Here is a 56,991-nt window from a genome sequence, read left to right on the forward strand (position 1 = left end):
GCCGCATTTCCGGGATCGACATGCAGCGCATCGACGCGCGTAGCCTGACAGTCTGCGGCGAGCACGGCGCCGGGCTGGTGCCCTTGCTCAGCCAGGTAACAACCGACGAGGGACCGCTGAACCAGCTACTTTCGGCGCAGGCGCTGGCGCAAATCGTCACCGATACCCGCAATCAAGGGTTGGACATATTTCACAAAATGCGGCGCCCTCCTAAATATGGCCCGGCCGCCTCCATTCTTATCTTGCTTGAGCGCATCATCCAACGGGACGAAACCCCCTGCTGCGGTTCGGTCTGGCTGCCGGAACTGGGCGTGTTCATGTCCTGGCCGCTGGCTCTGCGCGACGGCGTCTTTACGCCGCTGTCGCTGATGCCCAATCAGGATGAGCAACAACAAATCCACCAGGCGGCGCTCAAGTTAAAAAACATCATCCAAGGTTTTAGCTGATGACGACCGATCAAACCAGACAGATTTTCCGCGATCTCTACATGCCGTTACGCCCTGAGTATCGTTTTCTTTCGCCACTGTACGGGGTGCTGTGGTGCAACAACGAACTCGCGGAAAAGTATTACCGTTTTCTTGGCGCCGAACACCCGATCGGCCAGGTGGCGCGCGCGTTGTTCTACCGTACTGACCTGGTCGAGTTTGACGTAAGCAAAGAGGTGAAGAATCCGTTCACCTGGTTTTCCCCCTCTACCCTTGCACGGCTGGTGGCTTTCATGAGCAGCCCGCGTTTCACCGACAATGATATCGCCTCGTTATATCAGCATGTACGAGATGAAACGGACTTTCACGCTGCCATTGAGCAGCAACATCGGCTTTCTGTGCAAATACGCCGGCTTTGCGACAGCGTACTGCAACAGTTCGAGGACACAAAAGCGCAGATCGCAGCCGCAGAACGCGAAGCGCTCTCCCTCGGCGCCCATTTGAAAGCGCAAGAAAAAGCGCTGAATCAGATCCTGCAACAGGCGGAAAACGCCGTTAAAGCGCAGCAGGCGCCGATCCAACAATGTCGAGCCGCGATCGCCGCGCTCAAAGCCGGCAAAAAAACGCTGGGCAAGAGCGCTGCTGAGAATAAAGAGGCGCAGCTGCTGGCGCTCAATGCCGAAATCACCGAGCTGGAAGCACGCCTGAATGCGGCGCAGCAAGAAGCCGTGCATCAAGCCGGCCTGTTCCCCGCCTGGCAAAACGCGCAGGCCGCCGTCGAACATGCCCGCCAGCAAAAAGATGAAGCCACCTTGCGCGCCAGCATGCTGGCGGAAAATTTTACCGAAAGCACCGTCGCACGGCTGCAAACCGAGGGATTCAGCGCTGACTTCATTGCATTGCATCTGCCTTTCAACAAGTATCACCGCTATCTGCCGCGACGTGTGCAGGATTACGTCGGTATCCACTGTGCCGATCGCGACAGCTTGCTGGCCGAGTTGCACAATTTATGTCGTTTACTGATCGCGGCCAGCCGCACCGCCGAGCACGACAGAGAGGTGTTTCATTTGCTCAACGCGGCGCTGTGGCTGAAATGCAAGGGTAACTTCGGCAAATTGACCGCCTACATGCAGCAACTGCGGGAACTGAGCGGGGAGCTGTTCGGCGAAACGGCGACGGGCGAGACGCACTTCCCCGATCGCTGCCATGACTATTACGATCGCGAAGTGTACGGCCGCTATTTTCCGCCGCTGTGCATCACCAAAACCTGCCGCCCCGCGCCGGATTCTGACGTCTCGTTCTCAGATTGCGGGGAGAGTTCGCTGCGCAACTTCATCAATGTCCTGGTGAAAAACCAAGCAAGCGCGCAGCTTGACGCCGGAATACTCAAACGCAGCGGTCTGGCTGTCGATCCGCGCGTCATCGCGTTCTATGAAAAAAACCCTCGTTTGGAAACGATCAGAAGCCAGGAAGTACATAACCAGTGGGCTGAAATTGCCTCATCACTCAATGCGCGCGACAACCGAATCAAATACCTGACGCCAGGTAAAGACGCCTATTGCGAGTTGGCCGCCGGCGGCAACAACATGCAGCATATGCTGCAAGCGCTATTGGGCGAAGCTGATATCACCACCATTTGCCGCCGAATCGCCTCCTCTTCCGGCATCGATATTCGTTGCGATCTCAGCGACTTCCACCCGGAACGGCACGATCTGGAAGACTTCACCAACGTTGTTCGCCTTGAATTCGACGGCAAATATGTCTTTCACTGGTATTTCCTCAAACAGCATTTCCGCTGTGCTTCGGCAGATCTGTTCAACGAAGAGGAAAATTATGTACGCCAGGCACTCGCCATGCTGAATGACGAGATGAAACAGGGCCGTCTGAATCGCGACCAGTTCCGCGCACTGCTCAGTTTCCATCTGAAAGAGAAGCCCGTGGCGCAAGTCAAAATGATATTCGACAGCCTTGGCGCTACCCTCGTCGGAGATGAAATGACGTTCTTGATGTTGGGTAAATTGAACTCCGTCGATTCCATGTTCGAATACTGCATGAACGTTCTGGCGATTCCAACGCTGGCGCATAGCGCGCCAGTCTCGGCGACTGTCGCCGCGATTATTCAAGGCATCAGCCCGCATCCGGTTATCTTCGATCAGCGGAAAAATCTCATCGCGAGGATTAGAGAAGCCGGAGTGACGCCGTTACTCACTCTGGCTAACCGATGGGAAAAGGAAAGTTTGGAAAAGGTGTAATACACTCGGTTCAACAGACGACGAGCAACATTTAAGGAGAAACCGCCTTGAGGTCAACATTCATCCCTTATTTCCCAAAAGAAATATGGGTTATCTTTATCGGGACGTTTTTGACGCGCGCCTGCTTTTTCATGATTTGGCCATTCATTACCATTCTCATGAGAAATAACTACGCGATGACTCCGGTGGAAATCGGCGTCATGATGAGCGTATCACTTATCGTGTCTATTTCTTTCGGCTATCTCTTCGGTGGCGCATCAGACAAATATGGCCGTCGCACGTTGATTATTCTTGGTGCAATTGCCGCTATCATTTCATTTAGCGTACTTGCGTTGGCCAACTCACCGGCGTGGTATTTTGTCGGTATTTTACTCAATGGCATTTCGCGCTCATTGATCGAACCCGCCAGCAAAGCGGTGATCGGCGATATTCTCCATGACAGGCAAGAGCGAGAACGCGCGTTGAACATCCGCTACTTCCTGATGAACGTGGGCGCAGCCGTAGGCCCATTAGTGGGTGTCGCTCTCGGGCTGACGGCGCAGAAGGCCACCTTCTTCGTTACCGCATTGTCGTTCCTTTGCTATTTGCTGCTGGTGCTCGCGGTATTCAAAGCGGGGCACGGTAAAGAAACGCGCAACGCCACCTTCTCATTCATTGGCTCTTTGCGGATTATCTGGAACGATCAGGCGTTCAAGGTGTTGGTAGTCGCCAACATTTTGGTGATGCTGGTCTACGGGCAGATCGACGTGACGCTGCCGCAATACCTCATGATCAGCCAGGTGTACAACCCCGAATACCTGCTCAGCGTGCTGATATTCATCAATGCAGCCACGGTGATAACGCTGCAGTATTTCACCGAGCGCTTTACCCGTCGCATGTCATTGGCACTGAAAACCAGCCTGGGCGTGTTCTTTCTCGCGCTTTCACAAATTGTCTTCCTGCTGGTTTCCAGTGAAAGCTGGCTGCTGTGGTTGGTCGCCATGTTCCTGCTCAGCCTCGGCGAAGTCATCCTGTTCCCTACGCTCAATATACAAATTGATCGTATGGCGCCGGCTAACCTAAAAGGGGCTTACTTCGGTGCCGCCACGTTTTACGAATTTGGCCTGGCGCTCGCTCCTTTTGTCGGCGGTTTGCTGTTAAAACAAGGTGGCGGTGGCGCCCTGTATGCCGTGATGTTCTTTTTATGCATCGGCGTCATCGTTCTTTATACTATTTCGGAAAGAATATCTGAGAAAAGAACGATAACCGCGTGACATTGTTAACCCGCTAATTAACGCCGCCCTTGTTTAAACGTATTAACGGGGCGACTTTATCGTGATATTAATCACAGTAAATAAATAGCGAAGGATATGCGGGTCATTATTTAATCGAACGATTTATTTAATGCCAAAAAATAAAAGAAATCTATTTACATAAATGATTAGGAGATGTTATAAATTTGTTTATTGCAGGCGTGTAGCTCAGTGGTAGAGCGCTGTGTCATACTTCACAGAGGTCACCTGGTTCGATTCCGGTTGCGCCAACCAATATAAAGCCCATTCCTTTTCCCATTCTCTTTAATTATTTTCTCATCGAAATAAACCGGTAAAAATTTATATATTTACCCCCTCTTTTCTTTCCATCGCTCCGTTGCGTTCACCGGAAAGGTGAATAATTTATTAGCCAAACGCCGCACATTCCGTACAATCCTGTTCCTTCATCTGTTCTTGTCACAAGCCATCATCGTAAACCTATGGGGGACACTGATGGACAAACGCTTTATTCAGGCGCACCGCGAAGCGCGCTGGGCGCTGGGGCTGACGCTGCTCTACCTGCTGGCCTGGGGGCTGGCGGCCTACCTGCCGGACAGCGCCATCGGCGTCACCGGCCTGCCGCACTGGTTCGAAATGGCCTGCCTGCTGGTGCCGCTGCTGTTCATCGGCCTGTGCTGGCTGATGGTGCGCACGGTGTTCCGCGACATTTCGCTGGAGGACCGCGATGCAAACTGAAGTGATCCTGCCGCTGGTCGCCTACCTGTTGCTGGTGTTCGGCCTGTCGGTGTACGCCTATCGGCGCCGCCAGAACGGAAACTTCCTCAGCGAATATTTCCTCGGCAACCGCTCGATGGGCGGCTTTGTGCTGGCGATGACCCTGACCGCCACCTACATCAGCGCCAGTTCGTTTATCGGCGGGCCGGGCGCCGCCTACAAATACGGCCTGGGCTGGGTGCTGCTGGCGATGATCCAACTGCCGGCGGTGTGGCTGTCGCTCGGCGTGCTGGGCAAGAAATTCGCCATCCTGGCGCGGCGCTACAACGCCATTACTCTCAATGACATGCTGTATGGCCGCTACCAAAGCCGCCTGCTGGTGTGGCTGGCCAGCCTCAGCCTGCTGGTGGCGTTCCTCGGCGCCATGACGGTGCAGTTCATCGGCGGCGCACGCCTGCTGGAGACCGCCGCCGGCATTCCTTACGACACCGGCCTGTTGATCTTCGGCATCAGCATCGCGCTGTACACCGCCTTCGGCGGCTTCCGCGCCAGCGTGCTGAACGACGCCATGCAGGGGCTGGTGATGCTGCTCGGCACCGTGCTGCTGCTGGTGGCAGTGATCCATGCCGCCGGCGGACTGGACAGCGCAGTGAGCAAACTGCAGCAGATCGATCCGGCGCTGGTGTCGCCGCAGGGCGGCGATCAGATCCTCAGCCTGCCGTTTATGGCGTCATTCTGGATCCTGGTGTGCTTCGGGGTGATCGGCCTGCCGCACACCGCCGTGCGCTGCATCTCCTACAAGGACAGCAAGGCGGTGCATCGCGGTATTCTGCTCGGCACCGTGGTGGTGGCGGTGCTGATGTTCGGCATGCACCTGGCCGGCGCGCTCGGCCGCGCGGTGTTGCCGGATCTCAAGATCCCCGACCAGGTGATCCCGACGCTGATGATCACCGTGCTGCCGCCGTACGCCGCCGGGATCTTTTTGGCGGCGCCGATGGCGGCGATCATGTCGACCATCAACGCCCAGTTGCTGCAATCCTCCGCCACCATCATCAAGGATCTCTACCTTGGCGTGCGTCCGCAGCAGATCCACAACGAGCGGCTGATCAAGCGCTTCTCCAGCCTGACCACGCTGATCCTCGGCCTGCTGGTGCTGCTGGCGGCCTGGCGCCCACCGGAGATGATTATCTGGCTCAACCTGCTGGCTTTCGGTGGGCTGGAGGCGGTCTTCCTGTGGCCGCTGGTGCTGGGCCTGTATTGGGAACGCGCCAATGCTCAGGGAGCGCTTAGCTCAATGGTGTCGGGTGCGGTATGCTATACGCTATTGGCCAGCTTCAACCTGCAACCGGCGGGGCTGCATCCTATCGTGCCTTCGCTGTTGCTCAGCCTGTTGGCGTTTTATCTCGGTAACGTCGTCGGCGAAAAGCGCCGGGCGGCGTCATCATTACCCTCTTGAAGAGAATTGCTATGCCTTGGATCCAACTCAAACTGAACACCACCGGCAGCCAGGCGGAAGACCTGAGCGACGCGCTGGTGGAAAGCGGCGCCGTGTCGGTGACCTTCCAGGACACCCACGATAACCCGGTGTTCGAGCCGCTGCCGGGTGAAACCCTGCTGTGGGGCGATACCGATGTGATCGGCCTGTACGACGCCGAAACCGATATGGCCGAGGTGGTGGCGATGCTGGAACAGCACCCGCTGCTGGGCGCCGGTTTCCGCCACAAGATAGAACAGCTGGAAGACAAGGACTGGGAGCGCGAGTGGATGGACAACTTCCACCCGATGCGCTTCGGCGAGCGCTTGTGGATCTGCCCGAGCTGGCGTGACGTGCCGGATCCCGACGCGGTCAACGTGATGCTCGATCCGGGCCTGGCGTTCGGCACCGGTACCCACCCGACCACCGCGCTGTGCCTGCAGTGGCTGGACGGCCTCGATCTGGCCGGCAAAACCGTCATCGACTTCGGTTGCGGCTCCGGCATCCTGGCGATCGCCGCGCTGAAGCTGGGTGCGGCGCGCGCTATCGGCATCGACATCGATCCCCAGGCTATTCAGGCCAGCCGCGACAACGCGCAGCGTAACGGCGTTTCAGAGCGTCTGGAGCTGTATCTGCCGAAAGACCAGCCTGCCGACCTGCTGGCGGACGTGGTGGTCGCCAACATCCTCGCCGGCCCGCTGCGCGAACTGGCGCCGCTGATCGGTTGCCTGCCGAAGGCCGGCGGTCATTTGGGGCTGTCCGGCGTGCTGGCCAGCCAGGCGAGCAGCGTTGCACAAGCCTACGAAGAAAAGTTCACGCTCGATCCGGTCGCCGAGCGTGAAGAGTGGTGCCGCATCACCGGCCGCCGTAAGTAAGCGTCACGGTATATTGCTCCCTCATCCACCGGCCCCGCGCCGGTGGATTTTTTTTGTCCGGCGATCGCCCCACGGGCAAGACAAAATTTTATGCAATTTTTTGCCTTTCAACGATGGATCGCCCTGACAATGCGCCTTCCAGGCAGGTTATCCCGGCAAAAATAGCGGGCGAATGCAGATAATATCCTGCGTAAAGGTGAATATTTTACCGCACACAAAATAAGCACTTTTCGTCAACTCTTTGTAAAATATATACAATATTTTCATGAATCACTGCGCAGCGCATTTTTTGCCCTAATAGCGAGCCGATTGGTTAAAGTTTGGCCTTTCATCTCGGCGCAAAAATGCGTAATATACGCGCCCTTGCGGACACAGTATGGTCACTCTTTGTCTATGCGCATTGGACACCACCAGCTTACTAATTGCCTGATTGCGGCCCCGATGGCCGGTATTACAGATCGCCCGTTCAGAACCCTCTGTCATGCAATGGGTGCTGGGATGGCTGTATCCGAAATGCTCTCCTCCAACCCGGAGGTGTGGCGGACGGATAAGTCGCGTCTGCGTATGGTGCATAGCGATGAACCAGGGATCCGCTCCGTGCAGATTGCCGGATGCGATCCTGATGATATGGCCGCCGCCGCGCGTATCAACGTGGCCAGCGGCGCGCAGATCATCGACATCAATATGGGATGCCCGGCCAAAAAAGTGAACCGGAAGCTTGCCGGGTCCGCCTTGTTGCAGTACCCGGATCTGGTAAAACGGATCCTCCACGCGGTGGTTGACGCGGTGGATGTGCCGGTAACGCTGAAGATTCGCACCGGCTGGGCGCCAGAGCACCGTAACTGTGTAGAGATTGCCCAACTGGCCGAAGACTGTGGTATTCAGGCCCTGACGATTCACGGCCGAACCCGCGCCTGTCTGTTTAACGGCGACGCGGAATACGACAGCATTCGGGCAGTTAAGCAGAGTGTTTCCATTCCGATTATCGCGAATGGGGATATTACTGACCCGCATAAAGCCAGAGCAGTGCTCGACTACACCGGGGCTGATGCCCTGATGATAGGCCGCGCTGCTCAGGGGAGACCCTGGATCTTCCGGGAAATCCAGCATTATCTGGACACTGGGGAGTTGCTGCCGCCGCTGCCGCTTGGCGAGGTGAAGCGCTTGTTGATTGGGCACATTCGGGAATTGCACGGCTTCTATGGCCAAGGCAAGGGATTCCGGATTGCTCGTAAGCACGTGTCCTGGTATCTCCAGGAACACGCTCCGAATGACCAGTTTCGGCGCACATTCAACGCCATAGAGGATGCCAGCGAACAGCTGGAGGCGTTGGAGGCATATTTCGAAAATCTTAGCGTAAAAAAAGAGCTGACAGAACTATGTTCGAACAACGCGTAAATTCTGACGTACTGACCGTTTCTACCGTTAACTCACAAGATCAGGTGACTCAAAAGCCTCTGCGTGACTCGGTTAAACAAGCACTGAAGAACTATTTTGCTCAACTGAACGGTCAAGACGTAAATGACCTGTATGAGCTGGTACTGGCTGAAGTTGAACAGCCACTGTTGGACATGGTGATGCAATACACCCGTGGCAACCAGACCCGCGCAGCCCTGATGATGGGCATCAACCGCGGCACGCTGCGCAAGAAGCTGAAAAAATACGGCATGAACTGATACTAGTCAGTTAACGTGTTGAAAAGGCGCTTTATCTCATTTGATAAGCGCCTTTTTCTTTTTCTGACTTGTGCCTACATTGGCAAGGATTTGCGCGGAATGCGCTTATCGATATATCCGGCAAAGAAATAGCAAATACCCGCCACGCCCGCGATCATCACGTAGCGCTTCCACCCGTCCAAATCCACGCCCAGGCTATCCAGCCCGCTCAACACCACAAACACCAGCAGGCCCAAGATAACCGATGCTCTGCCTGTCCAGGCTGGTGGGGGTGTCAATAACCGCCTTATCCAGTGGGATTTCATAGCGCTTCCTTCTTGCTTACGATTGAGTCGCCAATCGATGAAGAATACTCTCACGTTTTAATCGGGGCGACAAAGCGGGGCATCGGCTCTGGATTGCAGGCAATAAAAAAGGCCGCAGCGCGGCCCTTGGGGTAAAGCGGAGACCTTACTCGGTCACTTTGTTCTTGAGGCTTTCCGCCCCTTGCTTGGTCTTGTCCCAAGCCTTCTCCGATCCCTGTTTGGTGGAGTGCCAGGCCTTTTGCGAACCTTCGCTCACTTTGCTGCCGACGCTGTCGCTCTTGCCTTCGGCGGCATGCTTGGCTTTCAGCTTCAGCTCTTCACCCTTGTCCTGAGACTGGTGCAGCTTTTCTTTGGCGGTATCCGCCCCTTTGTGCGCCTCGGCGACAACTTCGTTGCTGGCGTGAGCGGCGGTGTCGGTCGCGGTTTCAGCAGCGAACACCGGGGAAGCGAGCAGCAGTGCAGACAAGGCAATGATTGATTTTTTCATAAGTCCCTCTTTTCTCAGATACGTGCCATTCGTCATGAAACAAGATGGCATGAAACACCCCTTGAACGATTTAAGAATAGGACTAAAACCAAAAAAATCGATATAAAATTTCATTACAAATCATTTTATTGATTTTTTATGCCAACAAGCAGCACACGCAGGGAAAGCGCACGAAAAAGTTAAATTTTTCCTGTCATAAAACTATAATTTGTACGAATTTTTAACAAGCTCCAACAGGGATGGATTCTATGGTTGCCGCGATCATTATCGGCATTTTTATCATCAGCTTCCTCTACGCACACTCCCGCGGCAAAGAGAAACAAAAGCTTACCCGTCAGCTGTTCGATCACTCCACGTTTATGGGGCCGATCAACATGTTTATGACCGGTTTCTCGCGTTTGCCCGCCAAACAGCCCTATTTCGACGAAAAAGGCTTCCCGGAGCTGCAAACGCTGACCGACAACTGGCAGGTGATCCGCGAGGAAGCCGTGCGTTTGCAGGATCACATCAAAAAGGCGCAGTCGCACAACGACGCCGGCTTCAACACCTTCTTCAAACGCGGCTGGAAACGTTTCTATCTGAAATGGTACAGCGACAGCCACCCTTCGGCGCAAACGCTGTGCCCGAAAACCGTCGAGCTGCTCAACCGCATCCCATCGGTCAAGGCGGCGATGTTCGCCGAGCTGCCGCCCGGCAGCCATTTGGGTAAACACCGCGATCCTTACGCCGGCTCGGTGCGCTACCACCTGGGGCTGATGACGCCTAACGACGATCGCTGCTTCATCGAAGTGGACGGCGAGCAGCACAGCTGGCGCGACGGCCAAGCGGTGATCTTCGACGAAACCTACGTGCACTGGGCGCAAAACGCCACCGACCAGACGCGCATCATTCTGTTTTGCGACGTCGAGCGGCCAATGAAATGGCGCTGGGCGCAGGCGGTCAACCACTGGGTCGGCGCTACGCTGATGTCGGCGGCCAGTTCGCCGAACGACGATCAGGACCGCACCGGCGGCATCAACCGCATCTTCAAATACGTCAACGCGGTGCGCGACGCCGGCCAGCGCCTGAAGGCGCGTAATCGCCGCGGTTACTACCTGCTGAAATGGCTGGTGATCGCCGCCATTTTCGCCGCCATCATCCTCCCCAGCCTGTAAACCGTCGCCAATCGTCAATCCAGAGGCAATGCGAATGAGAATATTCGCATGCCTCTCCTCCTCTGAACCCCGTACCCTGTGTTAACATACGCATTCCTAGAGCCGCCTCCGCTGGCCAACAGCTATCCCTCCGAAGCCTGATAGCAGCGCAAACCGCCCTTCGAATGTAAATGTTTAGTCAATTATGGAATTCTGACTAAACCCTGGCCGTCCCCGGGTGTCTGAGTCGTTGTATCGCTATCGAGTGGATCCTTTATGCGCTACAGGTTGCTACCCCCCTAACGCATAAACGAGCTGCTATGAAACGCCAAAAGAGATTTCAACTTTCCTTGCTGCACCCGCGCTACTGGCTGACCTGGTTCGGTCTGGCCCTGTTGTTCCTGCTGGTGCAACTCCCCTACCCGCTGCTTAACCGCCTTGGCGTATGGATGGGGCGCACCTCGATGCGCTTTCTTAAGCGTCGCGTCGCCATCACCCGTCGCAACCTCGAACTGTGCTTCCCCGAGATGGACGAAGCGCAGCGCGAACGTAAAGTAGTGGGCAACTTTGAGTCCCTCGGCATGGGCCTGCTGGAAACCGGCATGGCCTGGTTCTGGTCGGATAAACGCGTTAAGCGCTGGTTTAACGTCTCCGGCATCAACCACCTCAAAATGGCGCAGCGTGACGACCGCGGCGTGCTGGTGATCGGCGTGCACTTTATGTCGCTTGAGCTGGGCGGCCGGGCAATGGGCCTGTGCCAGCCGATGATGGCGATGTACCGCCCGCACAACAACAAGGCGATGGAGTGGGCGCAAACCAAGGGCCGCATGCGCTCCAACAAGGCGATGATCGATCGCAAGGATCTGCGCGGCATGGTGCACGCACTCAAGCGCGGTGAGGCGGTCTGGTTCGCGCCGGATCAAGATTACGGCCCGCGCGGCAGCGTATTCGCGCCGCTGTTCGCCGTCGATCAGGCCGCCACCACCAGCGGCACCTTCATGCTGGCGCGCATGGCCAACCCGGCGCTGGTGCCAGTGGTGCTGATCCGCCGTGAAGGCGGCCGCGGCTACGACCTGCTGATCCAGCCGGCCCTGGAAGACTACCCGCTCAGCGACGAACAGGCGGCGGCGGCTTATATGAACAAAGTGATCGAAAAAGAGATCATGCGGGCGCCGGAGCAATATCTGTGGCTGCATCGCCGCTTCAAAACCCGGCCGGTCGGCGCGCCGTCGCTGTACTGAGCCCCATTTTCCAGCCCGGCCGACGCCGGGCTTTTTTGTGCGCCGCGTTTAAAAAATCTGCGGCTCAACATTTCGCTTTCCTGTAATCTCCCTCTTTACCCGCACAGGAAAGGAAATGATGAAAGCTCAAGTCCGCATTGCTCTGGTCGGTGATTACAACCCGCAAGCCGTGGCCCATCAGGCCATCCCCGTGGCGCTCCAGCTCACCGCCGCCCATCTCGACATCGACGTGCAGCCCCAGTGGCTACCGACCGAAACCCTGACCTCCCCCGATGTCCTGCAAGATTTCGATGCCATCTGGGTGGTGCCAGGCAGCCCATATTGTCACGACGACGGCGCCTTTATGGCGATCAGGCATGCGCGGGAAAACGACGTGCCGTTCCTCGGTTCCTGCGGCGGCTTTCAGTACGCCATCATCGAGTACGCCCGCAACGTGATGGGCTGGCACGATGCCGGCCATGCGGAAACCGACAGCGGTGGCCGGTTGGTGATCGCCCCACTGAGCTGCTCGCTGGTGGAAAAAACCGGCGACATCGTTTTTCAGCCTGACACCCGTGTCGCGCAGGCCTACGGCAGCCTGAACACCCATGAAGGCTACCACTGCAACTTTGGCGTGGCTCCGGACTTCGTCGCCGACCTTGAGCGCTTCCCGCTGATTATCAGCGGCCACGATGCCGAAGGCGACGTGCGCGCCATCGAACTGCCGGAGCGGCGTTTTTACGTCGCCACGCTGTTCCAATCAGAACGCGCTGCACTGCGCGGCGAGCTTTCGCCGCTGGTGGTGGAACTCGTCAAAGCCGCCGTCTGCTAACCTGCTACCTCCCCGTAGGATCGAGCCACAGCGAGACAGGGTTCTCGTTGCGTCTTTCATTTCGGGTATCACTCGACATCAACGTTTCACATTTATTATCTCATTAAAGTTAATCCATTAATTGCCCAATAACGGATCATTCATCGCAGTTTAATTGAAACGTCATACTCCTATGAAAGTTAACAGCAGAATTACGAATAAAGAAATGCATGAAATCACAATAAGCTTCACTTCTTATTATTCATTATTATTTCTTTTATAATAATACAACATAAGAGATTCTTTATAATTTTTTATGATTCAGCCTGTTATCTCTTGCAGAGAAGCAACCGAACTTGCTCGCTGAGATACCACTCCGTTATCGCTTACGAACCGCCTCAGCTCCGCCCCCCTTTTGCCAAAAATAAAAAATAGCAAATAAAACAATAAATTACATGATTTCGCTTACTAATATCACGAATAAAAGCCAGTCAATCGTGATTAACACGCCACAAAAGCAATGGCAAAAAACCAGTTTAAAAATAAATAAAATACAAATCATTAACGCTAAAATCATTGCATTTATTATAATAAAATAAAACCATTAAAAATATTTAATGTGAAAACAGGCCAACTTAATAATCACCTTTTATAATGTTCGAGTGCTTGGCTGCGACTCACTTTATTTAATTCGATTCATTCCTTATTTGTGGAGGTGGTTCCGTGTCCGCTTATTCCCTGACGACCGTGCAACAAGCCGTGTGGCTAGACCAATCTTTAAACCCCGATATCCCCTTATATAACGTTGGGTGTTTATGGCGCGTAGAGCGCGAGATTTCGCTACCGCTGTTTCAAGAAGCCATACGGCAAATACAGCAACAACATGATGCGTTGCAAACCACGCTGAAAGAAACGCCGCAAGGCATTACCCAGGAAACCTGCGACCGGGCCTATATCGACCTGCATTACCACGATTTTTCGCACAGACAAGATGCCATCAGCCTGGCAGAAACACACCTTCGTTCTCAATTCCTGCAGCCTTATTCACTGTATGACAGCCTGCTTTGGCGCTGCCACCTGGCCAAAGTCAGCGGATCCAGCACGCTATGGCTGCTTGCTTCCCATCACCTGATCGCGGACGGCACCTCAATTTCCCTGCTGAGCAAAATGATCATGGAGCGCTATAAACAATTAAAAGCAGGGATAAAAAACGAAGCCCCCCACTCGCGTTACCAAGACTTCGTCATCAGCGATCGCACCTATCAGCAGTCTCCACGCTACGAGCGCGATCGTGATTTCTGGTTGAAGCGTTTCATCGACGCGCCCCCCTCCATGCTGGAACGCCGCCAAAATCACTGTGGGCAACAAACCTACCCCAGCCATCAGATAATCAAGCGGTTGCCACGCGAGCGTTTCCTACAGTTGGAACAATACGCCGCCGCGCAGGGCGGTTCTGCAATGCATTTTTTTAGCGCTTTGCTGGCCACCTGGTTCGCCCGGATTTGGCAAACCGATCAATTCACGCTGGGCGTGCCGGTACATAACCGCAGTACCGCCGAACATAAGCAAACATTGGGCATGTTTTCCTCGATGATCCCACTGCGCATCACGGTCGATTCACAGCAATCCTTCGGCCACTTACTGCGGCAAATCGGCAGCGAGCTGCGCCAGTGTTATCGTCACCAGCGTTTTCCCATTGCCGAACTCAACCGCCAGTTGAACCTGCATCAGCAGGAGCGGCGCCAGCTGTTCGACATCAGCTTTTCTCTGGAGGTTTTTCCGACCGACATCGAACTGGAAGGCAGCCAGTTCAAGGTGGAAAACCTGCACCACGGTCAGGAACAGCTGCCCCTCGGCGTCTACCTGCGCCATTACCATCCGGGCGACGACCCGCTGTTGGAGTTCAACCTCAATCAGGCCTGGTTCAGTCAGGAAGACGGTGAGCGCATCGCCGCCCGCATGCTGCACCTGCTGAACACGCTACTGGACGGCGATCCGGCGCTGCCGCTGGGGCAGTTACCGCTGCTGTTGCCGCAGGAAAGACAGCAAATCTTCCATCAATGGAATGAAACCCGACAAACCTGGGCAGACATGCCGCAAGGCGTACATCAATTCCTGGAACGGCAGGCCGCGCTGACGCCAGAAGCGCCGGCGCTGTGCTACGAGGACCACGAGATCAGTTATCAACAGCTGAATCTGCGGGCGAATCGATTGGCTGCCTTTCTCAGGCTGCAGGGATTACAGCCTGACGATCGCATCGCGGTATGCGTCAACCGCAGCCCGGATATGGTGATTGCCCTGTACGCCATCCTGAAGGCGGGCGCCGCCTATGTACCGCTTGATCCCGACTATCCACAAGACCGCCTGCGCCACATGCTGCAAGATTGCAGCGCCAGATTCGTTCTGATCGACGATGGCGGCGAACACGCGCTGCACCCGCTGCGCGATATCGCCGTGCCGCGATTGCATCTTCAACGTGAGAGCCATCTGTGGCGGCAAGCGCCGGATGGCAACCCGCCGCCGCTGGCCGCCGATCCACAGCGCAGCCTGGCTTATGTGATTTACACCTCCGGCTCGACGGGGAAACCCAAAGGGGTGATGAACGAACACCGCGGGGTGATCAACCGACTCCTGTGGATGCAAAAGGCTTATACACTGACGCCGGATGATGTCGTGCTGCAGAAAACCCCGTTCAGCTTCGACGTCTCTGTCTGGGAGTTTTTCTGGCCGATGATGGTCGGCGCCCGGCTGGCCATCGCCAAACCGGGTGGTCACCAGGAACCGGATTATCTCAGCGCCTGCATCGCGCAGCACGGCGTGACCACACTGCATTTCGTCCCCTCGATGCTGCAACTGTTTCTGCGCCACGGCGATATGGCGCAGTGTGCCTCTCTGAAACGCATTATGTGCAGCGGCGAGGCGTTGCCGCTCGCGACGGTACAACGCTGCCTGCAGCAGTTGCCGCAGGCGGAACTGCACAATCTCTACGGCCCGACGGAAGCCGCCGTAGACGTTTCCAGCTGGCAATGCCTGCCCGATGATCCTCGCCCACTGGTACCGATCGGTAAACCGATCGCCAATACCCAGCTCCATATTCTGGATGACCAACTGCAACCGTTACCGCCCGGCATCGCCGGCGAATTGCATATCGGTGGTATTCAGGTTGCCCGTGGTTATCTGAACCGCGCGGCGCTGAGCGCCGAGCGATTTATCGCCGATCCTTTCAGCGCCGAGCCGCAGGCTCGCCTGTATAAAACCGGCGATCTGGCCCGCTGGCTGCCGGATGGCAACATTGAGTATCTGGGCAGAAACGATTTCCAGGTCAAAATCCACGGCCTGCGCATTGAATTAGGCGAGATCGAGCAACAGCTCAGACAGTGTTCAGGGGTTGAAGACGCCGCCATTCTGGCACGGGAAGACGAAAGCGGCGGCAAGCGCCTGGTCGCCTATGTCATCGCCCCAGAGCAAACGGCCGACGCCGCCGAATGGCGTCGGCAATTGCAGCAACACCTGCCGGACTTTATGGTGCCGTCCTGTTTTATCCGGCTGGATGCTTTTCCGCTGTCGCCCAACGGCAAGCTGGATCGCAAAGCGTTACCGGCACCAGCCAACATGCAGGAAACCGCTGCTTATGAAGCCCCGCAAGGCGAGCAGGAACAGCAGTTGGCCGAACTGTGGAGCGAACTGCTGGGCACAACGCGTATTGGCCGCGACGATGATTTCTTCGCGCTGGGCGGCCATTCGCTGCACGCCATTCAACTGCTGGTTAAACTGAAGCGACACGGGCATTCGTTAGGCATTAAAACGCTGTTTGCTCACTCGACGCTGCGCGGCCAGGCCCGTATTCTCACCGACGGCGTGCCCGCAACGGCTCCAGCCACCTCCGAACCCCTGCAGCAGCTGTTGACCCGTCTGAATCAGGCCAGTTTTACCTTTAAACAGGTAGAGCGCCTGAACCACGCCATCACCCCCGACAGCGTTTGGATGATCCATCCTGCCGTCACCGGTTGCGATGTTTATCGCGATCTGGCGAACTATTTAGAGAAAGATTTCAATGTGTTAGGCATCAACAATTACAACCTGTTCCAACAGCCGCACATCACTTCGCTACGCGAGCTGGCGGCGTATTATCTCGGCCATATGCGGCTGTCGCCGGCGCGCCCCGTCCGTCTGTTGGGTTGGTCGCTAGGGGGCCTGATCGCGCTGGAGATGGCCGCTCAACTGGAAAGCCAGGGCTATCGCGATATCCAACTGTTCCTGCTTGATACCTTCTACCGAACCCCATTCCAGATCCGCAGCGAGCCGGGCATGCTGGCGGCGATGCTGGCCATGTTGGGTATTGACGGCGAGGCCGCCGACCGGGCCTTAAAGGCAGAGCCGACGGAGCTGGCATTGGCAAAACAAACGCTCAGCGCACCGTTGCAACATGCACGCATCACGCTGTTCAAGGCGACCGAAGATGCAAATCTGAATATCACCGGCCTGGGCGATGAGCGTGAACTGCTGGCGATTGCCGACAATGGCCTGTCGGCAATCGGTCAACATCTGCAGGTGCATCCGTTGCCCTGCAATCATCACTCCATTATCTTCAGCCACGAGGAGATAGGACACGCCTTGCGGCAGTCATCGCGCACGCCGGCGATGCTCGGCAACCTTCCTTGACGCTCTACGGTCTGCGGCGCAGTTCGCCGCAGACCGCCTCCTTACCACATCAGCCGGCCGATCAGTGGCGCGGCCACCACCGTGATAATGCCGGCCAACATCATCACCAGGCTCGACACTACGCCCTCCTGCGGCCCCAGTTCATAGGCGCGGGCGGTGCCGGCGCCGTGCGACGATGCGCCAAATCCGGCCCCTTTCGCCAGGCGGCTGCGTACAGCCAGCCGCAAAAACAGAATGTCGCCCACCGCCATGCCGAACACCCCGGTGATCACCACGAACAACGCCACCAGGTCCGGTTGGCCCCCCATCTGCTTGGCGGCCTCCAGCGCGAACGGCGTGGTGATCGACCGCACCGCCAGGCTGCGCTGCACCTCTTCCGGCAGCGTCAGCAGGCGCGCCAGCCACACCGAGCTGTACACCGCCACCAGCACTGCGGTCGTTACCCCGGCGCTCAGCGACAGCCAGTGGCGACGGATGATATGCAGGTTCTCGTACACCGGCACCGCGAAGGCGATGGTCGCCGGCCCCAGCAGCCACAGCAGCCAGTGGGTTTCACCGATGTAGTCCTGATAGGAGATGTGGGTGACCACCAGCAGCAACACCAGAATCATCGGCGTCAGCACCAGCGGCATCAGCAGCAACGTGCGGCGGCGGCGATAGAGTTTCTTGTTGGCGAAATAGAGCGCCAGCGTCGCCAGAAAACAGACCAGGCTAAGGATAAAATCATTCATGGCGCTGCTTCCGCCGCTGCAGCCAAATCTCCAGCCGATACACCCTGTCCACCACCAGCCCGGTGGCGCCCAGCGTCAGCATGGTGCTGACTGCGATCACCAGAAAGATCTTCCAGCCCTCGACCATCAGCAGCTGGGCATAGTTGACCACCGCCACCACCGCCGGCACGAAAAACAGCAGCATTTCCGCCAGCAGCCAGCGGGAGCCGGCCTTGACCCAGCTCAGCGGCAGAATGCGCAGCAGGATCAGCGCCAGTAGCATCAGCATGCCGACGATATTGGCGGGGAGCGGCAGGTGGAATTGTTGCACCAGGCGATCGGCGATCAGGAACAGCGCCGCATACAACGCCACCTGAATCGGCACCTGCAAACGGGTCAGCAGGGAGGGGGCAACGCGGCGTAACGCCAGAGACATGAAAGATGACCTCAAACAATAATTGACGGCCTACAGTATACGCAGCCGGGAAACCACGCCTGAAATGAATTAAAATTATCGACATCATGCCGTCCGGGAATAGTTTCTCGCCGGTAGCGTCCCCAAGGAGAACCCTAACGTGGATGTCCGCACCCTGCGCTACTTCGTTGAAGTGGTGCGCCAGCAAAGCTTCACCCGCGCGGCGGAAAAACTGTTCGTCACCCAGCCCACCATCAGCAAAATGCTGCGGCATCTGGAGGAAGAGCTGGAATGCACGCTGCTGATCCGCGAAGGCCGCAAGCTGCGCCTGACCGACAGCGGCCAGGCGGTGTACCAGCGCGGCCTGACGATCCTCGACGAGTTCCGCCAGTTGGAGGCGGAGCTGGAAGACATCAGCTCGGTGAAAAAGGGCGTGCTGCGGCTGGGCATTCCGCCGATGGTCGGCAGGCAGATCGCCGATCTGATCCGCCGCTTTCGCCAGACCTACCCCGGCATCGAATTAAAGATTTCCGAGCTGGGCGGGCTGTCGGTCGAACAGGCGGTGATGTCCGGCGAACTGGATCTGGCGATGACGGTGCTGCCCTTCGATTCGGCGCAGCCGCTGACCTTTCTGCCGCTGCTGGGCCATCCGATGTGCGTGGTGGCGCCGCGCACGCCGCAGTGGCTCAACCGCACCAGCATCAATATCGCCGAATTGGCCGACAGCCCGATCCTGATTTATAACGAAGACTTTGCGCTGTACAAGATGCTGATGAAGGCGTTTCGCCTGGCCGGCTTTGAACCGCAAATCGCGGTGCGCAGCGGCCAATGGGACTTTCTCGCCTCGATGGTGCAGGCCGGCGTGGGCATCGCCATGCTGCCGGAGCCGGTTTGTCGCTGGCTGGACAAGGAAAACCTGGTCTGGCTGCCGCTGGAGCCGCGCATGGAGTGGAAAATCGGCCTGATCTGGCGCCAGGGCAGCTACCTGTCGCACAGCGCGCAGGCCTGGATCGCCTGCTGCCGCGACTACTGGCCGCCGCTCAAGTAACCAAAAAAAGGGCCGCACAGGCGGCCCTTCAGGACAGAAATAAAGAGGAAAACGTTTATTCCTCTTCTGAGATTTACCCTTCGCGTTCGATCAGCAGCGCTTCGAGCAGGTCGAGATCGTGCAGCAGTTTTTGCAGCGTCTCGTTGCTGATTTTCTGCGTGGCGCGCAGGTGATACAGCTCGCCGCGCTCGGCGCGCAGCGCCGTCAGGCGGAAACGTCGCTCGAGGTTTTCCATCGCCAGCGCATTCTCGATATCGTCTTTCGACGCGATGCGCCGCCGCAGCATGCCCGTCACCCGCGAGCTGACCTCTTTCAACACCTGCGGATCGAGGTTTTCTTCGGTATCGGCAACCAGGCGCTCTTCCATTTTATTCACGCTCTCAATCGCCACTTCGGCCGCCATGGCGATCGCCATGCGCTCTTCCTGCTTGCTGGCGCTCTTGTCGGTGACCTGCACGCCGCGCAGCAGCAGCGGCAACGCCAGCACGCCGACGATCAACGACAGCAGGATCACCCCGGCGGCGATAAACACCAGCTGATAGCGCGCCGGGAAGGCGGTGCCGTCGCTCAGCAACAGCGGTATAGACAGCACACCGGCCAGGGTAATCGCCCCGCGCACCCCGGCGAACGACGCCACCCACAGCTCACGCGTGCTGTAATCGCCGAACTGCAGCGGACGCTTTTTCATAAAGCGGTTGCTGGCCTTCTTCATCACCCACAGCCAGGTGAAACGCAGCACCAACAGCGCGGCGTAGATGGTGGCCACGTCGGCGAACAGGTACCAGGTCTGGATGGTCGGATCCAGCTCCGCCTGCAGGATGGAGGTTTCAAGAATGCCCGGCAGCTGCAGGCCCAACATGATGAACACCATGCCGTTGAACACGAATTCCAGCATCGCCCAGACGCTGTTGGCGCGCAGGCGCATCGCCAGCGGCGCGTTGCGGATCACGCCGGACTGGCTGATGGTCATCCCCGCCGCCACCGCCGCCAGGATGCCGGAAACGCCGATATGTTCGGCGATCAGGTAGGACGCGAACGGCAGCAGCAGCAGGAACACGATCTGGGTCGCCGGATCGTCGCCGCTCCAGCGGCTCATCACCCGCAGCGATTTACTGTAGGTCCAGGTGACCGCCACGCCGGCCAGCAGGCCGCCGATCGCCACTTTGAGGAATTCAAGGGTCGCGCCGCCCACGGTGAACACCATGGTGCCCATCGCCACCGCGATGGCGAACTTGAGCGACACCAGGCCGGAGGCGTCGTTCATCAGCGCCTCGCCCTCGAGCACGCCCATGATCGGCTTGGGGATCCGCCCTTTGCCGACGATGCCGGACAGCGCCACGGCATCCGTCGGCGACAGCACCGCCGCCAGAGCGAAGGCCGCCACCAGCGGAATGCCCGGCACCATGGCGTAGATCAGATAACCGACGCCGACCACGGTGATCAGCACCAGCACCAGCGCCAGGCCGAGAATTTCACGCCCGTGATGCAGGAATTCGCGCGTCGGCGTTTTCCAGCCGTCGGCAAACAGCAGCGGCGGGATGAACAGCACCAGGAACAGTTCGGGATCAAAATCGACGTGCAGCCCGAAATGCGGCCAGGCCAGCAGGGCCCCGATGGCGATTTGCATCAGCGGCAGCGGCACCTGGAACGGCAACATGCGCGTCACCACCCCGGACAGGGAGACCACCAGGATCAAAATGAGGATTGTAAAAAAGATTTCCATGCTTTCCTTAGACTCTACGATTCAGACGACATCGGCTCAGGGCCTGCGTTGGTCACGATAGTAGATCACTTTTTTTACAGCCGTTAAAGCTTGTTGTGCCTTTCAAAACGCGATGCAGAGCAGAAGAAGACTTATCTTAAGAAGGGAATTGCCGTAACAGGCTCCCCCGCCCGGCGGGCGAGGGAAACCCAAGCGGCTTAAATCGCCCAGCCGCCGGCGTAGAACGCCACCAGCGCCACGGCGATCAGCACGGTGCCAATGTTCAGCTTGCGCCATTCGCCGGAGAAGATGCGGCCGATGACCAGCGAGCTGAAGCCCAGCATGATGCCGGTGACGATGTTGCAGGTCAGCACGATGAACACGGCGCACAGCAGGCCGGCCATCGCGTCGACGAAGTCGTTGAAGTCCAGCTTGGTGACATTGCTCAGCATCAGCAGGCCGACGTACATCAGCGCCGGCGCGGTGGCGTAAACCGGCACCAGATAGGCCAGCGGCGACAGGAACAGGATCAGCAGGAACAGAATGCCGACCACGGTGGCGGTCAGGCCGGTCTTGCCGCCCGCGGCGGTGCCGGCGGCGGACTCGATGTAAACCGCAGCGGGCGCGGCGCCCACCAGGCCGGAGAAGATGCTGCTCAGGGAATCCGAGGTCAGCGCCTTGCCGCCGTTGATGATCTGCCCGTCTTTATCCAGCAGGTTGGCCTGCCCGGCCACCGCGCGGATGGTGCCGGTGGCGTCGAACACCGCGGTCATCACCAGCGCCAGCACGCTCGGCAACACCACCGGCTGCAATGCGCCCATGATATCCAGGCTGAAGATCAACGATTTGCCGTCAGCGTCCGCCAGGCTCGGCATGGCGAACAGCCCCTGGTATTTCACCGCCGGGTCGAAGATCAGGCCGATGATGGAAATGGCGATGATCACCAGCAGAATGCCGCCGGGCACGCGCAGTTTCTCCAGGCCGAAGATCACCGCCAGGCCGACCAGCGTCATGACGACCGGGAAAGAGGTGAACGCGCCGAGCGCCACCGGCAAGCCATCCAGCGGGTTCTTCACCACCAGGCCGACGCCGTTGGCGGCGATCAGCAGCAGAAACAGCCCGATGCCGATGCCGGTGCCGTGCGCCACGCCCATCGGCAGGTTGCGCAGGATCCAGGCGCGGATGCCGGTGACCGAGATAATGGTAAACAGCACGCCCATCAGGAACACCGCGCCCAGCGCCACCGGAATGCTGATGTGCTGGCCCAGCACCAGGCTGAAGGCGGTAAAGGCGGTCAACGAGATCGCACAGCCGATGGCCATCGGCAGGTTAGCCCACAGCCCCATCAACAGCGACCCCAGACCGGCCACCAGGCAGGTGGAGACAAACACCGCCGCCGGCGGGAAACCCGCTTTGCCCAGCATGCTCGGCACCACGATCACCGAGTACACCATCGCCAGGAAGGTGGTCAGCCCCGCCACCACCTCCTGACGCACGCTGCTGCCGCGCGCGGAAATTTTAAAATAGCCATCAAGCCCGCCGGTTGGTTTTGCGGCGTGGTTCGCTTGAGAGTTCGACATAGGTTACTTCCCCTGTGTTTCATGAATCGGCCCGTCACAGCAGGCCTGTAATCTCGCCCGCGCCCGATCGCCACGTAATCGTTTACGTCACGTTCCGCATCCCTGCCCTTATGCCACACCGCCAACGGCGATGCGCACCCAGGCAAACGTTTAACTCGCAGCGCGCGGTACGGGTGATTTATGGTGGTTTATTCAAGGCAAACGATTATCCTGCCTTCCCTAGCGTCTAATCAACTAAAGATCGCGGCAATTTATGCAGAAAACGGCGGGAATGGCTTCTGCGCGAAAAGACGGGGCGATCCGGCGCCCCTGCCGACCTGCTTCACGGCGAGCTTATTGCGCCTGCACCGCCGCGGGATCCATATACATCAATTCCCAGATATGGCCGTCCAGGTCCTGAAATCCGTGGCCGTACATCACGCCATAGTCCCGCGGCGGATGATAGGTATTGCCGCCGCCGGCGATCGCCTTGCGCACCAGTTCGTCCACCGCCGCCCGGCTGGATTGCGACAGGCACACCAACACTTCGGTGGCCTGCTTGGCGTCGCCGATCGGGTTCGGGGTAAACATCCTGAATTTGTCGTGGGTCAGCAGCATCACGTAAATCGTGTCGCTGACCACCATGCAGGCGGCGGTATCGTCGGTAAATTGCGGGTTGAAGCTGAAGCCGAGCTGGGTGAAAAACGCCATTGAGGCGGGCAGATCGCGTACGGGCAGGTTAACGAAGATTTGCGTAGCCATGGGCTACCTCCGATGAAGAATGACCCCATCGAGTATAGCCCATCCGCTTAACTCAGCAGGTCGTAAGGGCCGCCCTGCTCCAATGCCCGCTGGTAGGCGGGCCGGGCGTGAATGCGCTGCAGGAAGCCGCGCAGTTTCGGGCAATCATCCAACGCGCCGCGCGCCGCCATCGCCTCCAGCGGGAAGCTCATCTGAATATCCGCCGCGCTGAAGTCGTTGCCAACGAACCAACTGCCCTTATTCAGGTGCTGTTCGAGGAATTCGCAGTGCGGCGCGATCTGCTTGTCGAGGTATTCCCGCTGCACGCCTTTGCCGATCGCGCCGGCCACCGGCCGCAGCAGCCAGGGGATCGGCGGCTGGCCGAGACGGCTGAACACCAGCTTCATCACCAACAGCGGCATCAGCGATCCTTCGGCGTAGTGCAGCCAGTAGCGGTATTGCTGACGCGCGTGGAAGTCGGTTGGCATAAACATGCCCTGTGCGTCGTAGGCTTCCTGCAAGTATTCGATAATGGCGCCGGATTCCGCCAGTGTCAGATCGCCATCGACGATCACCGGCGATTTGCCCAACGGGTGGATCTTTTTCAGCGCCGGCGGCGCCAGCATGGTGTTGGGATCGCGCTCGTAGCGTTGCACCTGATAGGGCACGCCCAGCTCTTCCAGAAACCACAGAATGCGCTGCGACCGCGAGTGATTGAGATGATGAACGATGATCATGACGACGCTCCTGTCCGCTGCCACACCAGTTCGCCAACCTGCACGCCGTTGCCGAGCTGCAGCGGCACCGTGCGCAACGTCAGCCGATCGGCGTTAAAGGCGTAAAAACGTACCTGACGGCTGCCTATCCAATTGGGGAACGAGCAGCCTTCAACCTGATGCACCACCCGTTGCTCACTTTCTTCCACCTGATAACGGCCGAAGTAGCAAATCATATTGATGAAGGCGGCATGGATCTCCCGCTCGGATCCCTGCGTCAAATCGTCGGCGACAAAACGCGGCCGCACGGCGCTGTATAGCTGCGCCGCCATCGTGCCGTTGGCCTCATAGTGGATGCGCCCCAACACCTGCTCGCCCAGCGGGTAATTGAGCTCGCCGTTCTGGTTTTTGAACGCCGACGACACCAACGCCCAACTGCCGATAAACGCATTCATCGTCATGACGCTTCTCCGGTTAAGGATCGTCTGTAAAGGGTAGTGGCGATTGTTGCCCCGCGCCAGCGGATGAAAAATAATCAATTTATTTGACAGAGATACTCAAAACTCTCCGATTTTTTATTCACATCCGGTGCACTAGTATTTAACACATCGAGAGACAACGGGCTCTCACCTAACAAACACTCTGAGGAACGCATCATGAAAAACATCAAAATTTTTGCTACCGCTGCACTGCTGGCTACCGCTTCTTTCGCTACCTTCGCCGCTGACCTGCCTTCCAGCCAACCTGCTGCAGACGCCCAGAAGATCGGCGTCGTCACCGTGAGCGGCGCCGCTAACCTGAGCGCGCTGGAAAGCGAACTGGCCAGCAAAGCCGCCGCGTCGGGCGCCAGCGCCTACCGCATCGTCGCCGCCGGTGGTCAGAACAAACTGTACGGCACCGCAGAAATCTTCAACTGATCGTCGGACAGCCAACCGACGGAAGAAAGAAGCCCCGCAAGGGGCTTTTCTCGTTTTAGCGGGCGTCAAAGCGCGCCGCCAACTTCTGCAGGCGGAACTGTTCGGTGATGAAATCGACAAACACCCGGGTTTTGGTCGGTAAGAATTTGGTGGTGGGGAAATAGAGATACACGCTGCCGCGATCGACATACCAGCCCGGCAGAACCCGCACCAGACGGCCGCTTTCCAGATAAGGCGCCGCATTCGGCATGCCGATCAGCGCGATGCCCAATCCCATTTCCGCCGCCCGCGCCGCCGCTTCCGGTTCATTGACCGTCATGCTGACCGTCATCCCCGGCGCACGCTGCTCATTCTGGGCATTTCGCAGCGGCTGGTGGCGAATGCGCCCGGTCTGCGGCGAACGGATGAAAATCCCGGCGTGTTGCGCCAGTTGCTCCGGCTCCGTCAACGGCGGCCGCTGCCGCAAGTATTCTGCCGAAGCGACCAATACGCCATGCGCGGGCGCCAGCTCGCGAGCAATCATCCCCTGCGCCAACTCGATGCCGCCGCCCAGCGCAGCGTCAAAGTTCTCACCGATCAGATCCACCTGGCGATTGTCGAAATGCCAGTCCGGTACAATCGCCGGGTACTGCGTCAAAAACATCGGCAGCATCGGCAACACGAAGTGCAGGCCGAAGGCGGTGCCCATGCTGACCTTCAAGCCGCCGGCCGCCGCGCCGCCGCCGCTGCTCAACCCCTTCAATGCACACTGGATCGATTGCAACCCGCCGCTCACCTCGCCGAGAAAACGCTCGCCTGCTTCGGTGAGGATCAACTTGCGGGTATTGCGTTGAAACAGCCGCACGCCGACCACCGCCTCCAGCCGGGTGACATTCTTGCTTACCGCCGCCGGGCTGAGGCCCAGCTTGCGGCCGGCGGCGGAGAAACTGCCGTTTTCCGCGCTGCTGACGAAGCACTCCAGATGTCCCAGCATGCTTTTTCCTTATGGATTTTAAACTAATGGTTTTAACTGATTATAGCTCTTTGTGGCTAGTGGCCGTGCAAGCGATCTCCGATACTGAATGCCGACACTTTACCCTCATCCACTCTGGAGAAATAACATGACCACAGCACTCCCACTGCAAGGCAAAGTCGCATTCGTTCAGGGCGGTTCCCGCGGCATCGGCGCCGCCATCGTGAAACGCTTGGCGAGCGAGGGCGCCGCCGTCGCCTTTACCTACGCCGCCTCAGCCGCTCGCGCCGAAGCGGTGGCGAGCGCCGTTACCGCCGCCGGCGGCAAAGCCCTCACCATCAAGGCCGACAGCGCCGATGCTGCGGCGCTGCAGCAGGCGGTTCGCCAGGCGGTGAGTCACTTCGGCAACCTGGATATTCTGGTGAACAACGCCGGGGTATTTACGCTGGGCGGCACCGAGGAACTGGCGTTGGACGACCTGGATCGCATGCTGGCGGTCAACGTACGCAGCGTATTCGTCGCCAGCCAGGAGGCGGCGCGCCACATGAACGACGGCGGCCGTATCATCCACATCGGCAGCACCAACGCCGAGCGCGTGCCGTTCGGCGGCGCGGCGGTGTACGCGATGAGCAAATCGGCGCTGGTCGGGTTGACCAAGGGCATGGCGCGCGATCTCGGCCCACGCGGCATCACCGTCAATAACGTGCAGCCCGGCCCGGTGGACACCGAAATGAACCCGGACGCCGGCGAGTTCGCCGATCAGCTCAAGCAGCTGATGGCGATCGGCCGTTACGGCAAAGATGAAGAAATCGCCGGTTTCGTCGCCTACCTGGCGGGCCCGCAGGCGGGTTATATCACCGGCGCCAGTCTGAGCATCGACGGCGGCTTCTCGGCGTAGCGCTCAAAGCCCCGCAAGGGGCTTTTTTTCATTCGCTCCCCGACGACCGCTTCTCACCTCGCACGGCATATTCGGCCTTGAAAGACAATAATAGAATTAGTTTATGCGCAAAAATGGAATAGTTTATTGACGATTCTGTTATTTATTCACCAGCCCGACGTCTTTATCCTTCGCTCCATCGTGTCGTACCGGACACCCTTATTTTTCGAACCTTCGAACACAGGATAAAGATATGAAAACCATGACCACCGTTATTTCACTCGCTCTGTTTTCCATGCTGTCGTTTAACGCCGCGGCAGAAAGCGTGACCGCAACCGGCAGAACACTGGATTCCACCGAAGCCCTCATCGCTAAAAAAGCGCAAGAAGCCGGCGCAAGCGGCTACAAAATTACCAGCGCCTACATGGGCAATTTCGTCACTATGAGTGCAGAACTGAAAAAATAATGCGTTTAGCGATAACGCCGTGCATACGGCGTTATTCATTGCCGCATGATTAAGGAAATCATCGCCGGGCGCCTTTTTAAAAATCACGCTGGCGTACCCAGTACACAGAAAAAATGAGCCGTTCCCTCACCGGTTATTATTCGGCGGCCTCACGCCGCCAATTTCCGGAGGCTCACTTTCATTCGCCCTGCAATACTCCGTTATAAGGATGAGTCACTGATGAAATCATTGTATCGCCTCTCCCTCTTGCTGCCCTTGCTGGCCGCAGTGCCCGCGCACGCTGCAGAATCCGCCGCGCAGTCGTCAGACTGGTATCCTTCCGTTTACGGCGCAAAAGACGAAATCGGCGCGGCCAACCTGCTCACGCCTGAGGTCGTATTACAGTCCGTGCAGTTGGTAAAACAAGGCAAGACATTGCCATTGGCGGTGCCCGTCGATAAAGATTTCCCGGCGTTCCGCCACCGCAGCTTCCGCTTATATAATATTCAGCCTGGTCAGCAGGACGGTAAAACGCTTGGCCCAAATAAATTCACCTTTAATGATGAATTGGTGAATGCCTGGACCGGCGTCGGCACTCAGTTGAATGGCATTGGCCATATCGGCATCGACAATGTTTATTATAACGGCAATAAGGCGGCGGATTTCGTCACCGTAGATGGCGTAAAAAAATTGGGCGTGGAAAAAGTGCCGCCCATGGTCACACGCGGCGTCGTACTCGATATGACGGCTTATTATAATAAAGCGATCGTTCCGGGCGGCACCGAATTTTCCGTTGCGGATATTCAAGCGGTGCTTAAAAAGCAGGGCATCAGTTTACGCAAAGGCGACGTTGTCTTGTTCAACACCGGCTGGCTGGAGCTGATTGGCAAAGACAATAAAAAGTTCCTGGAAGTTGAACCGGGCATCGGCATGGAAGCGGCGAAATGGTTGGCCGACCAAGGCATCGTGGCCTTCGGCGGTGATACCTGGGCCTCCGAAGTTTACCCTAACCCGAAAAATGACGAAGAGTTCCCGGTCAACCAGTACCTGCTGGCCAAACGCGGCGTCTATAACCTGGAGCTGATCGACAGCCGCCCGCTGGTGCGCACGAAAACCTGGGAATTCCTGTTCGTACTGGGGCAACCGCTGTATGTCGGTTCAACCCAGGTCAATATCAACCCGGTAGCAATTTACTGATTGGCGACACCGCCGCAGAAAATCAGCGGCTAACGAACACAAAAAACCCCGCCTGAGCGGGGTTTTTTTAGCGCTGTCGCCAGGCTTAGAACGGAATATCGTCGTCGAAATCCATTGGTGGTTCGTTGCTGGTCGCCGGTGCGCTGTTCTGCGCCGGGCGAGACTGCTGCTGGCCGCCGCTGAACTGGTTGCCGCCCTGTGGCTGCTGAGGTTGGCCCCAACCGCCCTGGCCACCGGCAGATTGACCGGCCGGTGCGCCGCCGCCCTGACGGCCGCCCAGCATCTGCATGGTGCCGCCGACGTTAACCACGATCTCGGTGGTGTAGCGATCCTGGCCGCTCTGATCCTGCCATTTACGGGTCTGCAGGGAGCCTTCGATGTAGACCTGAGAGCCTTTACGCAGGTATTCCCCCGCCACTTCGGCCAGTTTGCCGAACAGCACGACGCGGTGCCACTCGGTCTTCTCTTTCTGTTCGCCGGTCGCCTTGTCACGCCAGCTTTCGGAGGTCGCCAGGGTAATGTTGGCCACTGCGCCGCCGTTCGGCATGTAACGGACTTCTGGATCCTGACCCAGATTCCCGACCAGAATTACTTTGTTTACGCCTCTGCTGGCCATGAGCACTTCTCCCGATGATTGATTTCTACACAGTATAAACGCGTCAGTTTACCACGCTGAGTACGAAACCACACCCGTGTTGATAAGTGCGAATTGCATTCCAGAATTGTCTTTTCGATCGACCTTGTTGCATTCGCATACTGGATATTCATTCAGGTTTTTTTGTGTCATAATTATGCGTTTCGACCAGGCTGTGCCGGTTTTTTGCGAGATCCATCACAAAATCCCCCGCAAAAATCGCGACAGGCGCGGTGTATCATCAAGACGGGAAGTGTAAATGGACAATATCGAAGTTCGTGGTGCTCGAACCCATAATCTGAAAAACATCAACCTGATCATCCCGCGTGACAAACTGATCGTCGTCACCGGCCTGTCCGGTTCCGGCAAGTCTTCGCTGGCTTTCGATACGCTGTATGCCGAAGGGCAGCGGCGCTATGTCGAATCACTCTCTGCCTATGCGCGCCAGTTCCTGTCGCTGATGGAAAAACCGGACGTCGATCATATCGAAGGCCTGTCGCCGGCGATCTCCATCGAGCAGAAATCCACCTCGCACAACCCGCGCTCCACGGTCGGCACCATTACCGAGATCCACGACTACCTGCGCCTGCTGTTCGCCCGCGTCGGCGAGCCGCGCTGCCCGGATCACCATGTTCCGCTGGCGGCGCAGACCGTCAGCCAGATGGTCGACAACGTGCTGAGCCAGCCGGAAGGCAAGCGCCTGATGCTGCTGGCGCCGGTGGTGAAAGACCGCAAGGGCGAGCACACCAAAACGCTGGAAAACCTGGCCGCCCAGGGCTATATCCGCGCGCGCATCGACGGCGAAGTGTGCGATCTGTCCGATCCGCCGAAGCTGGAGCTGCAGAAGAAACACACCATCGAAGTGGTGGTCGACCGTTTCAAGGTGCGCGACGACATGGCGCAGCGCCTGGCCGAATCGTTCGAAACCGCGCTGGAACTGTCCGGCGGCACCGCGGTGGTGGCGGATATGGACGACGAAAAAGCGGACGAGCTGCTGTTTTCCGCCAACTTCGCCTGCCCGATCTGCGGCTACAGCATGCGCGAGCTGGAACCGCGCCTGTTTTCCTTCAACAACCCGGCCGGCGCCTGCCCGACCTGCGACGGCCTGGGCGTGCAGCAGTTCTTCGATCCGGATCGCGTGGTGCAAAACCCCGAGCTGTCGCTGGCCGGCGGCGCGATCCGCGGCTGGGATCGCCGCAACTTCTATTACTTCCAGATGCTGCGCTCGCTGGCGGAGCACTATGAGTTCGACGTCGAAGCGCCATTCAACACCCTGAGCGCCAACGTGCAGAAGGCGGTGCTGAGCGGCTCCGGCAAAGAGTCTATCGAGTTCAAATACATCAACGATCGCGGTGACACCACCGTGCGCCGCCATCCGTTCGAAGGCGTGCTGCACAACATGGAGCGCCGCTATAAAGAGACCGAGTCCAGCGCGGTGCGCGAAGAGCTGGCGAAGTTCATCAGCAACCGCCCTTGCGCCTCGTGCCACGGCACTCGCCTGCGTGAAGAAGCGCGCAACGTGTTTGTCGAAGACACCACGCTGCCGGAGATCTCCGATCTGAGCATCGGCCATGCGATGACCTTCTTCCAGAACATGAAGCTCAGCGGCCAGCGCGCCAAAATCGCCGAGAAAGTGCTGAAAGAGATCGGCGACCGCCTGAAATTCCTGGTGAACGTCGGCCTGAACTACCTGTCACTGTCTCGCTCGGCGGAGACGCTCTCCGGCGGCGAAGCGCAGCGAATCCGTTTGGCCAGCCAGATCGGCGCCGGCCTGGTGGGCGTGATGTACGTGCTGGATGAGCCGTCGATCGGCCTGCACCAGCGCGACAACGAGCGCCTGCTGGAAACGCTGATCCACCTGCGCAACCTCGGCAACACGGTGATCGTGGTGGAGCATGACGAAGACGCCATCCGCGCCGCCGATCACGTGATCGACATCGGCCCCGGCGCCGGCGTACACGGCGGCCAGGTGGTGGCGGAAGGCACCGTCGACGACATCATGGCGCAGCCGGAATCGCTGACCGGCCAGTTCCTCAGCGGCAAGCGCGAGATCGCCATCCCCGCGCAGCGCGTGCAGGCCGATCCGACCAAGGTGCTGAAGCTGAGCGGCGCGCGCGGCAACAACCTGAAAGATGTGACGCTGACGCTGCCGGTCGGTCTGTTTACCTGCATCACCGGCGTGTCCGGCTCCGGCAAATCGACGCTGATCAACGATACGCTGTTCCCGATAGCCCAGCGCCAGCTCAACGGCGCCACCATCGCCGAACCGGCGCCGTTCCGCGAAGTGACCGGCCTGGAACATTTCGACAAGGTGATCGACATCGATCAGAGCCCGATCGGCCGCACGCCGCGCTCCAACCCGGCAACCTATACCGGCATCTTCACCCCGGTGCGCGAGCTGTTCGCCGGCGTGCCGGAATCGCGCAGCCGCGGTTACACGCCGGGCCGCTTCAGCTTCAACGTCAAGGGCGGGCGCTGTGAAGCCTGCCAGGGCGACGGGGTGATCAAGGTCGAGATGCACTTCCTGCCGGACATCTACGTGCCGTGCGACCAGTGCAAGGGCAAGCGTTATAACCGCGAAACGCTGGAAGTGAAGTACAAGGGCAAGAGCATCCACGAAGTGCTGGAGATGACCATCGAAGAAGCGCGCGATTTCTTCGACGCGGTGCCGGCGCTGGCGCGCAAGCTGCAGACCCTGATGGATGTCGGCCTGTCCTACATCCGCCTCGGCCAGTCGGCCACCACGCTTTCCGGCGGTGAAGCGCAGCGCGTCAAGCTGGCGCGCGAACTGTCGAAGCGCGGCACCGGCCAAACGCTGTATATCCTCGACGAACCGACCACCGGTCTGCACTTCGCCGATATCCAACAGCTGTTGGCGGTGCTGCATCAGCTGCGCGATCAGGGCAACACCATCGTGGTCATCGAGCATAACCTGGACGTGATCAAGACCGCCGACTGGATCGTCGATCTGGGGCCGGAAGGCGGCAGCGGCGGCGGCGAGATCCTGGTCGCCGGCACGCCGGAAACGGTCGCCGACTGCGAGAAATCGCACACTGCACGCTTCCTGAAGCCGCTGTTGAACCAGTAATGTCGCCGGCGTGCAGGCCGTCGTTCAGGCGGTCCGCACGCTGCCCCGTTTCCCCGCAATCGAACAGAAACAGGCAAGATTTCGACATTTTCAGGCATTTCCCTCCACGCTCACCGCTTCTATCATCAATGTTCCCTCGGCGGCCGCCCTGTCTGATTCAGGCCGCGTCTCGCCGGCACTTCGCTGCCGGTCAAACGTTGTCCCCCCTACATTGATAACTGGAGCGACCATGAACATTACCCATGCCTATGCCGCGCATGACGCGAAGTCTGCGCTGGTGCCTTTCGATTACCAGCCGCGCGCCCTGCGCGACCACGATGTGCAAATTCAGGTGTTGTTCTGCGGCGTCTGCCACTCGGATCTGCACCAGGCGCGCAATGAATGGAGCAATACGATTTACCCGGTGGTGCCGGGCCACGAAATCGTCGGCCGCGTTAGCGCCGTCGGCGACCATGTCTCGCGTTACCGGATCGGCGATCTGGTCGGCGTCGGTTGCATGGTGGATTCCTGCCGCAGCTGCCCGAGCTGCGATGAGGGGCTGGAACAGTATTGCGAGAACGGCTTTACCGGCACCTATAACGGCCAGGATCGCCACACCGGCGCCGTGACCTACGGCGGCTACTCCACCAATCTGGTGGTGGATCAGGACTTCGTGCTGCGCGTGCCGGAAAACCTCGATCCGGCCGGCGTCGCGCCGCTGCTGTGCGCCGGCATCACCACCTATTCGCCGCTGCGCCAGTGGGGCGCGGGGCCAGGCAAAAAGGTCGGCATCGTCGGGCTCGGCGGGCTGGGGCACATGGGCGTCAAACTGGCGCGGGCGATGGGCGCGCATGTGGTGCTGTTCACCACCTCGCCGTCGAAAATCGAAGACGCCAAGCGCCTCGGCGCCCATGAAGTGGTGATTTCGCGCAACCCGGATGAGATGGCGCAGCACGTCAACAGCTTCGACTTCATCCTCAACACGGTAGCGGCTCAGCACGATCTGAACCCGTTCCTCAACTTGCTGCGCCGCGACGGTACCCTGACGCTGGTCGGCGCGCCGGAGCACGATCATCCGTCACCGCAGGTGTTCAACCTGATCATGAAGCGCCGCCGCATCGCCGGTTCGCTGATCGGCGGCATCGCGGAAACGCAAGAGATGCTGGACTTCTGCGGGCAGCACGGCATCACGTCGGATATCGAGCTGATCCCGATGCAGCAAATTAATGAGGCCTATGAACGCATGCTGAAAAGCGACGTGAAGTACCGCTTCGTGGTGGATATCGACTCGCTGCGCGCCTGATGACGGCGGGCGCCCGGCGGCGCCCGTTTTTTTATAGCTGCTTGATGATCCTGGCCGGGTTGCCGCCCACCACGCAATTGGCCGGCACGTCTTTGGTCACCACCGCGCCGGAGGCCACGACCGCATTATCGCCGATGGTCACTCCCGGATTGATCACCGCGCGCCCGCCGATCCACACGTTGTCGCCAATCCTGACACTCTTACCGAACTCCGCCCCGCCGACGCGAGTCTCGGCGTCCAGCGGATGGGTGGCGGTATAGATATGCACGCCCGGCGCCAGCAGGCAGTTGTCGCCGATATGCACCTCGCACACGTCGAGGATCACGCAGTCGAAGTTGGCGTAGAAGTTCTTGCCGAGATAGATGTTATAGCCGTAGTCGCAGCGGAAGGTCGGCTCGATGGTGCCGCCCTGATAGCGGCCCAGCAACTCACCCAGCCATTGTTTGCGCAGCTCGCCCTCTTCCGGCGAAGAGTGGTTATAGCGATGCGTTAGCTGGCGTGCGCGCCGGCGTTCGCTGCGCAGCAGTTCATCGCCGGCGTCGTACAGTTCCCCGGCGATCATCTTGCGCTTTTCTTCGCTCATGGCCATGTCGGCCTCCTTCATCCGCGTGTCTTGAATGCCCAAGCGTAGCTGTTTTAGTGCCGCAATAAAAAGGGAACGTTCCCAAACCCAGGTCGCGATCACGCTTTAACATGAAAAAAACAGAAGAAAAACGGGCGGCGCCGCCGCCCGGCAATCAGGCGCGCAGTTCCTGGCGCACGTGTTCGGGCAGGCCGTCCACCACCAGCTGATAGGAGCTGTCGATCAGCGTGTAAAACTGCGAGTTCGGCAGGTTGCCGTCGAGAAACACCGTATTCCAGTGCGCCTTGTTCAGGCCGTTACAGGCGACGATCTCCGGATGGTGTTCACGCAGGCTTTCCGCCAGCTCCGGGCTGGACTTGACCGCCAGCGCCGGCCGCCCTTCGACCTCGCACACCATGGCGAACATCACGTCACCCACCTTGATCTGGCTGGCCTGCCACTGGTTCTGGTCGCTCTGCTCCGCGCCCGGCTTCGCCATGCAGTACTCCAGCAATGCGCTGTTATTCATTGGGTTATTCCCCCTGTAACGTGGCCACAATACGGCGTGATCCGCCGTGGATGCGGTGCTCCCCCAGCCAGATGCCCTGCCATGTGCCCAACATCAGCCGCCCGTGCCTGACGGGCAGCGTCAAGGAAGCGCCCAGCAGCGAGGATTTGATGTGCGCCGGCATGTCGTCCGGCCCTTCGTAGTCATGCTGATAGGGTGCGTTTTCCGGCACCTGACGCAGGAAATGCTGCTCCATATCGGCTCGCACCGTGGGATCGCAGTTCTCGTTGAGCGTCAGCGAGGCCGAGGTGTGCTGCAGCAACAGATGTAGCAGGCCGGTTTGCAGGCGGTGTAAGTGGGTTAACTGGTTGACTATCTCGTCGGTAACCAGATGAAAGCCACGCGCTTTTGCGCTGAGGATTAGCGTTTGCTGATGCCACATGAGTGAGCGCCCCTCAATCAGTATATTCTCTCTCCGGTTTGCGGCAACTTCGGCGGCGCGCCGGCAATAAAAAAGGAGCGATATCGCTATCGCTCCCGATCAACGTCCGTTCAGACTAACAGGCGTTACTGCACCGCGGCAAACGCCTCGGCCACCTGACGCACGTTGTTGTGGTTCAGGCCGGCCACGCACATGCGGCCGCTGTGGATCAGGTAGACACCGAACTCTTCTCGCAAACGATCGACCTGCGCCGCGCTGAAGCCGGTGTAGCTGAACATGCCGCGCTGCGCCAACAGGTAATCAAAGTTGCGCTGCGGCAGCGCGCTCTTCAGGGTGTCCACCAGCGCGTGACGCATCTCGAGAATGCGGGTGCGCATGCTCTCCACCTCGTCCAGCCACTGGGTTTTGAGCTGGGCGTCGTTCAGCACCTTGGCCACCAGCTGCGCGCCGAAGTTCGGCGGGCTCGAGTAGTTGCGGCGCACGGTGGCCTTCAGCTGGCCCAGCACGCGTCCGGCCGCCTCTTCGCTTTCGCACACCACCGACAGGCCGCCGACGCGCTCGCCGTACAGCGAGAAGATCTTCGAGAACGAGTTGCTCACCAGGCACGGCAAACCGGCCGCCGCGATGGCGCGAATGGCGTAGGCGTCCTGCTCTATGCCGCCGCCGAAGCCCTGATAGGCGATGTCGAGGAACGGAATGATTTCACGTTCGGCGATCACCTTGACCACCTCATCCCACTGGGCGGGAGTCAGGTCGGAACCGGTCGGGTTGTGACAGCACGGGTGCAGCAGCGCAATGCTGTGCTTCGGCAGCTGTTTCAGCGCAGCCAGCATGGCGTCGAACTTCACGCCCAGGCTTTCGCTGTCGAAATATGGATAGGTATTCACTTTGAAACCGGCGCCGCTGAAGATGGCGACGTGGTTTTCCCAGGTCGGATCGCTGACCCACACCTGCGAATCCGGGAAATAGCTTTTCAGGAAGTCGGCGCCCACTTTCAACGCGCCGGAACCGCCGACGGTCTGAATGGTGGCGATGCGCCCCTGCTGCAGCATCGGGTGCTGCGCGCCGAACAGCAGCTGCTGGATGGCGGAACGGTAAGACTGCAGCCCTTCCATCGGCAGGTATACCGAGGCGCCATGCTCGACGCTGTTCAACTGCGCTTGCGCCGCGGCGACCGCCCGCATCTGCGGAATGATGCCCTGCGCATCGTAGTACAGGCCGATGCTCAGGTTCACCTTGTGCGCGCGCGGGTCTTGTTTGAATTTTTCCATCAGCGACAGAATGGGATCGCCGGCATAGGCGTCAACGTTCTGGAACACGGGGTTTTTCTCCTGGTTTATTGTGGTTTTGGGCACAGCGTTACGTTCCTAATATAGACGGAAAAGCGCATTCGGTTTTAGCTTTATCTCGCCACCGGCAATAAACCGTTTTCCTTGATGCGATTGAGCACCACCGCCGTTTTGATATGCGCCACGCTTTTGTGCGGCGACAGCGTCTGGCTGATGAATTCGCTCAGCGCCGGCAGATCCGCCACCGCCACTTTGAGCAGGTAATCGGCGTCGCCGGTGGTCTTGTAAGCGTCCAGGATCGCGTCCACTTCCTCCAGCATCTGATGAAAGCTGTCGATCTGCTCCTGCGCGTGCGTGATCAGGCTGACTTCGATCAGCCCCACCAGCCCCAGGCCGACCGCCTCCGGCGCCAGCCGCGCGTGGTAACCGCGGATCAGCTGCGCCTGCTCCAGGCTGATGCGCCGCCGCGAACATTGGGAGGCGGAGAGCCCCACCAGCTCGCTCAGCTCCTGATTGGTCAGACGGCCGTTGGCCTGTAACAGCGTCAGGATTTTCATATCAAAATCGTCAATGTTGTACATAGCCACCTGTAAACTGTGTTAATAAATGTTGACGTTACAGCCTACCAGTTTTTTTACCGTTGCCGACGTCACACCCTGGCGCTTAAATCGCGTACAGCAGCAACGCCCGGCGTTTTCGCCGGTAAGCGGCATAAAAAACGGCTAACTCATGCAGGCAAACGACAATTAACGGCGAAGTAACGCATAAAACCACGAATGTATAAAAAGGACGCCAGATGAAAAAGTTACTCCCTCTCGCGCTGCTGCTCGCCGCCGGCAGCGCCGGCGCACAATCCCACCTGGACAAAGTGCTGCAGCAAAAGACCCTGGAGGTCTGTACCACCGGCGACTACAAGCCCTACACCTTCCTCAAGGAAGACGGCGGCTATGAAGGCATCGATATCGACATGGCGGAATCGCTGGCGAAGAGCCTGGGCGCCAAGGTGAAGTGGGTGAAAACCAGCTGGAAAACCCTGACGCCGGACTTCGTCTCCGGCAAGTGCGACATCGCCATGGGCGGCATCTCCGTCACGCTGGAGCGACAAAAACAGGTGTTCTTCGCCGACAAGCTGGATACCGACGGCAAAATTCCGCTGGTGCGCTGCACCGACGTGAAGAAATACCGCACGATAGAACAGATCAACAAACCGTCGGTGCGTCTGCTGGAACCGGCGGGCGGCACCAATGAAGCCTTCGTGCACGCCTATTTGCCGAAGGCCAAACTGACGCTGACGCACGACAACATGAGCATTTTCCAGCAGCTGGTGGATCGCAAGGCGGACGTGATGATCACCGACGCCTCCGAGGCGTTGTACCAACAAAAGCGCTATCCGAAGCTGTGCGCGGTGAATCCGACCAAACCGATGCAGTACGGCGAGAAGGCTTACATGCTGCCGCGCGACGATCTGAGCTGGAAACTGTATGTGGATCAGTGGCTGCACCTGGCCAAGGCAACCGGTGAGTATCAGAAAATTATCGACAAGTGGTTGGCGGTAAAGAAGTAACGCGTTGAAGAACGGGGCCGACGCGCGTCGGCCCCTGCGGCGCATCAGTCGCCGATGTATTCCATCGCCACGCGCTGCGTGAGCTTGGTGATCAGTTCATAAGCGCTGATGCCGGTACAGGCGGCGATGCGCTCGACCGGCAACGCCGGCCCCCACAGCACCGCTTCATCCCCCACCTTATCGGCGGCGTCCGGCCCGAGATCGACCGAAATCATGTCCATCGACACCCGGCCGACGATCGGCACTTCGCGGCCGTTAATCAGGATCGGCGTGCCGGTCGGCGCGCTGCGCGGGTAGCCATCGCCGTATCCCATCGCCACCACGCCAAGGCGAGTATCGCGCGGGCTGACCCAGGTGCCGCCATAGCCCACCGCTTCACCGGCCTGGTGCTCGCGCACCGCGATCAGGCTGGATTTCAGCGTCATCGCCGGCAGCAGGCCATGCCCGGCGCCGCTGCCGTTATCCAGCGGCGAGACGCCGTACAGAATGATGCCGGGACGCACCCACTCGTTGTGAGCATCCGGCCACAGCAGCGTGCCGCCGGAGGCGGCGACCGAGCGCTGGCCCGGTTTGCCTAGCGCGAACTGCTCAAAGCAGGCGATCTGTTTCAGGGTGGCGTCGGACTCCGGCTCATCGGCGCGGCTGAAGTGGCTCATGATATTGACCGGCTGCGCCACGTTGCGGCAGGCGCACAGGCGCTGATAAAACGCCTCCGCCTGCTCGGGGCGCACCCCCAGCCGATGCATGCCGGTATCGAGCTTCATCCACACCGGCACCGGGCGCGCCAGTTCGGCCTGCTCCAGCGCTTCGAGCTGTTCGATGCAGTGCACTGCGGTTTCGATGTTGTTCGCCACCAGCACCGGCAGGTCTTCGGCACAGAAGAAGCCTTCCAGCAGCAGGATCGGTTTGACGATGCCGCCGGAGCGCAGCATCAGCGCCTCGCCGATGCGCGCCACGCCGTAGCAGTCGGCGTCTTGCAGGGTGTGTGCTGTTTCCAGCAGGCCATGTCCATAAGCGTTTGCTTTCACAACGGCAATCAGGCGGCTTTGCGGCGCCTGGCGGCGCACCTGTTGCAGATTATGTCGCAGAGCGCGGCGGTCGATTACAGCGGTTGCCGCTTTCATTTCAGTTCCTTAGCTGATTATTCGTCATCGTATTGTGGCCCCGCGTAGTTATCGAAACGCGACCACTGGCCGTTAAAGGTAAGGCGCACGGTGCCGATCGGGCCGTTACGCTGCTTACCGATAATAATTTCCGCGATCCCTTTCAGATCGCTGTTCTCGTGATACACCTCATCACGATAGATGAACATAATCAGGTCGGCGTCCTGCTCGATGGAGCCGGATTCACGCAGATCGGAGTTGACCGGGCGTTTGTCGGCGCGCTGCTCCAGGCTGCGGTTCAGCTGCGACAGCGCCACCACCGGCACCTGCAGCTCTTTCGCCAGCGCCTTCAGCGAGCGCGAAATCTCGGCGATCTCCAGCGTACGGTTGTCGGACAGGGCCGGCACGCGCATCAGCTGCAGGTAGTCGATCATGATCAGGCTAAGCCCGTCGTGCTCGCGGAAAATGCGCCGCGCGCGCGAGCGCACTTCGGTCGGCGTCAGGCCGGAGGAGTCGTCGATGTACATGTTGCGCTTCTCCAGCAGGATGCCCATGGTGCTGGAAATGCGCGCCCAGTCCTCATCGTCGAGCTGGCCGGTACGGATGCGCGTCTGATCCACGCGCGACAGAGACGCCAGCATACGCATCATGATCTGTTCGCCGGGCATCTCCAGGCTGAAGATCAGCACCGGTTTTTCCTGGGTCATCGCGGCGTTTTCGCACAGGTTCATGGCGAAGGTGGTTTTCCCCATCGAAGGACGGGCGGCGACGATGATCAGATCGGACTTTTGCATGCCCGCGGTTTTCTTGTTGAGGTCCTGATAGCCGGTATCGACCCCGGTCACGCCGTCGTGCGGCTGCTGATACAGCTGTTCGATGCGCGAGACGGTATCTTCCAGGATACGCTCGATGCCCTTCGGGCCCTCGTCTTTGCTGGCGCGGTTCTCGGCGATTTGGAAGACGCGGGATTCCGCCAGATCGAGCAGGTCTTCGCTGCTGCGCCCCTGCGGATCGTAGCCGGCGTCGGCGATCTCGTTAGCCACCGAGATCATCTCGCGCACCACCGCGCGCTCGCGCACGATGTCGGCGTAGGCGCCGATGTTGGCGGCGCTCGGGGTGTTTTTCGACAGCTCGGCCAGGTAGGCAAAGCCGCCGACCGAGTCCAGCTCGCCCTTCTGTTCGAGCGATTCAGACAGCGTGATGAGGTCGATAGGCTTGCTCATCTCCAGCAGACGCTGCATCTCGGTAAAGATCAGGCGATGCGGGCGGCTGAAGAAGTCGTTGGCGACCACGCGCTCCGCCACGTTGTCCCAACGCTCGTTATCCAGCATCAAACCGCCCAACACCGACTGCTCGGCCTCCAGCGAGTGCGGCGGCATCTTCAGCCCTTCCATCTGACGATCTCTGGAACGCTCTCTGGTTTCGTCCGCGTTTGTTTTGTTGGTTGGTTTTTTTCCTGCCATGAAACGTAGTCTTTATCCGGTTGCGAATGAAGGATCTTGACGCGAGAGTATACGTGATTTTTGCGTCATAACCGATGCAAAAAAGGTATTGAATCCCGCACGGGTGAACTGGATCTCCGATACTAAAAAGAATAGGGTGAAATCAGACACTCAAACGAGGTAACGATATGGCCAAGCGCATTCAGTTTTCCGCCACCGGCGGGCCGGAAGTCTTGCAATACGTTGATTTTACACCGCTCGACCCCGCCGCTGGCGAAGTGCAGATCGAGAACAAAGCGATCGGCATCAACTACATCGACACCTATGTGCGCAGCGGGCTGTACGCGCCGGCCAGCCTGCCGAGCGGCCTCGGCACCGAGGCGGCCGGCGTGGTGGTCAAGGTTGGCGCCGGAGTCAGCGCGATCAAACCGGGCGACCGGGTGGTGTATGCGCAGTCGTCGCTCGGCGCCTACAGCGAAGTCCACAATGTGCCGGAAGAAAAAGTGGCGCTGCTGCCGCACAACCTCAGCTTTGAGCAGGGTGCCGCTTCTTTCCTCAAAGGGCTGACGGTGCATTACCTGCTGCGCCAGACCCACGACGTGCAACCGGGTGAAGTGTTCCTGTTCCATGCCGCCGCCGGCGGCGTCGGGCTGATCGCCTGCCAATGGGCCAAAGCGCTGGGCGCACGCCTGATCGGCAGTGTCGGCTCCGACGAGAAGGCCGCGCTGGCGAAACAGGCCGGCGCCTGGGCCACCATCAACTACCACAAAGAGGATATCGCCCAGCGGGTGGCCGAGCTGACGCACGGCGAGAAGGTTGGCGTGGTGTACGATTCGGTGGGGCAAAGCACCTGGCAGGCCTCGCTCAACAGCCTGAAGCGGCGCGGCCTGATGGTCAGCTTCGGCAACGCCTCCGGCCCGGTGACGGGAGTCGATCTGGCGCTGCTGAATCAGAAGGGCTCGCTGTACGTCACCCGCCCTTCCCTCAACGGTTACATCACCAACCGCGCCGAGCTGCAGTACGCCAGCAATGAGCTGTTCTCGCTGATCGGCAGCGGCGCCATTCGGGTGGAAGTGAGAGACGAGCAGAAATTCGCGCTGGCCGACGCCCAGCGTGCGCACCAGGTGCTGGAAAGCCGCAGCACCAGCGGTTCCAGCCTGCTGATCCCCTGATAGCAGCCAAAGAAAAGGGCTCCTTGCGGAGCCCTTTCTGTTACTGCGTTTTGTAGGGGTAGAGCAGAGTCCGCCAGAGACAGGGGTTGCTTTAGCAACACGAATTTTAGGTGTCTCTCACGGTGATGAAATGGGTCGCATCACTGCATCGACCAACATCCTAACAGCCCCGTCCGGCAAAAAACACGCTTTATGTGCCACATCGCCGGGGAAAACTGCCAAGCTGTGATCGCTGCCGCATTAGCGTGGTGGGTAGTTATGCAAGTTTCATCGCGACTGACTGATTATTCAGCAAAAAATCAGTAACGCCTGACCTGGGGTTTCTGCATTGAACGGTAAATCCATACCCCAACCACCGCCAAAATCAGCCACGGCAGCAGCTTGATGACCACCGCGAATAACCCGCCCAACAACATGAACGCCGCCGCCGCCAACAGCGCAGCGAAGATCCCCAGCAGCGAGATGCCGGTCACCATCAGCATCACCACAAAGCCAATGAGAAAGAAGATTTCCAACATGATTGCTCCTTTGCAATGCAACGTATCTGCAGAGTGAATTACAAGAAGCGTGCCAGAATGGCGGAAGGGCTAACCTATTGAAAAAATGGGGAAGGCATCCGGCAGCGCGCCAAATGCCTGGTGAAAAAGACTAACTGTTGGTCAAATTTTTTCGGCTACGCCATTTCGACACGCGGCTGGCGCACCAGCGCCAGCGCCTGCTCCACCACCCGCGCATCGGCGCCCTGCTTGTGGGCGTTCTCGCTCAGATGGCGACGCCACTGGCGCGCGCCCGGCACGCCCTGGAACAGACCGAGGATATGGCGAGTAATGTGGCCGAGATAGGTGCCGTTGGACAGCTCGCGCTCAATATACGGATACAGCGCTTCGACGATCGCCACGCTGTCCGGCACCGCGGTCTGCGCGCCGAACAGTTCGCTGTCGACCCGCGCCAGGATGCCCGGATTCTGGTAAGCCTCGCGCCCCATCATCACGCCGTCCAGATGCTGCAAGTGCTGTTGCGCCTCTTCCAGCGTTTTCACCCCGCCGTTGATGGCGATGGTCAGCGCCGGGAAATCCCGCTTCAGCTGATAAACGCGCGGGTAGTCCAGCGGCGGCACTTCGCGGTTCTCTTTCGGGCTGAGGCCGGAGAGCCAGGCTTTGCGAGCGTGGATGGTGAACATGTCGCACTCGCCACGCCCGGCGACGGTCTGGATAAAGTCGCACAGGAAAGCGTAGCTGTCCTGATCGTCAATGCCGATGCGGGTCTTCACCGTCACCGGAATCGATACGACGTCGCGCATCGCCTTGATGCAGTCGGCGACCAGCGTCGCCTGCCCCATCAGGCAGGCGCCGAACATACCGTTTTGCACCCGATCGGACGGACAGCCGACGTTGAGGTTAATCTCGTCATAACCGCGCTGCTCCGCCAGTTTGGCGCAGTGCGCCAGCGCGGCCGGATCGCTGCCGCCCAGCTGCAGCGCCACCGGATGCTCTTCTTCGCTATAGGCCAGATAGTCGCCCTTGCCGTGGATGATCGCGCCGGTGGTCACCATTTCGGTGTACAACAGCGTTTCCTTGGTCAGCAGGCGGTGGAAGTAACGGCAATGACGATCGGTCCAGTCGAGCATTGGCGCGATGGAGAAGCGATTGGCGGCGTAGGTTGGGGCGTGGTTGTCTTTCGTCATGCTGAGTTACTGGCTACCTGAGTCTGTCTGGGTTCAACGAACGGCGCGCGGCCGCAAACGGCTATTATAACGACAATCGACGCCGTTGGGAAAACCGCCTTGCCGGTGGCGTAAATAAGCGGGAGTAAGGCGAATAAATTCACTCGTTCAGGTGTTATCTCATTACGGGCGCGCACGGCGCCTCTGCCTTGAGGACACAACCATGAACAGCTTCATTAAACGCCTGCTGGCATCGGCCATTGCCGGCTGCCTGCTGTTTTCCGGCGCGGCGCTGGCGATGGGCGGCGACGGCAGCGGTCAAACCCCGCCGACCTGTCCGAAAGGCCAGGTTTACGACAGTAAAACCCAGACCTGCACGGTGGATAAAGGCAGCAAAGTCGACGACGCCGACCGCACTAACTATGCCTATGCACTGGCGAAAAGCGGCCGCTATCAGGAAGCGATCGATATGCTCAACACGCTGCAAAATCCCAACACCGCCGTCGCACTGAATTATCGCGGCTACGCCACGCGCAAACTGGGCCGCACCGATGAGGGTATCGGCTATTATTTAAAATCAGTGGCCCTCGATCCGAAATACCCCAAAGTGCGCGAGTACCTTGGGGAAGCCTATATGCTGAAAGGGCGGCCCGACCTGGCGCGCCAACAGCTGCAGGTGATCCAGTCGCTGTGCGGCACCGGGTGCGAGGAGTACCGAGATTTGGCGGCGGCCATCGACCGCCATCCGGAATCTTGATCCGACGCGCCTGCGGAGGTGACTATCAGCGGCGATGCGATACGCGATGAACTCGGCCACTATCTCTCCCGCCTGTGGCGCTATGCGCTGGTGCTTTCGCACCGGCGGGATGTCGCCGACGACCTGGTGCAGGCAACCTGCGTGCGTGCGCTGGAACGCGCCGCGCAATTCACCCCCGGTTCACACCTGGATCGCTGGTTGTTCTCCATCTTGCACTCTATTTGGCTCAATGAAGTTCGCGCCCAGCATCGTCGTCAGGGGCAAGGCTGCATGGCGGCGGAAGAGCTTGGCGATGCGGACAACGGTGAACAGCCGGTCTGGCTCAATGAAGTGATGCGGCGCGTAAGCCGGTTGCCGGCGGCCCAGCGCAACGCGCTGTTTCTGGTGTATGTCGAAGGGCTGTCCTACCGGGAAGCGGCGAAAGTGCTGGCGGTGCCAATCGGCACCGTCATGAGCCGCCTTGCGGCCGCACGCCTGGCCTTGGCCGATGACCGCCAGTTGCCAAACGACGATTCGCACCGTAAGAAGCCCCCTCCTCCGCCCTTGCCCCGCACTCGCCGATAAACCGCTGGCCGCCAATTCGTGTTAAGCGGCCTATTCCAACGCGCGGATAACCCGGCACGGCTGCCCCAGCGCCAGCACATTGGCCGGAATGTCGCCGGTGACGATGCTGCCCGCGCCGATGGTCGTGCCGTCACCGATGGTCACTCCCGGCAGGATCACCACGTTGCCGCCGATCCACACGTTGCTGCCGATAGACACCGGCTGCGCCGAGGTGCGGAAAGGAAAAGCCGGGTCACCGGTAAAGCGTTCACCGGCCTTCAGCGGATGACTCGGCGTGTAGATTTGTACGTTGGGGCCGATCAGCGTGTTGTCGCCGATGGTGATGGTGTTGCAGTCGAGGAACACCGCATTGACGTTGATAAAACAGTTTTTACCGATGCGGACATGCTGCCCGTAGTCGCACCAGAATGGCGTTTCGATCCAGCTCGCCTCACCCCAGTTGCCGAACAGCTCGCCGAGCAGGCGATTTTTCTCGTCCGCCTGATGCGAGTCCAGCGCCCCCAGGCTTTTGGTCAACGCCCTCGCCCGATGGTACAGGGCGATCAGTTCTTCATCGCGGCTGTTGTATTCCAGGCCGCTTAACAGCTTCTCTCTTTCCGTCATCACACAGGGCTCCAGCTCATCACGCGGGTGAAAGGCTTTATACCGCTCTCGTCCCCCGCTCTCCAGCGCTAAAACCGGCAACGTTGATCTACCGCCCGGCGGAGGGGAAAAGTTGTGATGCATCTCTCTTTTAGCGCACTCAGCGCGCCTTTCTCTGCGCTATCCTCAGGGGAAAAGGGGGCAACTATCGGCGATTCGCCGTAATCATGGTAAAATCGGCTTTTTTACGTACCGGGATATTTGCGATGAACTCAACCACCCAGGAAAAGCTGCTGGCGCAGGCGGAACGCCTCTGCCAGCAACGCAATGTGCGATTGACGCCGCAACGGCTGGAAGTGCTGCGTCTGATGACTCAGCAACCCGGTGCAATCAGCGCTTATGACCTGCTCGATCTGCTGCGCGTCGCCGAACCGCAGGCCAAGCCGCCGACGGTCTACCGCGCGCTGGATTTTCTGCTGGAGCAAGGGTTTATCCATAGGGTGGAGTCCGCCAACAGCTACGTGCTGTGCCACCACTTCGAACAGCCGATGCATACGTCCGCGCTGTTTATCTGCGATCGCTGCGGCCAGGTGACCGAACGCACCACCGAAGGCGTGGAGGAGACGCTGCAGAAGCTGGCGCAGGAAGCCGGATTTGCGCTGCGGCACAGCGTGGTGGAAGCGCACGGCCTGTGCGCCGGTTGCGTTGAAGTTGAAGCTTGTGACAGCAAGCATGACTGCGCCGAACACGATCACAGCATCGCCATCAAGAAGAAGTAAGACGAAGTCAGGTACTTCCCTGTACCTGCGGCCGGGGCGCCATAGGATGGAGCGACGCCGGCCTGCGCTGTTGCCGGCCGCCGTCAGTGGCGGCCCTGCGTGTTACCAGCGGTGTTTGGTGTGATCTTCCCAGGCCTTCACCTCTTTTTCGGCCGCCTCTTTCTGGTAACCGTAGCGCTCCTGAATTTTGCCGACCAGCTGTTCGCGTTTCCCTTCGATGACCGTCAGATCGTCATCGGTCAGCTTGCCCCATTTCTCTTTCACTTTGCCTTTCAGCTGCTTCCAGTTACCGTCGGCTTGATCTTTATTCATAGTCTCTCCGTTAACCTGTGGTGAATCAGTGATCCCTGTCGCCGGCCGGGGTTAACCAGAAGTTTTTCTGGCTGATGCTCCCTTCACCTTAAGAAGCACCGCTCCCCTTCATTTACCAGCCACATGATTCATTCTAGTTAAACATGGAAATAAAAAAGCCAAAACACAGGATAAAAAACCATTAACAAACAAGATAAAAACAAAAAACGCTAACAAACAACGAACTAACGCGAACAGACCAAGGCTGAAAACATGTAAGCAAACATGATCAAATCATAAAAAAAACTAATCATTAACCCAACAAGACGTCCGGTTTAATGGGCAGTAAACCAGCTGCCGCGCACCTGGTGACGGTGCCAAATCCAGCCCAATGCCAGGCCGCGCAGCGCCAGAAACACCGCCAGCGCCAGCCAAAGCCCGTGGTTGCCAAGCAGCGGCACGCTGAACAGCGCAATACCATATCCCGCCGCGGCCACCGCCATGCTGTTGCGCATCTCGGCGCCGCGCGTGGCGCCGATAAACATGCCGTCCAGCAAATAGCACCACACCCCAACCAGCGGCAGAATGACCTGCCAGGGTAAATAATGGGCGGCCAACGCACGCAGTTCCGGCAAAGAGGTCAAGGCTGCCACGATCTGCTGGCCGGTAACGGCATACGCCAGGCCGAAGGCCAACGCGACCAGCCCTGCCTGCCTGCAGGCCGCGTGCCACACCTTGCGCAGTTGGCTGTCGTCCCGGGCGCCGTAGGCGTGGCCCGAATGAGCTTCCACCGCATAAGCGAAACCGTCGAGCGCATAGGCGGTGAACGTCAGCAGATTCATCAATACCGCATTGACCGCCACCACCTCGCTTCCCAGGCGAGCGCCGAAAATGGTCAACGACGCAAAGCACAGTTGCAGCAACAATGAGCGCAGCATGATGTCGCGGTTGAGCGCCAGCAGGCGACGCAGATCGCCACGCCAGGCCTGGCGCAGCATCTGCAGGGTAATACCGCGCAGGCGCATCACCCGCCACGCCAACCACAGGCCGAGCAGCAGCGTAGCGTATTCGGCGATGGCGGTTGCCGCCGCCGCCCCCCGCACATTCCAGCCCAGGCCCATCACCAGCCAGATATCCAGCACGATGTTCAGCAGGTTGCCGACGATCAGCAGGATCACCGGCGCCCGCACGTACTGTACGCCAAGCAGCCAGCCCAGCAGCACCAGGTTGGCCAGCGCCGCCGGGGCGCTTAACCAGCGGATCTCAAGAAAACGCCGCGCCTGTTCCAGCACGTCGGCATCGCCGCCGACGATCCGCAGCGCCAGTTCGATCAGCGGATAGCGCAGCAGGACGATCGCCACCCCGGCCAACAGCGCCAGCAGCAGCGGTTGCATAAAGGCGCGCGCCAGCGCCTGGGGGTTCTGCGCCCCCAGCGCTTGCGCCGCCAGGCCGGTAGTGCTCATGCGCAGGAACAGCAGCAGCATGAACAGGAAGCTGGTCGCCACCGCACCGATCGCCACGCCCCCCAGATAAATGGGGCTGTCGAGGTGGCCGATCACCGCGGTGTCCACCAACCCGAGCAGCGGCACGGTAATATTGGAGAAGATCATCGGCAGGGCGAGGCGCCACAGGGCTTTATCGGTGTCGCTGGTGAAAGCGGAAATCAGGCGCATGATGGGATGTTCCTGTGACTGAGTGACAAAGGGCGAAGTCAGAAACAAAAACGCCCCAAAACAGGGGCGATTGATACAGGGAGCGGCGGTGATGGCGCGGCGATTAAATCCAGTCGCCGTTGCGGATCACGCCGACCGCCAGCCCTTCGATAGTGAAATTCTGCTGACGCAGATCGACCACGATCGGTTGGAATTCGTTGTTCTCCGGCAGCAGTTCAACCACGTTGCCGTGCTTTTTCAAGCGCTTGACCGTCACTTCGTCTTCGATCCGCGCGACCACGACCTGGCCGTTGCGCACGTCTTGCGTTTTGTGCACCGCCAGCAGATCGCCGTCCAGAATGCCAATGTCGCGCATTGACATGCCGTTCACCCGCAGCAGGAAATCGGCGCTCGGTTTAAACAGGGAAGGATCCACCTGGTAGTGCCCTTCGATGTGCTGCTGCGCCAGCAGCGGCTCGCCGGCGGCGACGCGGCCGATCAGCGGCAGCCCTTCTTCTTCTTCCATCAGCAGACGGATACCGCGCGAGGCACCGGAGACGATTTCGATCACGCCTTTGCGTGCCAGCGCCTTCAGGTGCTCTTCGGCGGCGTTAGGCGAACGGAACCCCAGACGCATCGCGATCTCGGCACGCGTTGGCGGCATGCCCGTTTGCGAAATGTGCTCGCGAATCAGATCGTAGACCTCTTGCTGTCTGGTAGTTAGTGCTTTCATTCCGCCCCCTGTTTGTTTATACAGTCTTGCTGTGAGTATATACAGGTAAGCGCGGATTGGGAACCGAAGAATAAATAAAAATCAGTCAGTAGGCGCTTTTCGTCAGCCGAAATGCTGCCATAAGACCGTGCCCCAAACGAACAGCGCCAGCACGATCGCCAGCGACACCGCCGCCGATCCCATGTCCTTGGCCCGCCCGGACAGCTCGTGATGTTCGCTGCCGATGCGATCCACCACCGCCTCGATCGCGCTGTTCAGGATCTCGACGATCATCACCAGCGCTACCGATCCGATCAATAAAATGCGCGCTATCGCACCCACATCCAGCCAGACAGCCAGTATGATAGCCAGAAGGGTGACCACCAGTTCCTGGCGGAAAGCCGCTTCGTGCTGCCAGGCGGCGGATAGCCCTTTATAAGAATAGCCGGCTGCCTTGATGATGCGGGTCAGTCCGGTTGCTTGGTTTGCCATGTTTTCGTGCCTTTCTCAGAGGTCGGTCATAATAAAAAGAGTCTAGAACAGTCCGCGCTGACGGCTCTCGGTTTTCGAACACCACAGATCTGCTACCCGGTTTCTGGTATGCTTGCGGCGCATTGCTAACAAGAGGCTTCACGTTGTTATGTCAGGTTGGCGTAAAATTTATTATAAAATATTGAATTTACCACTTAAATTGTTGGTAAGAAGTAAGGTCATCCCTTCAGATCCGGTTACCGAGCTAGGGTTGGATCCCTCACGGCCGATTTTGTATGTTTTACCTTACAATTCCAAGGCGGATTTGCTGACGCTGCGCACCCAGTGCCTGGCGCAGGATCTGCCCGATCCGCTCAACTCGCTGGAGATCGACGGCACCGTGCTGCCGAGCTACGTGTTCATTCACGACGGCCCGCGCGTATTCCGCTATTACACCCCAAAAGAAGAGTCGGTAAAGCTGTTCCACGACTATCTGGATCTGCATCGCAGCAACCCGGATCTCGACATTCAGATGCTGCCGGTTTCGGTGATGTTCGGCCGTTCGCCGGGCCGCGAAGGCCACGGCACGCCGCACCTGCGTCTGTTGAACGGCGTGCAGAAATTCTTCGCCGTGCTGTGGCTCGGCCGCGACAGCTTCGTGCGTTTCTCCAACACCGTGTCGCTGCGCCGCATGGCTACCGAACACGGCACGGATAAAACCATCGCGCAGAAACTGGCGCGCGTGGCGCGCATGCACTTCTCGCGTCAGCGCCTGGCCGCGGTGGGCCCGAGTCTGCCGGCCCGTCAGGATCTGTTCAACAAGCTGTTGGCGTCCAAAGCGATCGAAAAAGCGGTCGAGGACGAAGCGCGCAGCAAGAAGATCTCGCACGAGAAGGCCCAGCAGAACGCCATCGCGCTGATGGAAGAGATCGCCGCCGACTTCTCCTACGAAACCGTGCGCCTGTCCGACCGCGTGCTGAGCTGGACCTGGAACCGGCTGTATCAGGGCATCAACGTCACCAACGCCGAGCGCGTGCGCCAGCTGGCGCAGGACGGCCACGAGATCGTCTACGTGCCCTGCCACCGCAGCCACATGGACTATCTGCTGCTGTCGTACGTGCTGTATCACCAGGGCCTGGTGCCGCCGCACATCGCTGCGGGCATCAACCTCAACTTCTGGCCGGCGGGCCCGATCTTCCGTCGCCTGGGCGCGTTCTTCATCCGCCGCACCTTTAAAGGCAACAAGCTGTATTCGACGGTGTTCCGTGAATACCTCGGCGAGCTGTTCACCCGCGGTTACTCGGTGGAATATTTCGTGGAAGGCGGCCGTTCCCGCACCGGGCGTTTGCTGGAGCCGAAGACCGGCACCCTGTCGATGACCATCCAGGCGATGCTGCGCGGCGGCACCCGTCCGATCACGCTGGTGCCGATTTACATCGGTTACGAACACGTGATGGAAGTGGGTACCTACGCCAAAGAGCTGCGCGGCGCCACCAAGGAAAAAGAGAGCCTGCCGCAGATGCTGCGCGGCCTGCGCAAGCTGCGCAACCTGGGCCAGGGATACGTCAACTTCGGCGAACCGCTGCCATTGACGGCTTACCTCAACCAGAACGTGCCGCAGTGGCGCGAATCGATCGATCCGATCGAGGCTCAGCGTCCAAGCTGGCTGACGCCGACGGTCAACGATCTGGCCGGCCAGATCATGGTGCGCATCAACAATGCCGCCGCAGCCAACGCCATGAACCTGTGTTCCACCGCGCTGCTGGCCTCGCGTCAGCGTTCGCTGACCCGCGAGCAGCTGGTCGAGCAGCTCGAGTGCTACCTGCAGCTGATGCGCAACGCGCCTTACGCGCGTGACGTCACCGTGCCGACGCAAACGCCGGATGAGCTGCTGGATCACGCGCTGAACATGAACAAGTTCGAGGTGGAGAAGGACAGCATCGGCGACATCATCATCCTGCCGCGCGAGCAGGCGGTGCTGATGACCTATTACCGCAACAACATCCACCATCTGCTGGTGTTGCCGTCGCTGATCGCCAGCATCGTGATGCATCATCGCCGGGTGTCGCGCGCCGAGCTGCTGCGCCAGATCGGCATGATCTACCCGATGCTGAAAGCCGAGCTGTTCCTGCATAACGACAAGGAACAGCTGCCGGAGGTGCTGCGGCCGATGATCGACGAGCTGATCCGTCAACAGCTGATCTGCGACAAAGGCGACGATCTGGTGCTCAACCCGGCGCGCATTCGCCCGCTGCAGCTGCTGGCCGCCGGGGTGCGCGAAACCCTGCAACGCTACGCCATCACCATGTCGATCCTCAGCGCCAACCCGAGCATCAACCGCGGCGCGCTGGAGAAAGAGAGCCGCATCATGGCGCAACGTCTGTCGGTGCTGCACGGCATCAATGCGCCGGAGTTCTTCGACAAGGCGGTGTTCTCCACCCTGGTGGCGACGCTGCGTGAAGAAGGCTACATCAACGACAGCGGCGATGCGATCCGCGAGCACACCCTCGAGGTGTACAGCATGCTGAGCGATCTGATCACGCCGGAAATCAAGCTGACCATCGAAAGCGTCAACATGCCGGAAGAGACCAACGCTCTGCCGCAAACCGATGCGGAAGAAGAGAAAGACGAGTGATTTCGCCCGGCGCGGAAACACAAAAGGCACCCCTTGGGGTGCCTTTTTTCTTGCGGCAGGGAACCGTTACGCCGGCAGATAGCTCAGCGCGATGCCGATAAACACCACCAGCCCGACATAGTTGTTCTGCAGAAAGGCCTTGAAGCAGGCGTCGCGCTCGCGCCCGGCGATCTGCTTCTGCTGGTGAATGAACAGTGCGCCCGCCAGCAGCAGCGACCAGTAAAACGCGCCGCCGAGCTGCGCCAGATAACCGACCCACACCAGCAGCAACAACGTCGCGAACTGCAACAGCCCGACGATCAGCTTGTCATAACGCCCGAACAGGATAGCGGTGGACTTGATGCCGATTTTCAGATCATCGTCGCGATCGACCATCGCATACAGCGTGTCATAGGCCACCGTCCAGCAGATGTTCGCCAGCAGCAGCAGCCAGCAGCTGAGCGGCAGCGATTCGCTGACCGCCGCATAGCCCATCGGAATGCCCCAGCCGAACGCGGCGCCCAGCACGAACTGCGGCAGGTTGGTCACCCGCTTCATAAACGGATACACCCAGGCCAGCGCCAGCGCCGCCAGAGACAGCCAGATGGTCATCGCATTCAGCGTCAACACCAGGCAGAACGAGATCAGCACCAGCACCACGAACAGCACCTTGGCCTCTTTCGCGCTCACCCGGCCGCTCGGCATCGGCCGCCCGGCGGTGCGTTTCACGTAGCCGTCCACCGCGCGATCGGCATAGTCATTCACCACGCAGCCGGCGGCGCGCATCAGGAACACGCCGAGCACGAACACCACCAGAATCGACAGCGGCGGCACGCCTTTTCCGGCCAGCCACAGTGCCCACAGCGTCGGCCACAACAGCAACAGCGTGCCAATCGGTTTATCAATGCGCATCAAATGGCTGTAAGCCCGCCATTTACTTTGAGTCACGCTTCCCTCCAACGTCTTGCTCTCCTCTCTTATGCGGGGACCGCTGAATACAGCGGCGAAGCCGGTAAAAACAGTTCGGTCAGCAGCAGCGGCTTGCCCGCCAGCCGCAACCGTGAACGACGCGCCCACAGCGCATCCTGTCGGCCGATATGGATATAGTCGCGGGTCAGATCGCCGCTGCTGAACAAATAGCGCCCCAGCGGCAGCGTCCCCAGATCCACCAGCGCCTGGTCGGGGCCGGTCAGCGTATGTTCCGGGATCACCGTGCGCCCCAGCAGCCAGGGCTGGCCGTCGCCCAGCAGCACCACTTCGCGCAGCCAGTAGCGCGGGCTATCGGGCAGGTGGTTCGCCTCGTCGCCCAGCGCCTCGCGCGTGACGAAGCATTCGCGCTGCGGTTCAACGCGCACCTGGGCGCAATGGCGTTCAAATCGTCGGGTCATGGAGCCTAACTCCATCAGCCAGTCGCTGACGGCGGCGGGCGCCGGAGGATCCTGTTCGGATAACCACTCCAGCGGCGGCAGGATGGAATCCCTGATGCCAGACATTGCTTTACTCCTCGCCTGAACCGCAGCCGGTACGGCGCGCCAGACGATACAAACTGTTAACAGGCCCCCATTGTAGCGCAGAAATGCGAAAGCGGCAGGCTGATTCGTGGCGAAAACGGCAGGTCTGTCGGCCGGAAAAACCGGGGTTCTGTCATCTTTTTGCCATCCGCATTCTCTATCTTCATTTCCCGGCGCGCTGACGATTCTGTGATCGCCCGCAAAGTTTCAGCTTCCTCGCGTTGTGTTATCTACGCGCGTAGATACCCTGATACGGCAGCGTTGAATCGCCATGCGTCCGACATGATTTGTCGGCACACCTTTGTTGCCGGCACCAGGGAAACCATCTTTAACCGCGCCCCTCCAGGCGCAGAATAAAAGAGGATAGCACTGCCATGAGCGAAACAACGCTTGCCCCTTCACAGACCGCCGACGCCGCGCTGGCGGCCGATGAACGCCTGGCAACCAAAGAGGGGCGCAGCCAATTTTGGCGCGCCACCTTCTCCTGCTGGCTCGGCACCGCCATGGAATACGTCGACTTCGCGCTGTACGGCCTGGCGGCCGGCATGGTGTTCGGCGACGTGTTCTTCCCCGAAGCCACGCCGCTGGTGGCGTTGCTGGCCAGCTTCGCCACCTACTCCGTCGGCTTCGTCGCGCGGCCGATCGGCGCGCTGGTGTTCGGCTGGATCGGCGATCGCAAAGGCCGCCGCGTGGTGCTGATCACCACCGTGGCGCTGATGGGCCTCTCCACCACATTGATCGGCCTGATCCCGCCCTATGCGCAAATCGGCGTCTGGGCGCCCGCCTGCCTGGTGATCCTGCGCTTCGCGCAGGGGTTCGGCGCCGGTGCGGAGCTGTCCGGCGGGGCGGTGATGCTGGCGGAATACGCGCCGGCCAAGCGGCGCGGGCTGGTGGCGTCGATCATCGCCATAGGCTCCAACAGTGGCACCCTGCTGGCGTCGCTGGTGTGGCTGCTGGTATTGCAGCTCGACAAGGAAGACCTGATGAGCTGGGGCTGGCGCATTCCGTTCCTCGCCAGCATCCTGATAGCCGGGGTGGCGCTGTATCTGCGCCGCCACGTGCGGGAAACGCCGGTGTTCGAACGCGAGCTGCAGCAAAACCACCAGCGCATGCTGGACGCCGCCCAGGCCGCGCCGGATACGCGCAGCTACCTGCAGCGCACCAAGGCGTTCTGGGTGATGCTCGGCCTGCGCATCGGCGAAAACGGCCCCTCCTACCTGTGCCAGGGCTTTATCGTCGGCTACGTCGCCAAGGTGCTGATGGTCGATAAATCGGTGCCGGCGCTGGCGGTGCTGATCGCCTCACTGTGCGGTTTTCTGGTGATCCCGCTGGCCGGCTGGCTCTCCGATCGTTTCGGCCGCCGCATCACCTACCGGTGGTTCTGCCTGCTGCTGGTGCTGTACGCTTTCCCGGCGTTCTGGTTGCTCGACAGCCGTGAGCCGGCGATCGTCATCTCGGTGATCGTGGTCGGCATGTGCATCGCATCGCTGGGGATCTTCGGCGTGCAGGCGGCCTACGGCGTCGAACTGTTCGGCGTGAAGAACCGCTACTCCAAAATGGCGTTCGCCAAGGAGCTCGGGTCGATCCTCTCCGGCGGCACCGCGCCGCTGATCGCCACCGCGCTGCTGTCCGGTTTCGGTCACTGGTGGCCTGTCGCCTGCTATTTTGTTGTAATGGCGGCCATCGGCTTAATCACCACCTTCTTTGCTCCCGAAACCCGCGGCCGCGATCTCAACCTGCCGCAGGATGCCGCGTAGCGGGAAGGCGAACAGGACCTCAATTTGGATAATCACTCCGCGCGCCGCGTTACCCGCGCCGACGTGGCTCGCATAGCGGGCACCTCCGTCGCCGTGGTCAGCTATGTGATCAACAACGGTCCGCGCCCGGTGGCGGAAGCCACCCGGCTGCGCGTGCTGGCGGCGATCGAGCAGACCGGCTACCGGCCGAACGACATCGCGCGAGCGCTGGCCTCCGGCAGCACGCAAACCTACGGGCTGGTGGTGCCGGATATTTCCAACCCGTTCTTCGCCACGCTGGCGCGGGCGCTGCAGCAGGAGGCCTTCAGCCACGGCCGCGTGCTGCTGCTGGGCGACGCCGGCGACGACCGGCAGCGCGAATATGAGCTGATCAACAACCTGCTGCGCCGCCAGGTCGACGGCCTGCTGTACACCAGCGTCGATCGCCATCCGTGGTTCGATCTGATCCGCGCCTCCGGCACGCCCTGCGTGATGATAGATACCATCGACAGCCAGGCCGGCGTCTGCGCCATTCGCGTCGACGAGCGCGACGCCGCCTGCCAGGCGACCCGCCATCTGCTGCAGCACGGCTATCGCGACATCGGCATTTTTATCGGCCCGCTGACCATGCTCAACGCACAGGATCGCCTGAACGGCTGGCGCGATGCGCTGCTGGAAGCGGGCATCGCGCCGCGCGACGAATGGATTTTCGAGGTGCCCTACACCCGCCAGGGCGGTTACCAGGCCACCCAGCGCCTGGTGCAAGGCCCGCGCCCGCGCGCCGTTTTCACCTCTAACGAGCAGCAGGCGCTCGGCTGCCTGTCGGCGCTGGCGGAACATGGGCTGCGCGCGCCGGGCGATCTGGCGCTGATCTGTTTTAACGGCACGCAGCAATCCGAATTCAGCGTGCCGCCGCTCAGCGCGGTCGAGCAGCCGATCGACGCCATGGCCAAGCGGGCCATCGCCATGCTGGCCGCCGGCGCCGCGCCCGCCGAGCTGCATGAATTCGCTTTTCAACTGCGCATCCGCCACTCGTGCGGCTGTTAGCGGTTTTTCAGGACACCTTACTATGCGTTTAATCATTGATTGCGATCCCGGCAACGGCGTTCCCGGCGCCAACGTCGATGACGGTCTGGCGCTGGCTCTGGCGCTGGCGGCCAAACCGCAGCTGCAACTGGAGCTGATCAGCATCGTGGCCGGCAATACCCCGCGTGAAGTGGGCTTCGCCGTCGCCTCCGATCTGCTGGCGCAGAGCGGCTACCGGGTACCGGTCGCCCTCGGCGCGGCGCGCGCCCTGAGCGAGCCGCCGGAGCCGTGGCGCGCACATCTGGACCACCCGATCGCCGATCCTCAGCTGGCGGCGCTGTGGCGCGACTTGCCCGCCCCCTCGCTGGCCAACGCGCCCGCACCGGACGCCGCCATCGCCATCGGCGAACTGATCTGCCGGCATCCCGGCGAGATCACGCTGGCGGCGATCGGCCCGCTGACCAACGTTGCGCACGCCATGCAGCTTTACCCGCAGATGGCGCAGGCGGTGAAAGAGATCGTGATCATGGGCGGCGTGTTCAACGTCGAAGGATACATCAAGGACACCAATTTTGGTTTGGATCCGGAAGCGGCGCGGCTGGTGTTGAACAGCGGTGCCAATATCACGCTGGCGCCGCTGGACGTCACCACCCAGACCATGCTGACCCAGGCGGATCTGGCCGCGCTGACCCAGCCGGATACCCCGCTATGCCGTTATTTGCGCACCACCACGCAGCCGTGGATCGACTATTCGCGCCATACGCGGCGCCTGCCGGGCTGCTGGATCCATGATGCGCTGGTGATCGCCTGGCTGCTGGAACCGCAGTTGGTCACGACCGAAATGTTCCATGTGGATGTGGCGCTGGAAGGGGCGTTGACGCGCGGCAGCTCACGCCGTTGGCGGCCGGGCGGCCTGCGCCTGACGGTCGGTATGCCGCCGCCGCAGGGCAAGCCGGTGCGCATCATGCAGCAGGTGGACAA

Annotated in this window: 55 protein-coding genes and 1 tRNA gene (2 of these 56 only partly in view); 29 read left to right on the forward strand and 27 right to left on the reverse strand. The window is 59.6% G+C overall.

The genetic code is table 11. The features are described from left to right. The 9 genes from GT753_RS17250 to fis all read left to right on the forward strand — a co-directional run. Positions 1-446, forward strand: partial view of a hypothetical protein gene (locus tag GT753_RS17250; RefSeq protein ID WP_015379200.1) — the 3' end only. The gene continues 508 nt to the left of window position 1, outside the view; the window shows 446 of its 954 coding nt (coding positions 509-954); the start codon falls outside the window, past its left edge; its stop codon occupies positions 444-446. Beyond that, positions 446-2,677, forward strand: coding sequence for a hypothetical protein (locus GT753_RS17255; protein ID WP_160125792.1), 2,232 nt, complete (start codon positions 446-448; stop codon positions 2,675-2,677). Before GT753_RS17250 ends, GT753_RS17255 begins: the two co-directional genes overlap by 1 nt. A 47-nt stretch (positions 2,678-2,724) precedes the next feature. Beyond that, positions 2,725-3,930: an MFS transporter gene (locus tag GT753_RS17260; protein ID WP_004936868.1), complete on the forward strand. Its 1,206-nt coding sequence runs from the start codon at positions 2,725-2,727 to the stop codon at positions 3,928-3,930. A gap of 196 nt (positions 3,931-4,126) precedes the next feature. Beyond that, a tRNA-OTHER gene (locus GT753_RS17265) sits at positions 4,127-4,203 on the forward strand. 219 nt (positions 4,204-4,422) lie between these two features. Then, positions 4,423-4,665, forward strand: coding sequence for a YhdT family protein (locus GT753_RS17270; RefSeq protein WP_004936865.1), 243 nt, complete (start codon positions 4,423-4,425; stop codon positions 4,663-4,665). Beyond that, positions 4,655-6,100: a sodium/pantothenate symporter gene (gene panF, locus GT753_RS17275; RefSeq protein ID WP_004936863.1), complete on the forward strand. Its 1,446-nt coding sequence runs from the start codon at positions 4,655-4,657 to the stop codon at positions 6,098-6,100. The genes GT753_RS17270 and panF overlap by 11 nt, the downstream gene beginning before the upstream one ends. Before the next feature lie 11 nt (positions 6,101-6,111). After that, entirely contained in the window at positions 6,112-6,993 is an 882-nt protein-coding gene (gene prmA / locus GT753_RS17280; protein ID WP_033636181.1) for a 50S ribosomal protein L11 methyltransferase, read from the forward strand. 393 nt (positions 6,994-7,386) lie between these two features. Continuing rightward, on the forward strand, positions 7,387-8,391 hold the full coding sequence (dusB, locus tag GT753_RS17285) for a tRNA dihydrouridine synthase DusB (protein ID WP_004936856.1): 1,005 nt from the start codon (positions 7,387-7,389) through the stop codon (positions 8,389-8,391). Further along, a complete protein-coding gene (gene fis, locus GT753_RS17290; protein ID WP_000462905.1) occupies positions 8,373-8,669 on the forward strand; it encodes a DNA-binding transcriptional regulator Fis in 297 nt (98 codons plus the stop codon). Before dusB ends, fis begins: the two co-directional genes overlap by 19 nt. A 74-nt stretch (positions 8,670-8,743) precedes the next feature. On the opposite strand, the gene GT753_RS17295 is transcribed toward fis, so the two are convergent. Both GT753_RS17295 and GT753_RS17300 read right to left on the reverse strand, forming a co-directional pair. Then, positions 8,744-8,974 carry a hypothetical protein gene (locus GT753_RS17295; protein WP_126180945.1) on the reverse strand — a complete coding sequence of 77 codons (231 nt, stop codon included), beginning with the start codon at positions 8,972-8,974 and terminating at the stop codon, positions 8,744-8,746. A 145-nt stretch (positions 8,975-9,119) separates the two neighbouring features. Further along, positions 9,120-9,461, reverse strand: coding sequence for a hypothetical protein (locus GT753_RS17300; RefSeq protein WP_004936850.1), 342 nt, complete (start codon positions 9,459-9,461; stop codon positions 9,120-9,122). A gap of 248 nt (positions 9,462-9,709) precedes the next feature. Between GT753_RS17300 and lpxO the strand changes: the two genes are divergently transcribed. The 4 genes from lpxO to GT753_RS17320 all read left to right on the forward strand — a co-directional run bounded on the left by lpxO (position 9,710) and on the right by GT753_RS17320 (position 17,287). Continuing rightward, positions 9,710-10,615, forward strand: coding sequence for a lipid A hydroxylase LpxO (lpxO, locus tag GT753_RS17305; protein ID WP_004936848.1), 906 nt, complete (start codon positions 9,710-9,712; stop codon positions 10,613-10,615). A 299-nt stretch (positions 10,616-10,914) separates the two neighbouring features. Further along, positions 10,915-11,835, forward strand: coding sequence for a kdo(2)-lipid IV(A) palmitoleoyltransferase (lpxP, locus tag GT753_RS17310; RefSeq protein WP_004936843.1), 921 nt, complete (start codon positions 10,915-10,917; stop codon positions 11,833-11,835). Positions 11,836-11,953: 118 nt separating this feature from the next. Further along, a complete protein-coding gene (locus tag GT753_RS17315) occupies positions 11,954-12,646 on the forward strand; it encodes a CTP synthase (RefSeq protein ID WP_031300256.1) in 693 nt (230 codons plus the stop codon). A gap of 702 nt (positions 12,647-13,348) precedes the next feature. Beyond that, positions 13,349-17,287, forward strand: coding sequence for a non-ribosomal peptide synthetase (locus tag GT753_RS17320; RefSeq protein WP_160125793.1), 3,939 nt, complete (start codon positions 13,349-13,351; stop codon positions 17,285-17,287). A gap of 41 nt (positions 17,288-17,328) precedes the next feature. On the opposite strand, the gene GT753_RS17325 is transcribed toward GT753_RS17320, so the two are convergent. Continuing rightward, complete coding sequence (locus tag GT753_RS17325) at positions 17,329-18,018, reverse strand: LrgB family protein (protein ID WP_160125794.1); 690 nt, start codon at positions 18,016-18,018, stop codon at positions 17,329-17,331. Continuing rightward, positions 18,011-18,433, reverse strand: a complete 423-nt coding sequence (locus GT753_RS17330) for a CidA/LrgA family protein (RefSeq protein ID WP_004936830.1) — start codon at positions 18,431-18,433, stop codon at positions 18,011-18,013. Before GT753_RS17330 ends, GT753_RS17325 begins: the two co-directional genes overlap by 8 nt. A gap of 139 nt (positions 18,434-18,572) precedes the next feature. On the opposite strand from GT753_RS17330, the gene GT753_RS17335 reads away from it, so the two are divergent. Then, positions 18,573-19,460: a LysR family transcriptional regulator gene (locus GT753_RS17335; RefSeq protein ID WP_004936826.1), complete on the forward strand. Its 888-nt coding sequence runs from the start codon at positions 18,573-18,575 to the stop codon at positions 19,458-19,460. A gap of 73 nt (positions 19,461-19,533) precedes the next feature. Here GT753_RS17335 and GT753_RS17340 read toward each other — a convergent pair whose 3' ends face one another. The 5 genes from GT753_RS17340 to GT753_RS17360 all read right to left on the reverse strand — a co-directional run bounded on the left by GT753_RS17340 (position 19,534) and on the right by GT753_RS17360 (position 24,639). After that, complete coding sequence (locus tag GT753_RS17340) at positions 19,534-21,183, reverse strand: Na+/H+ antiporter (RefSeq protein WP_004936822.1); 1,650 nt, start codon at positions 21,181-21,183, stop codon at positions 19,534-19,536. A 197-nt stretch (positions 21,184-21,380) separates the two neighbouring features. Next, complete coding sequence (locus tag GT753_RS17345) at positions 21,381-22,742, reverse strand: NCS2 family permease (protein ID WP_004936819.1); 1,362 nt, start codon at positions 22,740-22,742, stop codon at positions 21,381-21,383. A gap of 333 nt (positions 22,743-23,075) precedes the next feature. Next, entirely contained in the window at positions 23,076-23,483 is a 408-nt protein-coding gene (locus GT753_RS17350) for a VOC family protein (protein WP_160125795.1), read from the reverse strand. 47 nt (positions 23,484-23,530) lie between these two features. Beyond that, complete coding sequence (locus GT753_RS17355; protein WP_004936814.1) at positions 23,531-24,199, reverse strand: glutathione S-transferase family protein; 669 nt, start codon at positions 24,197-24,199, stop codon at positions 23,531-23,533. Then, positions 24,196-24,639 (reverse strand): lipocalin-like domain-containing protein, encoded by a 444-nt coding sequence (locus GT753_RS17360; protein ID WP_015379208.1) that lies wholly within the window; start codon positions 24,637-24,639, stop codon positions 24,196-24,198. The genes GT753_RS17355 and GT753_RS17360 overlap by 4 nt, the downstream gene beginning before the upstream one ends. Before the next feature lie 195 nt (positions 24,640-24,834). Here GT753_RS17360 and GT753_RS17365 point away from each other — a divergent pair, with 195 nt between their 5' ends. Beyond that, positions 24,835-25,095 (forward strand): YdgH/BhsA/McbA-like domain containing protein, encoded by a 261-nt coding sequence (locus tag GT753_RS17365; protein WP_015379209.1) that lies wholly within the window; start codon positions 24,835-24,837, stop codon positions 25,093-25,095. A gap of 55 nt (positions 25,096-25,150) precedes the next feature. Here GT753_RS17365 and GT753_RS17370 read toward each other — a convergent pair whose 3' ends face one another. Continuing rightward, a complete protein-coding gene (locus GT753_RS17370) occupies positions 25,151-26,068 on the reverse strand; it encodes a LysR family transcriptional regulator (protein WP_075684486.1) in 918 nt (305 codons plus the stop codon). 127 nt (positions 26,069-26,195) lie between these two features. Here GT753_RS17370 and GT753_RS17375 point away from each other — a divergent pair, with 127 nt between their 5' ends. From GT753_RS17375 to GT753_RS17385, 3 genes are all read left to right on the forward strand, one after another. Beyond that, on the forward strand, positions 26,196-26,945 hold the full coding sequence (locus GT753_RS17375; protein ID WP_160125796.1) for a 3-oxoacyl-ACP reductase family protein: 750 nt from the start codon (positions 26,196-26,198) through the stop codon (positions 26,943-26,945). A 232-nt stretch (positions 26,946-27,177) separates the two neighbouring features. Then, entirely contained in the window at positions 27,178-27,390 is a 213-nt protein-coding gene (locus GT753_RS17380) for a DUF1471 domain-containing protein (RefSeq protein WP_004936800.1), read from the forward strand. A gap of 219 nt (positions 27,391-27,609) precedes the next feature. Further along, the gene (locus GT753_RS17385) at positions 27,610-28,566 is read left to right on the forward strand and encodes a cyclase family protein (RefSeq protein WP_015379212.1); all 957 of its coding nucleotides are present in this window, start codon (positions 27,610-27,612) and stop codon (positions 28,564-28,566) included. A gap of 85 nt (positions 28,567-28,651) precedes the next feature. On the opposite strand, the gene ssb1 is transcribed toward GT753_RS17385, so the two are convergent. Next, on the reverse strand, positions 28,652-29,182 hold the full coding sequence (gene ssb1, locus GT753_RS17390) for a single-stranded DNA-binding protein SSB1 (RefSeq protein ID WP_004936793.1): 531 nt from the start codon (positions 29,180-29,182) through the stop codon (positions 28,652-28,654). 277 nt (positions 29,183-29,459) lie between these two features. Here ssb1 and uvrA point away from each other — a divergent pair, with 277 nt between their 5' ends. Then, a complete protein-coding gene (gene uvrA / locus GT753_RS17395) occupies positions 29,460-32,288 on the forward strand; it encodes an excinuclease ABC subunit UvrA (RefSeq protein WP_015379213.1) in 2,829 nt (942 codons plus the stop codon). 229 nt (positions 32,289-32,517) lie between these two features. Beyond that, entirely contained in the window at positions 32,518-33,570 is a 1,053-nt protein-coding gene (locus tag GT753_RS17400) for an NAD(P)-dependent alcohol dehydrogenase (RefSeq protein ID WP_004936787.1), read from the forward strand. A gap of 31 nt (positions 33,571-33,601) precedes the next feature. Here GT753_RS17400 and maa read toward each other — a convergent pair whose 3' ends face one another. The 5 genes from maa to GT753_RS17425 all read right to left on the reverse strand — a co-directional run bounded on the left by maa (position 33,602) and on the right by GT753_RS17425 (position 36,952). After that, positions 33,602-34,159, reverse strand: a complete 558-nt coding sequence (gene maa / locus GT753_RS17405) for a maltose O-acetyltransferase (RefSeq protein ID WP_044030338.1) — start codon at positions 34,157-34,159, stop codon at positions 33,602-33,604. 148 nt (positions 34,160-34,307) lie between these two features. After that, entirely contained in the window at positions 34,308-34,661 is a 354-nt protein-coding gene (locus GT753_RS17410; protein ID WP_021505135.1) for an MmcQ/YjbR family DNA-binding protein, read from the reverse strand. Between the two features lie 4 nt (positions 34,662-34,665). Beyond that, complete coding sequence (locus tag GT753_RS17415) at positions 34,666-35,082, reverse strand: secondary thiamine-phosphate synthase enzyme YjbQ (protein WP_015379215.1); 417 nt, start codon at positions 35,080-35,082, stop codon at positions 34,666-34,668. Positions 35,083-35,207: 125 nt separating this feature from the next. Further along, entirely contained in the window at positions 35,208-36,401 is a 1,194-nt protein-coding gene (locus GT753_RS17420) for an amino acid aminotransferase (protein WP_160125797.1), read from the reverse strand. An 83-nt stretch (positions 36,402-36,484) separates the two neighbouring features. Further along, positions 36,485-36,952 carry an Lrp/AsnC family transcriptional regulator gene (locus tag GT753_RS17425; RefSeq protein ID WP_004936775.1) on the reverse strand — a complete coding sequence of 156 codons (468 nt, stop codon included), beginning with the start codon at positions 36,950-36,952 and terminating at the stop codon, positions 36,485-36,487. Between the two features lie 215 nt (positions 36,953-37,167). Here GT753_RS17425 and GT753_RS17430 point away from each other — a divergent pair, with 215 nt between their 5' ends. Then, entirely contained in the window at positions 37,168-37,935 is a 768-nt protein-coding gene (locus tag GT753_RS17430; protein WP_015379217.1) for a transporter substrate-binding domain-containing protein, read from the forward strand. Between the two features lie 44 nt (positions 37,936-37,979). Here the strand turns inward: GT753_RS17430 and alr are convergent, their stop codons facing one another. Then, positions 37,980-39,059, reverse strand: a complete 1,080-nt coding sequence (gene alr / locus GT753_RS17435; RefSeq protein ID WP_049241416.1) for an alanine racemase — start codon at positions 39,057-39,059, stop codon at positions 37,980-37,982. Positions 39,060-39,076: 17 nt separating this feature from the next. Beyond that, positions 39,077-40,501, reverse strand: a complete 1,425-nt coding sequence (dnaB, locus tag GT753_RS17440; RefSeq protein WP_025160134.1) for a replicative DNA helicase — start codon at positions 40,499-40,501, stop codon at positions 39,077-39,079. A gap of 167 nt (positions 40,502-40,668) precedes the next feature. On the opposite strand from dnaB, the gene GT753_RS17445 reads away from it, so the two are divergent. After that, entirely contained in the window at positions 40,669-41,652 is a 984-nt protein-coding gene (locus GT753_RS17445) for a quinone oxidoreductase (RefSeq protein WP_015379219.1), read from the forward strand. A gap of 299 nt (positions 41,653-41,951) precedes the next feature. Here GT753_RS17445 and pspG read toward each other — a convergent pair whose 3' ends face one another. Both pspG and dusA read right to left on the reverse strand, forming a co-directional pair. Next, positions 41,952-42,170: an envelope stress response protein PspG gene (pspG, locus tag GT753_RS17450; protein WP_004936761.1), complete on the reverse strand. Its 219-nt coding sequence runs from the start codon at positions 42,168-42,170 to the stop codon at positions 41,952-41,954. 155 nt (positions 42,171-42,325) lie between these two features. Then, positions 42,326-43,336, reverse strand: a complete 1,011-nt coding sequence (gene dusA, locus GT753_RS17455) for a tRNA dihydrouridine(20/20a) synthase DusA (protein WP_160125798.1) — start codon at positions 43,334-43,336, stop codon at positions 42,326-42,328. Between the two features lie 202 nt (positions 43,337-43,538). Between dusA and GT753_RS17460 the strand changes: the two genes are divergently transcribed. Beyond that, entirely contained in the window at positions 43,539-44,072 is a 534-nt protein-coding gene (locus GT753_RS17460) for a tetratricopeptide repeat protein (RefSeq protein ID WP_088381958.1), read from the forward strand. 18 nt (positions 44,073-44,090) lie between these two features. Then, positions 44,091-44,636 carry an RNA polymerase sigma factor gene (locus GT753_RS17465; RefSeq protein ID WP_088381959.1) on the forward strand — a complete coding sequence of 182 codons (546 nt, stop codon included), beginning with the start codon at positions 44,091-44,093 and terminating at the stop codon, positions 44,634-44,636. Positions 44,637-44,666: 30 nt separating this feature from the next. Here GT753_RS17465 and GT753_RS17470 read toward each other — a convergent pair whose 3' ends face one another. Next, positions 44,667-45,239, reverse strand: a complete 573-nt coding sequence (locus GT753_RS17470) for a sugar O-acetyltransferase (RefSeq protein ID WP_004936750.1) — start codon at positions 45,237-45,239, stop codon at positions 44,667-44,669. 245 nt (positions 45,240-45,484) lie between these two features. Here GT753_RS17470 and zur point away from each other — a divergent pair, with 245 nt between their 5' ends. Beyond that, the gene (gene zur / locus GT753_RS17475; RefSeq protein WP_015379223.1) at positions 45,485-45,997 is read left to right on the forward strand and encodes a zinc uptake transcriptional repressor Zur; all 513 of its coding nucleotides are present in this window, start codon (positions 45,485-45,487) and stop codon (positions 45,995-45,997) included. A gap of 102 nt (positions 45,998-46,099) precedes the next feature. Here zur and GT753_RS17480 read toward each other — a convergent pair whose 3' ends face one another. From GT753_RS17480 to GT753_RS17495, 4 genes are all read right to left on the reverse strand, one after another. Next, positions 46,100-46,309, reverse strand: coding sequence for a CsbD family protein (locus GT753_RS17480; RefSeq protein ID WP_004936743.1), 210 nt, complete (start codon positions 46,307-46,309; stop codon positions 46,100-46,102). 314 nt (positions 46,310-46,623) lie between these two features. Continuing rightward, positions 46,624-47,961 carry an MATE family efflux transporter DinF gene (gene dinF, locus GT753_RS17485; protein WP_004936740.1) on the reverse strand — a complete coding sequence of 446 codons (1,338 nt, stop codon included), beginning with the start codon at positions 47,959-47,961 and terminating at the stop codon, positions 46,624-46,626. A gap of 103 nt (positions 47,962-48,064) precedes the next feature. Further along, a complete protein-coding gene (lexA, locus tag GT753_RS17490; protein WP_004936736.1) occupies positions 48,065-48,673 on the reverse strand; it encodes a transcriptional repressor LexA in 609 nt (202 codons plus the stop codon). A gap of 102 nt (positions 48,674-48,775) precedes the next feature. After that, the gene (locus GT753_RS17495; protein WP_015379225.1) at positions 48,776-49,144 is read right to left on the reverse strand and encodes a diacylglycerol kinase; all 369 of its coding nucleotides are present in this window, start codon (positions 49,142-49,144) and stop codon (positions 48,776-48,778) included. Positions 49,145-49,292: 148 nt separating this feature from the next. On the opposite strand from GT753_RS17495, the gene plsB reads away from it, so the two are divergent. After that, positions 49,293-51,758, forward strand: coding sequence for a glycerol-3-phosphate 1-O-acyltransferase PlsB (gene plsB / locus GT753_RS17500; protein WP_031300261.1), 2,466 nt, complete (start codon positions 49,293-49,295; stop codon positions 51,756-51,758). 66 nt (positions 51,759-51,824) lie between these two features. Here the strand turns inward: plsB and ubiA are convergent, their stop codons facing one another. Together ubiA and ubiC are read right to left on the reverse strand one after the other, a co-directional pair. Then, entirely contained in the window at positions 51,825-52,697 is an 873-nt protein-coding gene (gene ubiA / locus GT753_RS17505) for a 4-hydroxybenzoate octaprenyltransferase (protein WP_015379227.1), read from the reverse strand. A gap of 17 nt (positions 52,698-52,714) precedes the next feature. After that, complete coding sequence (gene ubiC, locus GT753_RS17510) at positions 52,715-53,230, reverse strand: chorismate lyase (protein WP_015379228.1); 516 nt, start codon at positions 53,228-53,230, stop codon at positions 52,715-52,717. Positions 53,231-53,622: 392 nt separating this feature from the next. Between ubiC and GT753_RS17515 the strand changes: the two genes are divergently transcribed. The 3 genes in view from GT753_RS17515 to GT753_RS17525 are tightly spaced (at most 24 nt apart) and all read left to right on the forward strand, a layout consistent with a single transcriptional unit that may run on beyond the window. Next, positions 53,623-55,005 (forward strand): MFS transporter, encoded by a 1,383-nt coding sequence (locus GT753_RS17515; RefSeq protein ID WP_015379229.1) that lies wholly within the window; start codon positions 53,623-53,625, stop codon positions 55,003-55,005. Between the two features lie 24 nt (positions 55,006-55,029). Next, positions 55,030-56,031, forward strand: coding sequence for a LacI family DNA-binding transcriptional regulator (locus GT753_RS17520; protein ID WP_049189126.1), 1,002 nt, complete (start codon positions 55,030-55,032; stop codon positions 56,029-56,031). 22 nt (positions 56,032-56,053) lie between these two features. Then, positions 56,054-56,991, forward strand: partial view of a nucleoside hydrolase gene (locus GT753_RS17525; protein ID WP_156866305.1) — the 5' portion only. The gene runs 46 nt beyond the window's last position; only the first 938 of its 984 coding nucleotides appear in the window; its start codon is at positions 56,054-56,056; its stop codon lies beyond the right edge, outside the window.

Source organism: Serratia sp. Z4 (genome assembly GCF_009900725.1).
Classification (GTDB): Bacteria; Pseudomonadota; Gammaproteobacteria; order Enterobacterales; family Enterobacteriaceae; genus Serratia; species Serratia nematodiphila.

Excerpts from the sequence above, each read along its gene's own strand:
- GT753_RS17445 (WP_015379219.1), top strand. The coding sequence starts at position 40,669 with ATGGCCAAGCGCATTCAGTTTTCCGCCACCGGCGGGCCGGAAGTCTTG.
- dusB (WP_004936856.1), top strand. The coding sequence starts at position 7,387 with ATGCGCATTGGACACCACCAGCTTACTAATTGCCTGATTGCGGCCCCG.
- GT753_RS17350 (WP_160125795.1), bottom strand. The coding sequence starts at position 23,483 with ATGGCTACGCAAATCTTCGTTAACCTGCCCGTACGCGATCTGCCCGCC.
- GT753_RS17380 (WP_004936800.1), top strand. The coding sequence starts at position 27,178 with ATGAAAACCATGACCACCGTTATTTCACTCGCTCTGTTTTCCATGCTG.
- panF (WP_004936863.1), top strand. The coding sequence starts at position 4,655 with ATGCAAACTGAAGTGATCCTGCCGCTGGTCGCCTACCTGTTGCTGGTG.
- GT753_RS17430 (WP_015379217.1), top strand. The coding sequence starts at position 37,168 with ATGAAAAAGTTACTCCCTCTCGCGCTGCTGCTCGCCGCCGGCAGCGCC.
- ubiC (WP_015379228.1), bottom strand. The coding sequence starts at position 53,230 with ATGTCTGGCATCAGGGATTCCATCCTGCCGCCGCTGGAGTGGTTATCC.
- GT753_RS17425 (WP_004936775.1), bottom strand. The coding sequence starts at position 36,952 with ATGTACAACATTGACGATTTTGATATGAAAATCCTGACGCTGTTACAG.
- GT753_RS17300 (WP_004936850.1), bottom strand. The coding sequence starts at position 9,461 with ATGAAAAAATCAATCATTGCCTTGTCTGCACTGCTGCTCGCTTCCCCG.
- dusA (WP_160125798.1), bottom strand. The coding sequence starts at position 43,336 with ATGACGAAAGACAACCACGCCCCAACCTACGCCGCCAATCGCTTCTCC.
- GT753_RS17360 (WP_015379208.1), bottom strand. The coding sequence starts at position 24,639 with ATGACGATGAATGCGTTTATCGGCAGTTGGGCGTTGGTGTCGTCGGCG.
- GT753_RS17355 (WP_004936814.1), bottom strand. The coding sequence starts at position 24,199 with ATGATCATCGTTCATCATCTCAATCACTCGCGGTCGCAGCGCATTCTG.
- GT753_RS17370 (WP_075684486.1), bottom strand. The coding sequence starts at position 26,068 with ATGCTGGGACATCTGGAGTGCTTCGTCAGCAGCGCGGAAAACGGCAGT.
- alr (WP_049241416.1), bottom strand. The coding sequence starts at position 39,059 with ATGAAAGCGGCAACCGCTGTAATCGACCGCCGCGCTCTGCGACATAAT.
- pspG (WP_004936761.1), bottom strand. The coding sequence starts at position 42,170 with ATGTTGGAAATCTTCTTTCTCATTGGCTTTGTGGTGATGCTGATGGTG.
- GT753_RS17325 (WP_160125794.1), bottom strand. The coding sequence starts at position 18,018 with ATGAATGATTTTATCCTTAGCCTGGTCTGTTTTCTGGCGACGCTGGCG.
- GT753_RS17345 (WP_004936819.1), bottom strand. The coding sequence starts at position 22,742 with ATGTCGAACTCTCAAGCGAACCACGCCGCAAAACCAACCGGCGGGCTT.
- GT753_RS17400 (WP_004936787.1), top strand. The coding sequence starts at position 32,518 with ATGAACATTACCCATGCCTATGCCGCGCATGACGCGAAGTCTGCGCTG.
- GT753_RS17375 (WP_160125796.1), top strand. The coding sequence starts at position 26,196 with ATGACCACAGCACTCCCACTGCAAGGCAAAGTCGCATTCGTTCAGGGC.
- dinF (WP_004936740.1), bottom strand. The coding sequence starts at position 47,961 with ATGCGCCTGATTTCCGCTTTCACCAGCGACACCGATAAAGCCCTGTGG.
- GT753_RS17365 (WP_015379209.1), top strand. The coding sequence starts at position 24,835 with ATGAAAAACATCAAAATTTTTGCTACCGCTGCACTGCTGGCTACCGCT.
- GT753_RS17460 (WP_088381958.1), top strand. The coding sequence starts at position 43,539 with ATGAACAGCTTCATTAAACGCCTGCTGGCATCGGCCATTGCCGGCTGC.
- lpxP (WP_004936843.1), top strand. The coding sequence starts at position 10,915 with ATGAAACGCCAAAAGAGATTTCAACTTTCCTTGCTGCACCCGCGCTAC.
- maa (WP_044030338.1), bottom strand. The coding sequence starts at position 34,159 with ATGGCCATGAGCGAAGAAAAGCGCAAGATGATCGCCGGGGAACTGTAC.
- plsB (WP_031300261.1), top strand. The coding sequence starts at position 49,293 with ATGTCAGGTTGGCGTAAAATTTATTATAAAATATTGAATTTACCACTT.
- GT753_RS17295 (WP_126180945.1), bottom strand. The coding sequence starts at position 8,974 with ATGAAATCCCACTGGATAAGGCGGTTATTGACACCCCCACCAGCCTGG.
- prmA (WP_033636181.1), top strand. The coding sequence starts at position 6,112 with ATGCCTTGGATCCAACTCAAACTGAACACCACCGGCAGCCAGGCGGAA.
- GT753_RS17315 (WP_031300256.1), top strand. The coding sequence starts at position 11,954 with ATGAAAGCTCAAGTCCGCATTGCTCTGGTCGGTGATTACAACCCGCAA.
- GT753_RS17270 (WP_004936865.1), top strand. The coding sequence starts at position 4,423 with ATGGACAAACGCTTTATTCAGGCGCACCGCGAAGCGCGCTGGGCGCTG.
- GT753_RS17415 (WP_015379215.1), bottom strand. The coding sequence starts at position 35,082 with ATGTGGCATCAGCAAACGCTAATCCTCAGCGCAAAAGCGCGTGGCTTT.
- ssb1 (WP_004936793.1), bottom strand. The coding sequence starts at position 29,182 with ATGGCCAGCAGAGGCGTAAACAAAGTAATTCTGGTCGGGAATCTGGGT.
- dnaB (WP_025160134.1), bottom strand. The coding sequence starts at position 40,501 with ATGGCAGGAAAAAAACCAACCAACAAAACAAACGCGGACGAAACCAGA.
- GT753_RS17410 (WP_021505135.1), bottom strand. The coding sequence starts at position 34,661 with ATGAATAACAGCGCATTGCTGGAGTACTGCATGGCGAAGCCGGGCGCG.
- GT753_RS17515 (WP_015379229.1), top strand. The coding sequence starts at position 53,623 with ATGAGCGAAACAACGCTTGCCCCTTCACAGACCGCCGACGCCGCGCTG.
- GT753_RS17470 (WP_004936750.1), bottom strand. The coding sequence starts at position 45,239 with ATGACGGAAAGAGAGAAGCTGTTAAGCGGCCTGGAATACAACAGCCGC.
- lpxO (WP_004936848.1), top strand. The coding sequence starts at position 9,710 with ATGGTTGCCGCGATCATTATCGGCATTTTTATCATCAGCTTCCTCTAC.
- fis (WP_000462905.1), top strand. The coding sequence starts at position 8,373 with ATGTTCGAACAACGCGTAAATTCTGACGTACTGACCGTTTCTACCGTT.
- GT753_RS17480 (WP_004936743.1), bottom strand. The coding sequence starts at position 46,309 with ATGAATAAAGATCAAGCCGACGGTAACTGGAAGCAGCTGAAAGGCAAA.
- GT753_RS17495 (WP_015379225.1), bottom strand. The coding sequence starts at position 49,144 with ATGGCAAACCAAGCAACCGGACTGACCCGCATCATCAAGGCAGCCGGC.
- uvrA (WP_015379213.1), top strand. The coding sequence starts at position 29,460 with ATGGACAATATCGAAGTTCGTGGTGCTCGAACCCATAATCTGAAAAAC.
- GT753_RS17330 (WP_004936830.1), bottom strand. The coding sequence starts at position 18,433 with ATGTCTCTGGCGTTACGCCGCGTTGCCCCCTCCCTGCTGACCCGTTTG.
- GT753_RS17385 (WP_015379212.1), top strand. The coding sequence starts at position 27,610 with ATGAAATCATTGTATCGCCTCTCCCTCTTGCTGCCCTTGCTGGCCGCA.
- lexA (WP_004936736.1), bottom strand. The coding sequence starts at position 48,673 with ATGAAAGCACTAACTACCAGACAGCAAGAGGTCTACGATCTGATTCGC.
- zur (WP_015379223.1), top strand. The coding sequence starts at position 45,485 with ATGAACTCAACCACCCAGGAAAAGCTGCTGGCGCAGGCGGAACGCCTC.
- GT753_RS17340 (WP_004936822.1), bottom strand. The coding sequence starts at position 21,183 with ATGGAAATCTTTTTTACAATCCTCATTTTGATCCTGGTGGTCTCCCTG.
- GT753_RS17255 (WP_160125792.1), top strand. The coding sequence starts at position 446 with ATGACGACCGATCAAACCAGACAGATTTTCCGCGATCTCTACATGCCG.